Source organism: Mesorhizobium sp. W067, assembly GCF_054719525.1.
The window spans coordinates 3,726,716-3,782,196 of the sequence record NZ_JBTTII010000001.1; the positions used below are offsets into that span (position 1 = coordinate 3,726,716).

At 64.2% G+C, this 55,481-nt stretch carries 54 protein-coding genes (2 of these 54 running past the window's edge); 24 read left to right on the forward strand and 30 right to left on the reverse strand.

All coding sequences use genetic code 11. The features are described 5' to 3' along the window. A protein-coding gene (locus tag ACYG97_RS18125) for an SDR family NAD(P)-dependent oxidoreductase (RefSeq protein ID WP_023733539.1) crosses the window boundary here: on the forward strand, positions 1 to 641 show its 3' portion. It extends 172 nt beyond the left edge of the window; 641 of the gene's 813 nt are visible here — the last part of the coding sequence; its start codon lies off the left edge, out of view; it ends in the stop codon at positions 639 to 641. A 408-nt stretch (positions 642 to 1,049) separates the two neighbouring features. On the opposite strand, the gene ACYG97_RS18130 is transcribed toward ACYG97_RS18125, so the two are convergent. The 4 genes from ACYG97_RS18130 to ACYG97_RS18145 form a co-directional block, all read right to left on the reverse strand. Further along, positions 1,050 to 1,484: a hypothetical protein gene (locus ACYG97_RS18130; protein ID WP_023671095.1), complete on the reverse strand. Its 435-nt coding sequence runs from the start codon at positions 1,482 to 1,484 to the stop codon at positions 1,050 to 1,052. A gap of 643 nt (positions 1,485 to 2,127) precedes the next feature. Continuing rightward, complete coding sequence (locus ACYG97_RS18135; protein WP_023733540.1) at positions 2,128 to 2,676, reverse strand: dihydrofolate reductase family protein; 549 nt, start codon at positions 2,674 to 2,676, stop codon at positions 2,128 to 2,130. 515 nt (positions 2,677 to 3,191) lie between these two features. Next, on the reverse strand, positions 3,192 to 3,401 hold the full coding sequence (locus ACYG97_RS18140) for a hypothetical protein (protein ID WP_023671091.1): 210 nt from the start codon (positions 3,399 to 3,401) through the stop codon (positions 3,192 to 3,194). Between the two features lie 201 nt (positions 3,402 to 3,602). Next, positions 3,603 to 3,977 carry a hypothetical protein gene (locus ACYG97_RS18145; RefSeq protein ID WP_023733542.1) on the reverse strand — a complete coding sequence of 125 codons (375 nt, stop codon included), beginning with the start codon at positions 3,975 to 3,977 and terminating at the stop codon, positions 3,603 to 3,605. Between the two features lie 145 nt (positions 3,978 to 4,122). Between ACYG97_RS18145 and ACYG97_RS18150 the strand changes: the two genes are divergently transcribed. From ACYG97_RS18150 to ACYG97_RS18165, 4 genes are all read left to right on the forward strand, one after another. Then, the gene (locus tag ACYG97_RS18150; protein ID WP_155923304.1) at positions 4,123 to 4,296 is read left to right on the forward strand and encodes a hypothetical protein; all 174 of its coding nucleotides are present in this window, start codon (positions 4,123 to 4,125) and stop codon (positions 4,294 to 4,296) included. Positions 4,297 to 4,555: 259 nt separating this feature from the next. Further along, positions 4,556 to 5,308, forward strand: coding sequence for a DUF4142 domain-containing protein (locus tag ACYG97_RS18155; RefSeq protein ID WP_023733543.1), 753 nt, complete (start codon positions 4,556 to 4,558; stop codon positions 5,306 to 5,308). 31 nt (positions 5,309 to 5,339) lie between these two features. Beyond that, positions 5,340 to 5,945, forward strand: coding sequence for a general stress protein (locus tag ACYG97_RS18160; protein WP_023704148.1), 606 nt, complete (start codon positions 5,340 to 5,342; stop codon positions 5,943 to 5,945). Positions 5,946 to 6,126: 181 nt separating this feature from the next. Next, the gene (locus ACYG97_RS18165) at positions 6,127 to 6,747 is read left to right on the forward strand and encodes a hypothetical protein (protein ID WP_023733544.1); all 621 of its coding nucleotides are present in this window, start codon (positions 6,127 to 6,129) and stop codon (positions 6,745 to 6,747) included. A 53-nt stretch (positions 6,748 to 6,800) separates the two neighbouring features. Here the strand turns inward: ACYG97_RS18165 and ACYG97_RS18170 are convergent, their stop codons facing one another. The 3 genes from ACYG97_RS18170 to ACYG97_RS18180 all read right to left on the reverse strand — a co-directional run bounded on the left by ACYG97_RS18170 (position 6,801) and on the right by ACYG97_RS18180 (position 10,129). Further along, entirely contained in the window at positions 6,801 to 7,949 is a 1,149-nt protein-coding gene (locus tag ACYG97_RS18170; RefSeq protein WP_023733545.1) for an extracellular catalytic domain type 1 short-chain-length polyhydroxyalkanoate depolymerase, read from the reverse strand. 208 nt (positions 7,950 to 8,157) lie between these two features. Continuing rightward, entirely contained in the window at positions 8,158 to 9,144 is a 987-nt protein-coding gene (locus ACYG97_RS18175) for an aldo/keto reductase (RefSeq protein ID WP_023733546.1), read from the reverse strand. A gap of 244 nt (positions 9,145 to 9,388) precedes the next feature. Then, positions 9,389 to 10,129 carry a FadR/GntR family transcriptional regulator gene (locus ACYG97_RS18180; RefSeq protein WP_023733547.1) on the reverse strand — a complete coding sequence of 247 codons (741 nt, stop codon included), beginning with the start codon at positions 10,127 to 10,129 and terminating at the stop codon, positions 9,389 to 9,391. Positions 10,130 to 10,167: 38 nt separating this feature from the next. On the opposite strand from ACYG97_RS18180, the gene ACYG97_RS18185 reads away from it, so the two are divergent. Then, the gene (locus tag ACYG97_RS18185; RefSeq protein ID WP_280940048.1) at positions 10,168 to 11,145 is read left to right on the forward strand and encodes an NAD(P)-dependent oxidoreductase; all 978 of its coding nucleotides are present in this window, start codon (positions 10,168 to 10,170) and stop codon (positions 11,143 to 11,145) included. 160 nt (positions 11,146 to 11,305) lie between these two features. Here ACYG97_RS18185 and ACYG97_RS18190 read toward each other — a convergent pair whose 3' ends face one another. Continuing rightward, positions 11,306 to 12,100, reverse strand: a complete 795-nt coding sequence (locus tag ACYG97_RS18190; protein ID WP_023733549.1) for a DUF3037 domain-containing protein — start codon at positions 12,098 to 12,100, stop codon at positions 11,306 to 11,308. Further along, entirely contained in the window at positions 12,097 to 12,918 is an 822-nt protein-coding gene (locus ACYG97_RS18195; RefSeq protein WP_156931487.1) for a HipA family kinase, read from the reverse strand. Before ACYG97_RS18195 ends, ACYG97_RS18190 begins: the two co-directional genes overlap by 4 nt. Before the next feature lie 746 nt (positions 12,919 to 13,664). Here ACYG97_RS18195 and ACYG97_RS18200 point away from each other — a divergent pair. After that, on the forward strand, positions 13,665 to 14,549 hold the full coding sequence (locus ACYG97_RS18200; protein WP_031262131.1) for an AraC family transcriptional regulator: 885 nt from the start codon (positions 13,665 to 13,667) through the stop codon (positions 14,547 to 14,549). Between the two features lie 320 nt (positions 14,550 to 14,869). Here ACYG97_RS18200 and ACYG97_RS18205 read toward each other — a convergent pair whose 3' ends face one another. Beyond that, the gene (locus ACYG97_RS18205) at positions 14,870 to 15,664 is read right to left on the reverse strand and encodes a FadR/GntR family transcriptional regulator (RefSeq protein WP_023671079.1); all 795 of its coding nucleotides are present in this window, start codon (positions 15,662 to 15,664) and stop codon (positions 14,870 to 14,872) included. 3 nt (positions 15,665 to 15,667) lie between these two features. After that, a complete protein-coding gene (locus ACYG97_RS18210; protein WP_023733552.1) occupies positions 15,668 to 17,110 on the reverse strand; it encodes an FAD-binding oxidoreductase in 1,443 nt (480 codons plus the stop codon). A gap of 158 nt (positions 17,111 to 17,268) precedes the next feature. Here ACYG97_RS18210 and gloA point away from each other — a divergent pair, with 158 nt between their 5' ends. Next, complete coding sequence (gene gloA / locus ACYG97_RS18215; RefSeq protein ID WP_019856614.1) at positions 17,269 to 17,679, forward strand: lactoylglutathione lyase; 411 nt, start codon at positions 17,269 to 17,271, stop codon at positions 17,677 to 17,679. Positions 17,680 to 17,753: 74 nt separating this feature from the next. Here the strand turns inward: gloA and ACYG97_RS18220 are convergent, their stop codons facing one another. From ACYG97_RS18220 to ACYG97_RS18235, 4 genes are all read right to left on the reverse strand, one after another. Then, positions 17,754 to 18,722 (reverse strand): ABC transporter permease, encoded by a 969-nt coding sequence (locus ACYG97_RS18220; RefSeq protein WP_023733553.1) that lies wholly within the window; start codon positions 18,720 to 18,722, stop codon positions 17,754 to 17,756. Positions 18,723 to 18,726: 4 nt separating this feature from the next. After that, positions 18,727 to 20,229 carry a sugar ABC transporter ATP-binding protein gene (locus ACYG97_RS18225; RefSeq protein ID WP_023733554.1) on the reverse strand — a complete coding sequence of 501 codons (1,503 nt, stop codon included), beginning with the start codon at positions 20,227 to 20,229 and terminating at the stop codon, positions 18,727 to 18,729. Positions 20,230 to 20,234: 5 nt separating this feature from the next. Next, positions 20,235 to 21,218: an ABC transporter permease gene (locus ACYG97_RS18230; RefSeq protein WP_023733555.1), complete on the reverse strand. Its 984-nt coding sequence runs from the start codon at positions 21,216 to 21,218 to the stop codon at positions 20,235 to 20,237. A 159-nt stretch (positions 21,219 to 21,377) separates the two neighbouring features. Next, positions 21,378 to 22,448, reverse strand: coding sequence for a sugar ABC transporter substrate-binding protein (locus ACYG97_RS18235; RefSeq protein WP_023733556.1), 1,071 nt, complete (start codon positions 22,446 to 22,448; stop codon positions 21,378 to 21,380). 305 nt (positions 22,449 to 22,753) lie between these two features. Here ACYG97_RS18235 and ACYG97_RS18240 point away from each other — a divergent pair, with 305 nt between their 5' ends. Then, positions 22,754 to 24,349, forward strand: coding sequence for a GMC family oxidoreductase (locus ACYG97_RS18240; protein WP_023733557.1), 1,596 nt, complete (start codon positions 22,754 to 22,756; stop codon positions 24,347 to 24,349). A gap of 852 nt (positions 24,350 to 25,201) precedes the next feature. After that, positions 25,202 to 26,227, forward strand: coding sequence for a ribosome small subunit-dependent GTPase A (rsgA, locus tag ACYG97_RS18245; RefSeq protein WP_023683132.1), 1,026 nt, complete (start codon positions 25,202 to 25,204; stop codon positions 26,225 to 26,227). A gap of 60 nt (positions 26,228 to 26,287) precedes the next feature. Here rsgA and ACYG97_RS18250 read toward each other — a convergent pair whose 3' ends face one another. Genes ACYG97_RS18250 through ACYG97_RS18280 form a run of 7 tightly spaced genes read right to left on the reverse strand, consistent with a single transcriptional unit; the run spans position 26,288 to position 32,602 of the window. Next, positions 26,288 to 27,079, reverse strand: coding sequence for a sugar isomerase domain-containing protein (locus tag ACYG97_RS18250; protein WP_023686509.1), 792 nt, complete (start codon positions 27,077 to 27,079; stop codon positions 26,288 to 26,290). Positions 27,080 to 27,116: 37 nt separating this feature from the next. Next, positions 27,117 to 27,887 carry a GntR family transcriptional regulator gene (locus ACYG97_RS18255; protein WP_023683130.1) on the reverse strand — a complete coding sequence of 257 codons (771 nt, stop codon included), beginning with the start codon at positions 27,885 to 27,887 and terminating at the stop codon, positions 27,117 to 27,119. Next, positions 27,884 to 28,759, reverse strand: a complete 876-nt coding sequence (locus ACYG97_RS18260; RefSeq protein ID WP_023733558.1) for an ROK family protein — start codon at positions 28,757 to 28,759, stop codon at positions 27,884 to 27,886. The genes ACYG97_RS18255 and ACYG97_RS18260 overlap by 4 nt, the downstream gene beginning before the upstream one ends. After that, entirely contained in the window at positions 28,756 to 29,496 is a 741-nt protein-coding gene (locus ACYG97_RS18265; protein WP_023698618.1) for a PIG-L deacetylase family protein, read from the reverse strand. The genes ACYG97_RS18260 and ACYG97_RS18265 overlap by 4 nt, the downstream gene beginning before the upstream one ends. Further along, positions 29,493 to 30,350, reverse strand: coding sequence for a carbohydrate ABC transporter permease (locus ACYG97_RS18270; RefSeq protein WP_023733559.1), 858 nt, complete (start codon positions 30,348 to 30,350; stop codon positions 29,493 to 29,495). The genes ACYG97_RS18265 and ACYG97_RS18270 overlap by 4 nt, the downstream gene beginning before the upstream one ends. Beyond that, on the reverse strand, positions 30,347 to 31,279 hold the full coding sequence (locus ACYG97_RS18275; RefSeq protein ID WP_023733560.1) for a carbohydrate ABC transporter permease: 933 nt from the start codon (positions 31,277 to 31,279) through the stop codon (positions 30,347 to 30,349). The genes ACYG97_RS18270 and ACYG97_RS18275 overlap by 4 nt, the downstream gene beginning before the upstream one ends. Positions 31,280 to 31,327: 48 nt before the next feature. Then, positions 31,328 to 32,602 carry an extracellular solute-binding protein gene (locus ACYG97_RS18280; protein WP_023733561.1) on the reverse strand — a complete coding sequence of 425 codons (1,275 nt, stop codon included), beginning with the start codon at positions 32,600 to 32,602 and terminating at the stop codon, positions 31,328 to 31,330. 316 nt (positions 32,603 to 32,918) lie between these two features. On the opposite strand from ACYG97_RS18280, the gene ACYG97_RS18285 reads away from it, so the two are divergent. Genes ACYG97_RS18285 through ACYG97_RS18295 form a run of 3 tightly spaced genes read left to right on the forward strand, consistent with a single transcriptional unit; the run spans position 32,919 to position 35,961 of the window. Continuing rightward, positions 32,919 to 34,211, forward strand: coding sequence for an ABC transporter substrate-binding protein (locus tag ACYG97_RS18285; protein WP_023698622.1), 1,293 nt, complete (start codon positions 32,919 to 32,921; stop codon positions 34,209 to 34,211). Beyond that, the gene (locus ACYG97_RS18290; RefSeq protein WP_023698623.1) at positions 34,211 to 35,101 is read left to right on the forward strand and encodes a carbohydrate ABC transporter permease; all 891 of its coding nucleotides are present in this window, start codon (positions 34,211 to 34,213) and stop codon (positions 35,099 to 35,101) included. The genes ACYG97_RS18285 and ACYG97_RS18290 overlap by 1 nt, the downstream gene beginning before the upstream one ends. Next, positions 35,098 to 35,961 (forward strand): carbohydrate ABC transporter permease, encoded by an 864-nt coding sequence (locus ACYG97_RS18295; protein ID WP_023698624.1) that lies wholly within the window; start codon positions 35,098 to 35,100, stop codon positions 35,959 to 35,961. Before ACYG97_RS18290 ends, ACYG97_RS18295 begins: the two co-directional genes overlap by 4 nt. 12 nt (positions 35,962 to 35,973) lie before the next feature. On the opposite strand, the gene ACYG97_RS18300 is transcribed toward ACYG97_RS18295, so the two are convergent. Together ACYG97_RS18300 and ACYG97_RS18305 are read right to left on the reverse strand one after the other, a co-directional pair. Next, on the reverse strand, positions 35,974 to 36,225 hold the full coding sequence (locus ACYG97_RS18300; RefSeq protein WP_023683121.1) for a hypothetical protein: 252 nt from the start codon (positions 36,223 to 36,225) through the stop codon (positions 35,974 to 35,976). A gap of 227 nt (positions 36,226 to 36,452) precedes the next feature. Further along, positions 36,453 to 37,637 (reverse strand): Gfo/Idh/MocA family protein, encoded by a 1,185-nt coding sequence (locus ACYG97_RS18305; RefSeq protein ID WP_023698625.1) that lies wholly within the window; start codon positions 37,635 to 37,637, stop codon positions 36,453 to 36,455. 301 nt (positions 37,638 to 37,938) lie between these two features. Here ACYG97_RS18305 and ACYG97_RS18310 point away from each other — a divergent pair, with 301 nt between their 5' ends. The 8 genes from ACYG97_RS18310 to ACYG97_RS18345 all read left to right on the forward strand — a co-directional run bounded on the left by ACYG97_RS18310 (position 37,939) and on the right by ACYG97_RS18345 (position 47,289). Then, positions 37,939 to 38,826, forward strand: a complete 888-nt coding sequence (locus ACYG97_RS18310; RefSeq protein ID WP_023714096.1) for a MurR/RpiR family transcriptional regulator — start codon at positions 37,939 to 37,941, stop codon at positions 38,824 to 38,826. A gap of 79 nt (positions 38,827 to 38,905) precedes the next feature. Further along, the gene (locus ACYG97_RS18315) at positions 38,906 to 39,688 is read left to right on the forward strand and encodes an SDR family oxidoreductase (RefSeq protein WP_023726487.1); all 783 of its coding nucleotides are present in this window, start codon (positions 38,906 to 38,908) and stop codon (positions 39,686 to 39,688) included. Then, positions 39,685 to 41,220, forward strand: coding sequence for a mannitol dehydrogenase family protein (locus ACYG97_RS18320; RefSeq protein ID WP_023733562.1), 1,536 nt, complete (start codon positions 39,685 to 39,687; stop codon positions 41,218 to 41,220). The genes ACYG97_RS18315 and ACYG97_RS18320 overlap by 4 nt, the downstream gene beginning before the upstream one ends. A 22-nt stretch (positions 41,221 to 41,242) precedes the next feature. Continuing rightward, complete coding sequence (locus ACYG97_RS18325; protein ID WP_460221602.1) at positions 41,243 to 42,157, forward strand: sugar phosphate isomerase/epimerase family protein; 915 nt, start codon at positions 41,243 to 41,245, stop codon at positions 42,155 to 42,157. A 78-nt stretch (positions 42,158 to 42,235) separates the two neighbouring features. Beyond that, positions 42,236 to 43,270, forward strand: a complete 1,035-nt coding sequence (locus tag ACYG97_RS18330) for an ABC transporter substrate-binding protein (protein WP_023733564.1) — start codon at positions 42,236 to 42,238, stop codon at positions 43,268 to 43,270. Positions 43,271 to 43,548: 278 nt separating this feature from the next. After that, positions 43,549 to 45,099, forward strand: a complete 1,551-nt coding sequence (locus ACYG97_RS18335) for a sugar ABC transporter ATP-binding protein (RefSeq protein WP_023726484.1) — start codon at positions 43,549 to 43,551, stop codon at positions 45,097 to 45,099. Next, positions 45,096 to 46,067, forward strand: coding sequence for an ABC transporter permease (locus ACYG97_RS18340; protein WP_023733565.1), 972 nt, complete (start codon positions 45,096 to 45,098; stop codon positions 46,065 to 46,067). Before ACYG97_RS18335 ends, ACYG97_RS18340 begins: the two co-directional genes overlap by 4 nt. Before the next feature lie 241 nt (positions 46,068 to 46,308). Continuing rightward, positions 46,309 to 47,289 carry an ABC transporter permease gene (locus ACYG97_RS18345; protein ID WP_023733566.1) on the forward strand — a complete coding sequence of 327 codons (981 nt, stop codon included), beginning with the start codon at positions 46,309 to 46,311 and terminating at the stop codon, positions 47,287 to 47,289. Positions 47,290 to 47,581: 292 nt separating this feature from the next. Here the strand turns inward: ACYG97_RS18345 and ACYG97_RS18350 are convergent, their stop codons facing one another. Both ACYG97_RS18350 and ACYG97_RS18355 read right to left on the reverse strand, forming a co-directional pair. Next, positions 47,582 to 48,022, reverse strand: a complete 441-nt coding sequence (locus tag ACYG97_RS18350; RefSeq protein ID WP_023686526.1) for a lipid-binding SYLF domain-containing protein — start codon at positions 48,020 to 48,022, stop codon at positions 47,582 to 47,584. 160 nt (positions 48,023 to 48,182) lie between these two features. After that, positions 48,183 to 49,175, reverse strand: coding sequence for a hypothetical protein (locus ACYG97_RS18355; protein WP_023710848.1), 993 nt, complete (start codon positions 49,173 to 49,175; stop codon positions 48,183 to 48,185). 198 nt (positions 49,176 to 49,373) lie between these two features. On the opposite strand from ACYG97_RS18355, the gene ACYG97_RS18360 reads away from it, so the two are divergent. Both ACYG97_RS18360 and ACYG97_RS18365 read left to right on the forward strand, forming a co-directional pair. Then, positions 49,374 to 50,042: a hypothetical protein gene (locus ACYG97_RS18360; RefSeq protein ID WP_031199642.1), complete on the forward strand. Its 669-nt coding sequence runs from the start codon at positions 49,374 to 49,376 to the stop codon at positions 50,040 to 50,042. Positions 50,043 to 50,055: 13 nt separating this feature from the next. Then, complete coding sequence (locus tag ACYG97_RS18365; protein WP_023733567.1) at positions 50,056 to 51,267, forward strand: cytochrome P450; 1,212 nt, start codon at positions 50,056 to 50,058, stop codon at positions 51,265 to 51,267. On the opposite strand, the gene ACYG97_RS18370 is transcribed toward ACYG97_RS18365, so the two are convergent. The 4 genes from ACYG97_RS18370 to ACYG97_RS18385 form a co-directional block, all read right to left on the reverse strand. Beyond that, positions 51,251 to 52,165, reverse strand: a complete 915-nt coding sequence (locus tag ACYG97_RS18370) for a glycosyltransferase family protein (RefSeq protein WP_023733568.1) — start codon at positions 52,163 to 52,165, stop codon at positions 51,251 to 51,253. The two genes, ACYG97_RS18365 and ACYG97_RS18370, sit on opposite strands and share 17 nt — an antisense overlap. Further along, positions 52,162 to 53,037 carry an alpha-1,2-fucosyltransferase gene (locus ACYG97_RS18375; protein WP_023686531.1) on the reverse strand — a complete coding sequence of 292 codons (876 nt, stop codon included), beginning with the start codon at positions 53,035 to 53,037 and terminating at the stop codon, positions 52,162 to 52,164. Before ACYG97_RS18375 ends, ACYG97_RS18370 begins: the two co-directional genes overlap by 4 nt. Positions 53,038 to 53,142: 105 nt before the next feature. After that, positions 53,143 to 53,502: a hypothetical protein gene (locus tag ACYG97_RS18380; protein WP_023691921.1), complete on the reverse strand. Its 360-nt coding sequence runs from the start codon at positions 53,500 to 53,502 to the stop codon at positions 53,143 to 53,145. Positions 53,503 to 53,590: 88 nt separating this feature from the next. Further along, on the reverse strand, positions 53,591 to 54,739 hold the full coding sequence (locus ACYG97_RS18385; protein WP_023733569.1) for an amidohydrolase: 1,149 nt from the start codon (positions 54,737 to 54,739) through the stop codon (positions 53,591 to 53,593). A 278-nt stretch (positions 54,740 to 55,017) separates the two neighbouring features. Between ACYG97_RS18385 and ACYG97_RS18390 the strand changes: the two genes are divergently transcribed. After that, on the forward strand, positions 55,018 to 55,481 hold the 5' end (the start) of the coding sequence (locus ACYG97_RS18390) for a GlxA family transcriptional regulator (RefSeq protein WP_023707585.1). 532 nt of this gene lie beyond the right edge of the window; 464 of the gene's 996 nt are visible here — the first part of the coding sequence; it begins with the start codon at positions 55,018 to 55,020; its stop codon lies off the right edge, out of view.

Here is a 55,481-nt window from a genome sequence, read left to right on the forward strand (position 1 = left end):
TCGAGCGCCTGAAGCGGCACGGCACGAAGGTCACGTCGGTGACCGGCAACATTGGCGACCAGAAGGCGGTGGCCGAGATGAAGCGCAAGATCGAGGCCGATCTCGGCGATGTGCATGTGCTGGTCAATTGCGCCGGCGGCGACATTGGCGCCAAGGGCGGCAAGCCGAACCCCAACAACGCCCTCGACATCGAACTGGACGACATCCGCGTGCTCACAGAGAACAATCTCATCGGCACGATGCTGGTCTGCCAGGCCTTCGTGCCGCCGATGAAGCAGCGCGGCGGCGGCTCCGTCATCAACATCGCGTCGGCGGCGGCCCATCTCGGCTGCTCGCCCGAGGTCGTCTATTCCACCTTGAAGGCCGCGGTCGTGCATTACACCCGCTGCCTCGCCAAGGAACTGATCGACGACGGCGTGCGCATCAATGCGGTCAGCCCCGGCGCCACCAAGACGGCGCGCTTCCAGGCGACCCGCGTGGTCGATCCCGAGCGCATGGACTCGAGCAGGAAATCGCTGAACCGCTATGCCGAGCCCGAAGAGATCGCCGAGGCGGTGGCGTTTCTGGCTGGCCCGCGGGCGCGGTTTATCAATGGGCAGGTGCTCCGCGTCGATGGCGGGTTTACGATCTTTCCGGGGTGATGGGGCGGGCCTCGAATTTCAATTTCGGGGCCGAAAGCGGAAGGTCCGTTGTCGGGATTCCTGGGTCAAATTGCCCCCTCACGCCTCGAGCTTTTCGCAGCGTCAAAACGGCTGTGGAGGGATTGGCAGGCTATACCGCTGACGAAGCGCACATGTGACCCACCGAGGATAAGTAACCCCGCTTGGTCACGCGGGCGCTGCCGACCGGTTGGTCGAAACTGGCGCTCGTACTCGCTATTCACGAAATTGCCGATCACCCTGACGAGGTCCACTAAGCAATGGTGAACGTCATTTCTGAAGTCGCAAGCAACTCGGCCGCCCTACTCCATTGAGATCAGCCATGCCTTCGCGGAGCCGATGCAATCTCTGCTGGAGCCTGCATGCTTCTTCAGGCGCAAGCGCTGTGTCTCAGTGCGGCATGAATCCTTTTCTCAGCCAAGCCAATATCTTGCTCCCATTGAGAACCCTGCGGACACGCCCGGCGGCCCAGCCAGCCTGCATGGTGGCGCCGGTGTGGCAACTGCAGACGATCTCATGCAACTGCCAATCGGAGAGTTCGAAGAAGCGTCTGGCTTCCCCGTAGGTATCCGATTGCATGCCCGATGCACGCAGCAGTGGATCGTCAAAAGCGACACTGATCGCCGATCCGACCGCGCGCGCTTCTCCGCGGACAGAGGGATGCAGATGCTCGGTCCCGGTGAGAGCCACAAGGGAGCGCGTCGGATTTCGATAGAGCAGTTCCGCCCACCGCTCTATCCGTTGCGTCCTTGTAGCCAGCAGAGCCGGCGATAGTGGACTGATGTCCGCGACTGACTGGAGTTGATCGAGTGTCTGGTGCTTCATGACTGCCTCCTGTTGGTCGTTCCAATCCCAAGGCCTTTGCTGCAGGATTGGCTCACACGCTAAGCCGCCTCGTAAAGGAGCGGCGGCCGATCAGGTGTTGCCACCAATCGCCCACAGGCACCACGCGGCGGCATCTGCAGCGACCCCAACTGCATTCCTTCGCCAATGTTCCAGCGGGATGAAAAAAACTGTGCGGCCGGCCGACCCGACGGACCCGGCTGGCGCACGCAGGATCCTGAACTGCTGGACGATGATGACGCAGGCCTGGAAAGGCGGCTAGGTTGTACCTTGCTTTTCAGGCTTGACCATGATGTTTCACTACCCGCTCGGTCATCGCGGGAAGGCCAGGAGCAGAGCCGCTGGCGGCAACGATGAGTTGCGGACGAGGTCGGGCGGTGGAGGACGACGCCCTTGGGCCGCCAGGTCACTGAAGGACCAACCGAAGCGGCGCTTCGGGCGAGGAACGGCGGCAAGGCCTCTTTGACCGGAATGGGGCGCATTGCTGACCGGCAGATTTTCGGCCGACAGCAGACCCTCTGCTGCTTGGGTACCCAGCACGCAAGCTGACATGTGAGACCTCGGTGCGAAGGCCGGGACCAGGCCCTCTCCAGGTTCGCATGTTGGCGCTGAAGCGCCTTATCGTTCAGCCTCGCGGCACATAGATCATATGAACCGTATCGTCATCGATCAATGTGCTCGACACCAGTTGCAGCGCAGGCCTTGCCTCGTGGAAGAAAGGCTTGCCCTTGCCGAGCACGAATGGCCTCACGTGCAGGTGATATTCCTCGATCAGGCCCAGCCCGGTCATAAGACCGGCCAGTTCCGGACCGGAAACGCTCAGGGTGCCCTCCGCGCGGGCCGCGATCTCGCGAATCTGATCTTCAATATCGCCGGAGATGAGGGTGGCGTTTGGGCCTACCCGCGAAAGTGTGCGCGAAACGACCCATTTGGGCAGCTTGCGCCAGAGTGTCGCGAACTGGCGAAGCGAAGCATCCCATTCCGCGTGATCATCGTCCCAATAGCGCATGACCTCGTACATCCGGCGGCCATACACAGCGCCGGCATGGTTGCGAATCGTCTCGATCCAGTACTCGAAGTGCTTCTGGCTTGGTGCGCCCATGACCAGATTTCCGGCAAGGTCATCGACATAGCCATCGATGGAAACGTTCATTCCCAAGATAAGTTTGGCCATAAGCAGCGCCTTCGCATAGTCGGTTCACGGATTAACCGCTTGTAATTTGCAAGCAGTCAGACGCTATAGCAACTGATTGCAAATCGCAAGCAGCATGGAAGAAGCGTTCGTGCCGCAAACGAGCCCTGCCTTGTCCCATCAACCCTGCACTTGAACAGCTGGGTGATCCGTCCCGGCTACCGCCATCTAGGCCTGCCTTCCCGAATCAAGCTGCACCCCAAGTCGCTCGTTCCGTCTCCACCGCACCACGGCGCGATAGCTGGTATGATCGACCGGCACGTGAAGCACGAAACGGTCGGGGATTGCGATATCGGCCTTCACCCGTAGCTCCGCGCCATGGGCGTGCTGGTTGCAAACCAGACAATTGATACTGGCGTCGCCAACGCGGATTGTCGCTTCCTTCAGAACAAGATCACGGATAAGCGACCGTCGCTCTATCGGTGGGTCAGCCGGCATTGCCTTATCCCTCTGATTTGACGACCTGAAACTCTTCTGAACCCGGAATGGAAAGCGCACTACCGGCCCAGCGGTTGCCTCGAAAGACTGACGAGCTCGGCTTCGTCGACCACGCCGGCCATATAGTTCGCGATAATCCGGGATGCGATGGCGTCGCGTGCTTCCGGCGATTGACCGTCGCGCTTAAGCTGCTCGAATACACGACCCAACAGCTCGAGTTCGGATGGCTGCAAAACGCCGGCCTCGGTGGCTTTGCGTCGAATGGGCATTTGTGATCCTCCACTGCGGTCAACAACATACGACCGCGGCAGGGAAACTCAACTCACCTGTCGAGGGCGCCACGCAGGCGGCGGCGACCACAAATCCCGTTTACCCGAGCGGGGAGTTTTTCACTCAAAGCCACAGTGATCTGGCGTCCATACAAAGCCCGCCAGCAAAGCCGGCGGGCGCAATATTCGTAAGATACCTCGCTAGAACCAGCCTCGGTCGCGTTCCTGGCTTTGCCCGAGCAGCATGCCGATCAACAGCCCGGCAATGCCGCCAAGCACGAAAGCGCTGCTGATGGTGCCGGGATTTTGCTGGACGGCTTCGGACACCGTCTGCGCCTGCGATCTCAGCTGCTGCGTTGCCCGTGCCGCGCGCTCGGTCGCGCTGCCGTACCAGCCGCCGGCTTCGCCGACGGCATCTTCTGCGCGCTCGGCAAGCGTCCGGTTGATCTTGCTGATCTCGCGCCTCAGCGATGCGACCTGCTTCTCCAGGGCCTCCTGGGCCTCTCGGGCGGAAATCTTCGGGGTGTCCTTGGGGGTGTCCTTCGCGGTGTCCTTCGGGGTGTCGTTCTCGGCCATGGCTGTTCCTTTCGTTGAGGCAGGGGGAACGGCCAACGGACAAGGATGGTTCCGCTGCCTGCGCTCACAGTCATTCACCCGGCCGGCCGCCAACTTTGGGAACACTCTCCCGATCCAACGGTTGTGGCTGATGGAGGGCACGCATTTGTCGAATCGATCGAGCCATGCTGAAACGCTGCGGACGGTCTCCGATCTGCTACACCGCGCCCGCCGTGTCATTCGCGACGGCGGCCATGCGGCGGCGATGTTCGAAATAGACACGCTGCTGCAGGTCGCCCAGACAGAGGTTGCGCGCCGCCTCGAACGCAACGATCGCTGAACCTCGATAGTTCACCGCGGGCGGTGTTCACTTGCCGGCGGCGAAGGGCCTCGTTTCCCTTTTTGATCGACTTGCAAGGCGCCCATCGAGCGGGTCGCCGTCCTCAGCGTCGGCATGGCAAAGGCGCAAAAAGCCGAGGATGAGGGGCCATCATCGCGGCATCGACCCTCCCGGTTATAACGCTTGGGCGGCGGAACAAAGCTTGGCCGCACTGGTTAGGCTCACAGCACGATGTGTGCCCCAACGAGGATTTCTGTCCATGAAAACACGTGTTCTTCTAGCTTCGCTGGCCACCGCCACAGCCATGGTCTTCGCCCTGCCCGCCTTCGCCGCCGACAGTGCTCAGGACTTTGTCGACAAGGCTGCCATCGGCGGCCTGTTCGAAGTGGACTCCAGCAAGATCGCAGAAGGCAAGGCCCAGGATCAAGGCGTCAAGGATTTCGCCAAGAAGATGATCGACGATCACGGCGCCGCCAACGCCAAGCTTGCGACCATCGCCGGCGAACAGAAGCTGAAAGTGCCGACGGAGCTGGACGCCAAGCACAAGGCCGATCTGGAGGCTCTGCAGAATGCCAACGATGCCGTTGACAAGCCCTATGTCCAGATGCAGCGCGATGCGCATTCGGAGGCGGTCACGCTGTTCGAGAGCTACGCCAAGGACGGCGACAACGCGCAGCTGAAGACCTTCGCCTCCGAGACCTTGCCGACGCTCAAAATGCATCAGGAAATGGTCGAGAAGATCGCTTCCGCCGACAATGCATCGTCGACCACCAGCTCCACCACCCCGGCCGTGAGCACGACCGACACCACCAATTCGGCCGCCCCGGTCCCGGGTGCCAACAGCTTCACCGAGGATCAGGCGAAGAGCCGCATTCAGGATGCCGGCTTCTCCGGCGTGTCCAAGCTGACCAAAGACGACCAGGGCATCTGGCGCGGTCAGGCCACCAAGGATGGCAAGACCACGACCGTGGCGCTCGATTATCAGGGCAACGTCGTTGCCGGCGCCAACTGAACCTCTGAACCAGATCGAGGAGATCAAGACCATGAAAACCGTAACCGGACTTTTCGACAACTACGATGATGCCTCCGATGCCGTCGGCGAACTGGAGGCAATCGGCGTGCCGCAGGCCGACATCAGCATCGTCGCCAACAATTCGGACGACTGGTACGACGATGGCGACACCTCCAACGCCGCCGAGGATGCAGCCGGCGGCGCCGGTCTCGGAGCCGTCATTGGCGGCGCCGGCGGGCTTCTGACAGGGCTCGGCATCATGGCCATTCCGGGCGTCGGTCCGGTCGTGGCCGCAGGATGGCTGGCCGCCACCGCGGTCGGCGCCGTTGGCGGCGCGGTCGTCGGGGGCGCTGCCGGCGGCATCGTCGGGGCGCTGACCGAGTCAGGCGTCCCCGAAAGGGATGCGCATGTCTATGCGGAGGGCGTTCGCCGCGGTGGCACGATGGTGACCGCCAGGGTCAGTGACGAACTCGCCGACGAGGCCGAGCGTATTCTTGGCGAGTCCAACTCGGTCGATCTGCAAGACCGCCGACGCGCCTATGAAGCCGGTGGCTGGACCGGCTTCGATGCCAATGCCGACCCCTACACCGACATCGAGGCCGAGCGCGACAGAACGCGCAACGCCAGCCCACTCTGATCATCGAGCCCCGTCGCCGTACGGCGGCGGGGCCGAAGGTGCTGTCGGCGCACTGCAAGCGACGTTCAGATTCGGCCATAAGGGGCGGGTTCTATTCGGACCTGCCCCTTTTCGCTGTTGCCTTGGCTTGACCGGCTCTTGCCGTGTTAGCATCGAACCAACGAAACCAGCCCAGGAAAACATGTGCCCGTCCCCGCAACTGATTGCCGAATGGCCGTTGTCGCCGTCAGCGACACTCGGGTCCGCCGTGCGCTCCAAGGGGATCGAACGTGAAGTCAGAGCCCGACTGCCATGGGCAGTCAGGAAGCACGTCAAGGCCGAGACGGGCCGCATCGCATTGCGAATGTCGAGATCCGAAGCGGAAGCGTTCAAGGCCGCCTCTGCCAATATCTCCAAAACACTGGAGGGAGTGGAAGCGCTGCCTGTGCTTCCACGCGAGGTCGAGGATATCCTTACGATCTCTTCGCGCGAGCGCCACAAATGGCTCAAGGACGGTCGGCTGCAAAGCACCGGCACACGCACCGTCAAGATGCGTGGGCGATCAAAGTCTGTCACCTTCCACGTTTTCGACCCGCGCCACATCGAGGACGTCCTGGACCGCGATCTGGCAACCGTCTGGAGAGAGCAGGATGTCCAGGCGGTCGCCGAGAACAGGCGGCGCGGTGCGGGCAAGGCCGCGCTGACGCGCGCGGGAAAGGGCACCGGCCGGGCTCGCACTGCGAGGAAGGCCCGGAACACGGACGGCCCGGCGCCCGGATTGAAGGGCTGGGATGCGTTCGAGGACGAAGGCCTGCTGCGATAATGATGCTGGCGCTTGCCCTTGTGTTTTGGGCGTGTGCGGGGCGAGCCTCAGCCTCAGCGCATCAATCCCGCTGCCCTGAGCGCGTCCTCGATGACCTTGGTAATCCCGCCCGCCGGACCGCTTGGCGGATTGACAGGCTCCGGGGCCGGATCGACACGGACAGCTCGCGGTTTTTCCTTCGGCGAGAAAGGCTGCAATGCAGTGCCTGAAGCGGCCTCGGCTTTCGCCGCGCGTCGTACGTCTGGCTTCGTCAGCCCCCAGAAACGGGCGATGTGGCGCGTCGAGGAAATCCCGACATCCAGCATGAACGGCCCTGCTTTGCCGAGAGCATTGTCGCCGCTCGCCTGCAATGGCGTGCCATGGCCCATGCCGGCAATGCTGTATGCCTCGACCACGTCGCGGCCTTTGCCATCGCACCAGACTTTTCGGCCCTGACCGTCGACCTTTTCCGTGCGTGTCGGCGCTTGAGCGAGGCCGTGCACGCCCTGCCATTGCGCCAGCACCGCGTCGGCATTGGAAGGCACCACGGTCGTATCGGCCGAGCCCTGCCAGACCGAAATCCTCGGCCACGGCCCCTTGTGCGGCGAAGCTTCCCGCAACAGACGCTGCAGGTCGCTTCTGGACGGTCCGCCATGGCCACGCATGCGGTCGAAGGCTTCGGGGATGGTCGAGGCGCTGCCATAGGCAAGCCCGGCAATGATCGCGCCACCGGCAAACACGTCCGGGTAGGTCGCCAGCATCACCGCCGCCATGGCGCCGCCGGCGGAAAGACCGGTGACGAATATCCGCTTGCGGTCGAGACCGTGGGTGACCACCGCCGCCTCGATCATCTGGCGGATGGACAGTGCCTCGCCGCTGTCGCGGCTTACATCGCCCGGCACGAACCAGTTGAAGCAAAGATTGGCGTTGTTGGCGCGCTGCTGCTCGGGGAGAAGCACGGCAAAACCCTGCTCGGCAGCAAGTTCGGTCCAGCCGGAACCATGATCGTAAGCGGCTGCATTCTGGGTACAGCCATGCAGCACCACGACCAGCGCTGCCTGCTTCGGCAGGTTTTCAGGGAGATAAAACCGCGCGCGCAAGGCGCCGGGATTGGACCCGAACCCTGTCATCTCGGACAGGTGATCGTCCTTGCTCTGTCCTGCACCGGCTGGCCGGCCGCGCATCGCGCTCAGCCGGGCGATCGTATCGGATATGTCTCGCAAATCGGTATCCTTGCGCGCCGGAATGGGCAGACTCGTGCACACAACGCACACGCAGCAATATCGTTGCTGCACTGCACAATAACAAGCGGCGCGGCCGATTAAATGACCGATGGATCATAGAATCCGCTGCACGGCTTGTGACGGACGAACGCAATTTGGCCCGGCTGACCTCTGGTCAGTCAGCCGATCGAGGCCGGCAGGCGCCGGGTTACCAGCGCTGATGCACGTAGGGCTTGATGTTCTCGTCGTAGACCGCCTTCACCTTGGCCATCGACTCGGAGGACAACGGCGCAAGCTCCGCCGCTTCCGCATTGGAAACCGCCTGCGCCGGATTGCGGGCGCCGGGAATGACAACCGTCACAGCGTCGAACATCAGGATCCAGCGCAGAGCGAATTTCGCCATCGTGGTGTCGCCTGACACCAGCGGCCGCACCTTCTCGACCGCCGCTAGGCCGACCTCATAGGGCACGCCCGAAAACGTCTCGCCGACATCGAAGGCTTCGCCTTTCCTGTTGAACAGGCGATGGTCGGTGGTCTCGAACTTGGTGTCCGCCCTGAACTTGCCGGACAACAGGCCGCTGGCCAGCGGCACGCGGGCGATGACGGCGACATCGTTCTTTTTCGCCTGGTCGAAGAACAGCTCGGCCGGGCGCTGGCGGAAGGCGTTGAAGATGATCTGCACGCTGACGACGCCGGGATATTGCATCGCCTTCAGCGCCTCTTCGACACGCTCGACGCTGACGCCGTAATTGCGGATCTTGCCCTGCTCGGTGAGCTTGTCGAGACGCTCGAACACCTCCGGATGATAGTAGAGATCGGTCGGCGGGCAATGCAGCTGCACCAGGTCGAGCGTGTCGGTCTCGAGGTATTTCAGGCTGCGGTCGATCCAGCCGGTGAGGTTCTCGACGCTGTAGCCCTCGACCGTCTGCTTCGGCAGCCGCCGTCCGGCCTTGGTGGCGATGAACGGGCGCGCGCCACCGCGTTCCTTCATCACCCGTGCGATCAGCTTTTCCGAACGGCCGTCGCCATAGACGTCGGCGGTGTCGAGGAAGCTGACGCCGGCATCGAGCGCGGCATGCAGGGCGGCGACCGCATCGTCGTCATTGACCTCGCCCCAGGCGGCGCCGATCGCCCAAGCGCCGAAGCCGATCTCGCTGACTGATCTGCCGGTACGGCCAAATTTCCGTGACTGCATCTCGCTGTTCCTGACTGCGGCTTCGCCGGCAATGCCGGCTCCATGATTGCGATTCTTCGGGGAGCCTCATATCGCATGGCAACGCGATTGACATTCCTCTTCCTGGGATTTACCAGATTACAGGGTTGTATGACAACCAGGCAAGATTGCAACAATTTGGAGCCGGGAGGAACATGTCGCTGATGCGCGAACTTTATCTCGGCGGGCTCGCCGGATGAGCAGTCCGTCAACCGTGGTTGGCTCCCTAATCGTGAACAGCCTTGTCGCGCAGATCCTCGAAGCGGGCATAACTTTTGGTCAGATGGCTGCGCATGGCGCGCCGCGCGGCATTGACGTCCCTGGCTCCGATGGCCCCGAGAATGGCGCGGTGCTCGCGCTGCATGCGGTCGAGATATTTTTCCCGCTCGGCCTCCGTCATCCGGTCGAGCCGCCTCCAATGGCGCGGGATCATGGCGCTGCCGAACGTGTCGAACAGCCGGGTGAAATTCGGGTTCTGCGTCGCGGCGAGAATGGCGCGGTGGAAGCCGAAATCCTCTTCCGAGCCGGAGCCGCCGGCACGCACCGCCGCCTCCAGCGCGTCGAGCCGCGCGCTCATCTGCTGGAGCGCCGCCTCGCTGCGCCGTTCGGCGGCGAGGCCTGTCGCTTCGACCTCGATGCCCATGCGCAGTTCGAGCACGCGCAGCACCTCGTCGATCGATTCGAGATCGTCGGGCAGCACGGAAAACGTCTTCGGCGGCGGATCCTTGGCGACGAAGGCGCCGAGCCCCTGGCGCGTGGTAATCAGCCCGCGCGCACGCAGCGCCGCCAGCGCCTCGCGCACCACGGTGCGGCTTACACCCGTGGCGGCGACGATTTCCTGCTCGGTCGGCAGCCGCTGGCCCGGCGCGAGGTCGCCGGATTCGATCTGCGCGATCAAAGTGTTGACCAGACCCGTCCGCAGGTTGGGCGCCTGCGGTATGGCGTCGAAAGTCATGGGCTCCGCCATCAGCGCGACTCCGGTTCGATTCTTGTTCAAAGAATTGCATCGACGGGTGCCCGCCGCAAGGTGACGAAAGTTCGGCCCGCTGGCACGAGCCATGGGAGGATTGCATGAAAGAACGCATCGGCTTCATCGGCCTGGGCAGCATGGGCGCCGGCATGGCCGACAATCTGCTGCGCAAAGGCTGGCCGCTGACGGTGCATGTCCACCGCAGCCGCACCGCAGCCGACCGGCTGATTGCGGCCGGTGCCACTGAAGCGGCCAGCCCGCGCGACCTCGCCGCTGCCTGCGACATCGTCATCCTGTGCGTCACCGCCTCGCGCGAGGTCGAAGCGCTGGTCAAGCGTCCGGATGGCCTTGCCGCAGCCGCGAAGCCGCTGCTGATCATCGACTGCTCGACCTCCAACCCGTCATCGACGACGGCGCTTGCCGCTGACCTCACCCAGCAAGACATAACGCTGATCGACGCGCCGCTGGCGCGCACGCCCAAGGAAGCCACCGAGGGCAAGCTCGACGTCATAGTCGGCGGCCCGGCCGAAATCGTCGCCCGAGCGCGGCCGGTGCTGGAAGCCTTCGCTGCGCGAATCGTCCACACCGGCCCGACCGGCAGCGGCCACACCATGAAGCTGCTCAACAATTTCGTCTCGATGGGCTATTCCGCGATCTACTCGGAAGCGCTGAGCCTCGGCGCCAAGGCCGGCCTGACGCCGCAGGTCTTCAACAGCGTCATCTCCGGCAGCCGCATGGATTGCGGCTTCTACCAGGCCTTCTTCGATTTCGTCCTCAACCGCAACGAAAACGCCCAGCGCTTCGCCATCGCCAACGCGCTCAAGGACATGACCTATCTCGCCTCCTTCGCCCAGGCCGCCGGCATCGCCAACCCGATCGGCGCTGCGGTGCGCAATGGCTTTGCCACGGCGGTCACCACCGGCCACGGCGAGAAATTCGTGCCGGCGCTGTCGGATATTGTTGCGGGGTTGAACGGGGTGTCGCTGGTGGAGGCGACATCACCGGGCCAATAGAAAACGGGTGGATTCGGGCGCAAGCCAACGGTCCCTACATCCTGTAGCCCTTGGCGTGAAATCCGAGCGGCTCAACGGAGCCGCCCGGAAGCTTAAAGCATATGAAGGCGAAAGGGGTTTGAAACCGCGATTGACAAATTGCAAGGCGTCGAACGCGGAACTAGCGATGGAGGACGTAATTCTGGCGAATGTCCCTAACCAACGGCTCGATCTCATTTAGGGTATAGAATCGGACATGGTGGCGGTCCATTTGCTCCGCAATCATGTTTACGAATTCCGCATCCTGTGCCTGCGCATCGTCCCCGACCACCACTAAGCGAGCAGGTCGATCAAGGGCGGTTTCTTGGTAAAGAAGTTCGCCTTCTATCATATGCGGGCTGACGCGGTTGAGCGCCTTATCCGGGTCACCCGCAAGCGACACGGCGTCAATCAGATTGAAGGCTCCATTCTGATAGGCAAAGGGAACCTCGATCTTTACGCCTCCGGAAAGATGGACGGGGTCAGGCTTCACGAGGAAGTCTTCGACGCCATTAGAACGAAAAGCTTGCGCCAGTTTTGTCGACAGCCTTTGGCCGCGCGGCCAGCTGGGTACCTCACCAACCAGCTTTTCGAACAGTTCGCTGACAAGCTTCTCGGGGTCTTTAACCAACACAGATCGAACCGGGGACAGGCGAACCTTCCCAGACCTAAGCCCTATAAATTTCTCGATCTTTTCCCTGTCCCAGCCGTTACCAAATTCATACCGCAATCGACCTTCCATCGATTCTTTCAGGTGCTGAAAATGGTTACCGAGATGGATTTTGAACGCCTGCTCGGCGCGGCGCGGGCTATGGCTAAACTTCACAAAAACCGAAGCATGAGCGAACACAATGACGCCAATGTTCACAAACTCAGCCCGCTCCGGGAACTCTGAGTATTGAACGAGCGAAAAATAGCCTTGTGACTCTCGGATCATTTTACCAACCCCGGGATTTCCGGTTCATCCACCAATCGCCCTGAGATCGTGTTCACCACATATTGGCCGCGCTCACAAATCAAATCGACCAGCGAGAGCGCGGCGTTGGGGCCAAAGCCCCATTGTGCAGGAATAGAATTAACGACTTCAACCACGAAATCGCGCTTTAATTGAGACAGCTTCTCGACGGCGCGCTTGACTGACTTCGCGTCGATATATGGATCGAAGGCCGGAAACTTACCATATACATTTGGGTCTAGGACCCATGCCTCAGGGGCCGGCCCCATAGGAAAATCAACGTCATTCCCAATAAAACAGCTTGAATGATCGATGGGGACAAGATCGTATTTACGACGCCCCTCAGCCTTCACATAAAGTAGGTTGTCGGCGTTGTCTTGTCCATCAAAAAACCGGTCCCAATTGCGGACCCACGTATCGAAAACAACCAGCAACGCCACGTCACCAGGCTCTCGGAGACGAGACAAAAAAGTGTCTCCTCCGTCGTGTGGGGTTCCATCAACGGCGCGTGAAAAGAACATGGGCGGCACCATGCGCGCCCCATTCCTTTCCATAGTCAGGTCTATTTGACAGTCGTGGACTATGGCAAACGGCGGCACCTTGAGGCCAAGCCAAGAAGCCAATTCTCCAGACACCAATTCCGACACAAGTATCGCAGAACCCATCGGATTTCCCATCGATTTGAGAAATCCCTCGCCTGAATCTGTGTCCACCCGGATCGGGCTGGTGCTTGAACCAAACGACTCTATTTCCCGACGCACCTCCGCCGGCTGACATACCGCCCCACATGCAAGAGCCATGATGCTCCACCCATCCCAATTCGGATTGCATACATCGCATCCCGAACGGAATCGAGTCTTGGGTACACGAAGTATAACCTACTGCTTTGTTTTGGTTAGTTTGTTGATAGGTCAGGCATTGGCCAGTCGCGTCTATGATAGCTGCTTCGGCGCGTTGCGTATGGCGAGTAGCTTCTTATCCTCAGTCTCACCTGTCGCCAGTGCGGGTGCTTATCGGTCATGATAATGCGTGAGGATGCATGGACCGTTTGCCTGAGAAGGTTCGCGGTTTCAGTGAGCATCCATCATGGCCGTCGATGTGTTCGAAATGAGCGCGCATCCCATTGTTGCTTTCGCGGTGTGCACGGACAGCGCCATGGCACTCTGGGCAACGCTTCGGAATTTTGGGATTTAGACCAAGCGCTTGGTCGATCGTGAGGTACGACCAACCATCGACTACCTTCATTTCGCAGGCATCCATTTCCATCCGACGAATATGGCATTCAACGCCGGACATTCAAAGGCGGAAATTCGACCGTCAGCCCGCCCGCGCACAGCCTTCCGCAATCTCGAATGCCGCAGCGGAGACGCTGCCCCTCGCGCCCGTGATGCCGACTCCGCAGCCGCATCGCTCTCGAGCAGACCTGGCGCACCTCCAAGCACCCGCCTAGCGAACAGCCATCCATCCGTGTCAAACCGCAAGATCGGTCGAGCGCGACATGTCCGGAACCGCCTATCTGGTGTCGCCACGCAGGACGAGACGTTTGATGACGCCACTTGAAAACTACCATGCCCGGATGCAGCGGGTGCTGGACCACATCGACCAGCATCTGGACGGCGATCTGGGCCTGGAGGCGCTAAGCGGCGTCGCGGCGTTTTCGAAATTCCATTTCCACCGGCAGTTCACGTCTACCTTCGGCTTGTCCGTGCATCGCTATGTCCAGCTCGCCCGCCTGAAGCGCGCTTCGTACCGGCTTGCCGAGAGCGACGCCCAAAGCGTCACCGACATAGCGATGGATGCCGGCTACGACGCACCGGATGCGTTCGCCCGCGCCTTTCGGCAACGGTTCGGACAATCGCCTTCGTCGTTCCGGAAGTCTCCCGACTGGGGGGCGTGGCTCATGGCCTTCGGGCCGCTCGACAAAGCAAGGACCACGCTCATGCAGATAATCTTCGAACCCGCCGACGTGATGATCCGCGATGTGCCCCCGACGCCGGTGGCGATCATGGAGCATCGCGGCGACCGGGCGACGCTCCAGGACACCATCCAGCGCTTCATCGCCTGGCGCAAGGCGGCCGGCCTCTCGCCCCACACAAGCCCGACCTTCAACATCTTCCGTTCCGAAAGGGAGCCGGCGAACCCGGCCGATTACAGCATGGATATTTGTGCCGGAACCGACCTGCCGGTAGAAGGCGGGCCGATCGAGGACGCGCAGATGAAGGCCGGCGTGATCCCCGGCGGACGCTGCGCGGTGCTGCGCTATCCCGGCAACACCAACAATCTCGAGCCGGCAGCGCTTTACCTGTACCGCGAATGGCTTCCGGCCAGCGGCGAGGAGGCGCGCGACTTTCCGATCTATTGCCAACGGCACTTTTCGTCGAACGGACCGGTGCGCGAGGTGGTGCTTGAGCTGTTTTTGCCGCTGAAATAGCGCGGTGGGTGGCGGCCTATCTCCGGCCCTGAGCTGGTTGAGCCGACGACCGAGTGAAATCTGATATGGCGCTCCCCCACTCCGTCTCGGCTTCGCCGAGCCACCTCTACCCCCACATTCGTGGGGGAGAGGAAACCCAAGCTTTGAAGGGCTGCGATGTCGGAGATTGGCATTTCCTCATCCCCCATGAAATGGGGGTCCGAAGGACGGGCGAGACCCGTGGCTCGCCCCGGCAAGGTGGCTCGGCGAAGCCGAGACGGAGTGGGGGTCAGCGCCGCCATAGGCGATTGGCCCAGCGCGCGGATAAGGCAAGGCTATCCCTAAGCCTGCCCGCGCACAGCCTTCCGCAACCGCGAATGCCGTACCGGAGACGCCGCCTCGGGCCCCGGCGCTATCTCCGCAGCTTCCCCCTCATGCAACCCCACCCGCAGCGCCGCGCCCGCCAGATGGTCGCGCATCGCCGCTTGCGCTCCTTCGGCGTCGCCGGCACGGATCGCTCTCAGGATGCGCTCATGTTCGCCGAGCGTGATGCGGGCCATGTCGTCCGACTTTTGCTGGTTGCCGGCGGCGAGAATGCTTTCGCGCACCCGCTCGGACACGAAGACCAGGAATTGGCCCATGTAGGAATTGCGCGTCGCCTCGGCGACGGTGCGGTGGAATTCGAGGTCGCTGCGCAGCCAGGCGACGCTGCCATAGGGGGCGGCGCGCATGCCGGACAGCGCATCGCCCATGGCTTTGAGATCGGCGTCGCTGCGCCGTTTTGCGGCAAGGGCCGCCGCCTGCACTTCGAGGATGCCACGCAGTTCGAACAGATTGCGAAACGAGTCGGCGCGCTGCAGCGTCTCATGGTCGATGGTCAGCACCGTCGGGTTGTTGCTCTCGACCACGAAGGCGCCGCGCCCCTGCTGCGACCAGATTCGGCCTTCCGAGCGCAGCCGCGCGATCGCCTCGCGCACCACGTTGCGGCTGACCCCGAAAGTGGTTGCCAGCGCCGCCTCGGTCGGCAGCTGGTCACCCGGCTTCAGCCGGCCTTGCGCGATCTCGCGCGAGATGGAACTGGCCACCAGAGTGGAGAGGTGTGGGCCGCGATTGACCTTGTCGAGTTTCAGCGTCATCGCTCACCTATAGTCGACGGCGGGTGCGGACGCCAGAATGCGGCCGTTGCTGAGAATGTGGCGCGGGTCGAATGCGTCCTTGATGCCGGCGGCGAGGTCGAGCGTCACCGGATCGATGCGTTCGAGGAACGCCTTCTGCTTGACCCGGCCGATGCCGTGCTCGGCGCTGATAGAGCCGCCATAGCGATCGACGACGGTGAAGATCTCGGCTTCCGCCTGCTCGAACAGATGTTCCATCGCCTCGGTGCCCATGCCTTCCGGCGGCACGACGTTGAGGTGGATGTTGCCGTCGCCGACATGGCCGTAGGTGACGGCCAGCGCGTCGGGCCGGGCTTTCTGCAAGGCGGCCAGCGCATCGGTGACGAAATCGGCAAGCCTGGAGATCGGCACCGACACATCGGTGCGCAGGTAGCGCCCGCCCCTGCCCTGCCGCTCGACCATGATCTCGCGGTAGAGCCACAACCGCTCACCTTGAGCCCTGGTCGAAGCGATGACGCCGTCCTCGACGATGTCCTCGACGCTGCCGAGAAACCCCAGCAGCATATTGGAGAGGTCGATCAGCCCGCCCGACGACACCTCGATCAGCACATAGACGGGATAGGGCTGGCTGAGCGGATCGGGAAAATCCTGGCCTTCGCGCATGGTGATCTCGATGCCGCCGCGCAGGATCAGTTCGAAGGCGGTGAGCAAATCGCTGCAATCGCGCCGGGCGCGGGCATAGAGTGCCATCGCATCCTCGACCGAGCGCAAGCCGACAAGTGCTGTTTCGATCTGCGTCGGCTTGGGAAACAGCTTCAGCGCCGCCGCGGTGACGATGCCCAGCGTGCCCTCCGAGCCGATGAAGATCTGCTTCAGATCATAGCCGCGATTGTCCTTGCGCAGCACTTTCAGCCCGTTCCAGATGCGGCCGTCGGCCAGCACCACTTCGAGGCCAAGCACCAGGTCCCGCGTCATCCCGTAGCGCAGCACGTTGAAGCCGCCGGCATTGGTGGCGACATTGCCGCCGATACGGCAGCTGCCCTGCGCGCCGAAGGTGATCGGCAGCAGGCAGTCGCTCGCTTCGGCGGCGCGCTTGGCGTCCTCGAGAATGCAGCCGGCCTCGACCACCATGGCAAAGTCGATCGGGCTGATCGAACGGATACGGTTCATGCGCTCCAGCGAGATGACGATCTCGCCGCCATCCGCCGCCACTGCGGCGCCGACGAGCCCGGTCAGGCCGCCTTGCGGCACGACCGGAATGCGCTCGGCATGGCAGAACCGCATCAGCGCCGACATTTCCTCCACCGAAGAGGGCCGCGCCACCGCCAGCGGCCGGCCGAAATGATCGCCCGACCAATCTCGGCTGTAGCGCGCCAGATCCACTTCCTCGGTCAGCAGCCCGCCATTCGGCAGCAAGCCGGCCAGGGCTGCGATCTGCGATGCGGAGGGTGGCGGCACGGCATTCATGGATTGGCTCTGGGCCCCTCGGCAAAACGGCTGGACAAATACCGGCGGTGTCGTGTTATCATACAACCCTGATTGAGAACATCAAGCGAGGCTTGCCGCCAAGCGTGCGATGTGGATGATCAGACCCGCAAATCACAGAATTCGGAGGACTTCCCCCAATGAGCGACGCCCCGGGCTTTCGCTATATGCACACCATGATCAGGGTGCTCGACCTCGACAAGTCGATCGCCTTCTACACCGAAGTGCTCGGCATGACCTTGCTGCGCCGCGACGACTATCCCGGCGGCAAGTTCACCAACGCCTTTGTCGGCTACGGCCCCGAGGACAAGGAAGCCGTCGTCGAGCTGACGCTGAACTGGGGCCGCGAGGAACCCTATGAGATCGGCACCGGCTTCGGCCACCTGGCGCTCGGCGTCAATGACATCTACGCGGTCTGCGCCGAACTGGAAAAGCGCGGCGCCAAGATCCCGCGCAAGCCCGGCCCGATGCAGCACGGCACCACCCACATCGCTTTCGTCGAAGACCCCGATGGCTACAAGATCGAGCTGATCGGCCTCGACACGATGTAATCCGATCGGGCCGGACCGCATCGGCCTCGCGCCGATGCGGTCCCGTCCTGTCCGCGCTTGCCTGGGAGGCGGGATCACTTGATGACCGCGATCTTGCTGCGGTCGATGGTAATGGCGACGGCAGCGATCAGTACCGCGCCGAACACCATGTTTTCCAGGAAAATGTTGACGCCGACAAAGGTCATGCCGATGCGCACGATCGAGATGATCAGCGCGCCGACCGCCGTGCGCGCAACGCCGCCGAGCCCGCCGGTGATCGCCGTGCCGCCGACGATGACGGCGGCGATGGCCGGCAGCAGCAGCTGGTTGGCCAGCACCGGCGAACCGCTCGACAGCCTGGCCGCCAGCACGACGCCGGCGATGGCCGCGAGCATACCCGACGCGGCAAAGGCGATGATCTTGGTGCGGTCGACATTGATGCCCGCCGCCCACGCCGCCGGTTCGCCGGCGCCGACCGCAATCGCCTGGCGGCCGAAGCGCGTGTAGCGCAGCGCCAGAAAGGCGGCGATGCCGATCACCGTCGAAATCAGCACCACCACGGGAATGCCGGCGACAGTGGCGTTGATCCAGGCGGTGTTTTCGCGACCAGCCTCCTCGATGGTGATGGCGCGGCCATTGGAGACCCAGAGCGCCAGGCCGGTGACCACGCCGCCGGTGGCGAGCGTCGCCACGAAGGACGGCACGCGTAGCTTGACGTGAACGACGCCGCTCAACACGCCGAAGGCGAGCCCCGACAGGATCGCCACCGGAAAGGCGGCAAGGCCGAGCGAAGGCAGCAATTGCGCCAGGATGACGCTGGCCAGCGATGCCACCGCCTGGATCGACAAGTCGATGCCGCCAAGCAGGATGGCGAAGGTGACGCCGGTCGCCAGGATGAACAGCACGGCGGTGTTGGCAAACAAAAGCGCCACGGTCTCGCCGGTGAGGAAGCCGGGCGCGGCGATCTCGATCATCAACAGCAGGCCGACCAGCAGCACCAGTGGAATGGCGCCCTGCGTCCACTTGCCTTCGAAAACCCGCCTGATGGAGAACGCTTCATTCATCGGCTCACACCATTGCCCTGAGAAGATCGACCTGGTTCGGCTTGTTGCCCGGACTGGCATCGAAGCGCGCGGTGATTGCACCATCGCGCATCACCAGCACCTGGTGCGACAGGCCGATCGTTTCCTCCAGCGTGTCGGAAATCAAAAGAATCGCCACGCCTTGCGCGGAGAGATCGCGCACCAGCTCGTAGACCTCTTCCTTGGCGCCGACATCGAGGCCGCGTGTGGGATGGTCGAGCACCAGGATGCGCGAGCCCGCCGTCATCCAGCGCGCCAGCACCACCTTCTGCTGGTTGCCGCCGCTGAGCTTGCGGCAGGCGGCATCGGGACCGGGCGCCTTGATGCGCAGCCGCTTGATCCAGTCGGCGGCAAGCCGGCGCTCCTTGCCATAATCGATGGCGCCATGGCGCATGACGCTGGAGAGATCGGCCAGCGAAATGTTCTCCGCGATCGACAGGAACATCACCAGCCCTTCGAGCCGGCGCTCGCGCGGGACATAGCCGATGCCCTTGCGCACCGCCGGTTCCGGCGAGGAGAAGCGCACGGCATCGCCGGCGATTTTCATCTCGCCCGCATCATGCTGGACGAAGCCGCCAACGGTGCGCGTCACCTCCTCGCGGCCGGAGCCGACGACGCCGGCAATGCCGACAATCTCGCCGGCCCGGATCGAGAGATCGACGCCGTGATAGTAACCGTTGGCGCCAAGCCCCTTGGCCTCGACCATCACGATATCGCGCGGCGCCAGCTGGCGGGCCTCGCGGTAATATTCGGCCTGCAGGCCGCGCCCGACCATGATCTCGTGCAGCTCCGGCGCGGTGACTTCAGCTGCGCGGTGCTCGGCGACGACCGCGCCGTCCTTCATCGTGTAGACACGGTCGGAGATGTTGAGCACCTCGTCGAGGCGGTGCGAGACGAACACAAAACTGGCGCGGGATTTAAGCGAGCGCACCCGCGCGAACAGCACCTCTATATCAGCGGCATTGAGCACCGAGGTCGGCTCGTCGAGCAGGATGAGCAACTGCCGCTCGACCACTTCCTCCAAGGTCAGCGCCTTGGCGAGCTCGACCATCTGGCGTGCGGCGAAGGTGAGTTCGGAGGTGCGCGCGGTGACGTCGATGTCGATGCCGATCTTGGCCAGTTGGCGCCGCGCCGCCGCGTTCATGGCGCGCCAATTGACCAGGCCGAAACGGGTGAAACGGTCTTCCTCGCCGAGATAGATATTTTCGGCGACCGTCAGGTTGAGCACCAGCGACTGCTCCTGGAACACCATGCCGATGCCATGCCTGGCCGCATCACAGGCGTTGCGCATGCGCAGCTGTTCGCCGTCCAGCGTGAGCGAGCCGCCATCCGGCCGGTAGCCGCCGGCCAGCACCCGCATCAGCGTCGACTTGCCGGCGCCGTTCTCGCCGATCAACCCGACCACCTCGTTGGGCCGCACTTCGATAGAGACGTCGCGTAGCGCCTGGACGCCGGGGAAATTCTTGATGATGTTGGACGCCTGCAGCATGGCGTTCACTTGACGATTTTCAGGCGGACACGGTCGAGCGACAGCGCCACCGCGGCGATGATCATCAGACCCTGCACCGTCTGCTGGATGTAGGGCGAGATGCCGAGCAGGATCATGCCATTGGCAAGCACGGTGACGATCAGCACACCGATCAGCGTGTTGACCACACCGCCCTCGCCGCCGGTCAAAGCGGTGCCGCCGACGACCACTGCCGTGACCGCTGCAAACAGCCTGCCGTCGCCGATGACGGCATGCGACTGGCCGAGCTGTGCGGCGGCAAGCACACCGGCAATGCCGAAGAAGAACCCTGCCAGCGCAAAAGCGGTGATGCGCACGCGCACGACATTGACGCCGGAGAGCTTGGCGACATCCTCATCACCGCCGATCGCCAATATGTGGCGGCCGAGCTTGGTGTGATACTGGATGACAGTGGCGAGCAGGAAGGCGCCGAACGCAACCCAGACCGCCACCGGCAGGCCGAGGAAACGGTGCAAGGCCAGGTCGCGGATCGAGGCGTCGTTCAGCTTGATCGCCGTGCCGCCCAGCATATAGACCGACAGGCCGAGGCCGATGAACCACATGCCGAGCGTGCCCATGAAGGACGGGATGCGCAGCATGGCCTGGACGAGACCGCTGACGAAGCCCATGGCGGTGCCGGCGGCGATGGCAGCGAGCACCGCCCACCAGCCATAGTCGTTGCCGTTGCCGTCATTGGCGGCGAGCAGCACAAGCACCATCGCCGCCACCGAAAGCGTGCCTTCGACTGCGAGGTCGATGCTGCCCATCAGGATGATGAAGGTCAGCCCCATCGCCAGCGTCAGCGGCACGGCGGCGGAATTCGCAAGCCGCACCAGATTGCGCAGCTCGATGAAATTGGGGTTGGCAATGGCGATGAGTACGCAGAGTACAATCAGCACCGCCAGCGGCGCCAGGCTGCGCCAGCGCCTGCCGCCCAGGAATGTCGCGATGCGGCCGGGGAACGGTGTCATGGGCGTCGTCCGCTCGATGTCCGAAACGGACTTCAGGGGTTCTGTATGGATTGTCAAGAAACCGCTTCCCGTCTGCTGGTGACAGCCGTCGCGACAAGGGGATCGCGACGGCTGCGGGAGGAAGCGGGCCGCCAGGGAGGTGCAGCCCACTCCGATGGATCAGGTACGGATTGCTCCGGTGACCCGGCCCCACAGATCGTTCCAGTCGATCTCGGGCTTCGCATCGACATTGGTCTTGTAATATTCCTCGACATTGTCGTGCGAGATCAGCACCGCCTTGCCGTAGAACTCGCGGTGCTCCGGGGGCTCCTTGGTCGGGTCGAACTTGCCGATCTTGGCGTTGTAGCCGATGGCGAGACCCATGCCGCCCTGCCAGAACGGATCCGAAGTGACGGTGCAGGCGAATTCGCCGGTGCGCACCGCATCGACCGCCGTCTTGATGCCGTCGACGCCGACGATCGGCACCTTGCCGGCGAGGTTTTCGGCGCGCAGCGCTTCCAGAGCGCCCGAGCCCATATCGTCATTGGCCGCCCAGATGCCCTTGATGTCGTCGCCGAAGCGGGTGAGCAGATTGCCCATCAGGTCGAAGGCTTCGGTCGACTTCCAGTTGGCGACCTGGAAGTCGAGCAGCTTGATGTCCGGGTTGGCGGCAAGCGCTGCGTCGAGGCCCTTCTTGCGTTCGATCGCCGCCGTGGTCGAGATCAGGCCGCCGAGCGCTACGATGCCGCCCTTGCCGCCAATGGTCTTGAACAGGATCTCGGCGATGGTCTTGCCGCTGTCGATGCCGTCGAACTCGATATGCGAGACATAGTTCGGGTTGAAATCCTTCGGGTGCAGATCCCCAGGCTTGTTCCACTGGGTCACCACATAGGCGCCGGCCTTGGCGCAGGCCTCGACGATCGGGCGCGCATCGGGCGTGTCGTTGGGATCGGAATTCAGCACCATGTTGCCGCCGGTCTTGGCCAGCATCGCGTTGATGTCGGCAATGCCCTTCTCGCTGTTGCCTTCCGAAACCAGCGTGACGTGCTCCAGCCCGGCCCATTTGGCATACGCTTCGGCGCCGGTCTTCCACACCGCGTGATAGGGGTTCGACAGCGAGCGGATCGACGTCACCAGTGTCGGCTTGTCCTGCGCGCGCAACACGCTCGGCATGGCGAGTGCCGCCACGCCGGCGGTGGCGCCCATCATCAGCGTGCGCCGGTTGACCGCAAAATTCTTCGTGTCGTTCATACCTCGAAACCTCCCGATTGAATTCTGTTCCGCCCGGCATCTTGCGCAGGGAGCGCGGCCGGGACCTCCTGGTGAGGATCGTCAAGCTCCTCCACTTGTACGACAACCCTTCAACACGATAACCATACCCTTTCTCTTGACGTGGCACAAGCGACTTGAGATCGTCGCGCGCAAGAGGAAGGGGCGGTGATTTTCATCGCCCGCCGGAGCATGATCCCTAGAAGTGGGAACCGGTTTTCTCGGACAAATCGAGAAACCGTTTTGTCCGGAGATCATGCTCCAACAAAGAGAACCCGGGAGTGGAAATGACGGATTACATCATTGTCGGCGGCGGTTCGGCTGGCTGCATTCTGGCCGCCCGGCTGAGCGAGGACCCGGACGTGTCCGTCATGCTGCTCGAGGCCGGTCCGCCCGACACCGATCGCTACATCCATCTGCCGGTCGGCTTCTTCAAGATGACGTCGGGGCCGCTGATCTGGGGCTATGACACCGCGCCCGGCAAGGAAATCGACGGCCGCACCATGGTCTATCCGCAGGCCCGCGTGCTGGGCGGGGGCTCCTCGATCAACGCCCAGGTGTTCACCCGCGGTTGCCCGCAGGATTATGACGGCTGGGCGGCTGACGCCGGCTGTGCCGGCTGGAGCTATGCCGACGTGCTGCCCTACTTCGTCCGCTCCGAGGGCAACGACACTTTTGCCGATGCGCAGCATGGCATTGACGGCCCGCTCGGCGTCTCCAGCGGCGCGCCGCATCCGCTGACCCGCATCTTCGTCAAGGCGGCGCAGCAGGCGGGCCTTCCTTTCCGCGCCGACTTCAACGCCGGTGAGCAGGCGGGCGCCGGCTTCTACCAGACGACGACGCGTCGGGGGAAACGCTCGAGCACGGCGGTCGCCTATCTGAAGCCGGCGCTCGGCCGCAAGAATCTGACGCTACGCACCGACGCCTCCGTCAGCCGCATCGTGGTCGAGAACGGCCGCGCCATCGGTGTCGAGATCATCGTCAATGGCCGCACCGAACTGCTCCGCGCCGAGCGCGAAGTCATCGTCGCCGCCGGCGCCATCGGCTCGCCGAAATTGCTGATGCTGTCCGGCATCGGCCCGGCCGTGCATCTCGGCCATCACGGCATCGAGGTGGTCCACGATTCCAAAAACGTCGGCCAGAATCTGCACGATCACATGGACGTCGATGTCGTCGCCGAGCTCAACGGACCGCATGGCATCGACCGTTACAAGAAGAAGCGCTGGCAAGCGGTCGCCGGTCTTGAATATGCGCTGTTCGGCAAGGGGCCGGTGGCCTCCAACATCGTCGAGGCCGGCGGCTTCTGGTGGGGCGACCGCGCGGAGAAGACGCCGGACATCCAGTTCCATTTCCTGCCCGGCGCCGGCGTCGAGGAAGGCATCGGCTCGGTTCCCGGCGGCAATGGCTGCACGCTGAACTCCTACCATGTGCGCCCGCGTTCGCGCGGCAGCGTCACGCTCAAGTCCGCGGACCTGCGCGATGCGCCCATCATCGACCCCAACCCGTTCGCCGAGCGCTATGATCTCGAACGCGCCATCGACGGCATCGAGATCAGCCGCGAAATCCTGTCGCAGCCAGCCTTCGCCAGATACATCAGCCGCGAGCATCTGCCCGGCAAGGCGATGCAGGGGCGCTCAGCACTCGAAGCCTTCGCCCGAGAACATGGCCGCAGCGCCTATCACCCAGTCGGCACCTGCCGGATGGGCGGCGATGCCGACAGCGTCGTCGATCCCGAGCTGCGCGTGCGCGGTCTGCAAGGCCTGCGTGTCTGCGACAGCTCGGTCATGCCAAGCATCGTGTCGTCGAACACCAACGCCGCCGTGGTCATGATTGCGGAGAAGGCTGCGGATCTGATTGCGGGGCGAACGCTGCCGGTGGCGTAAGCAGGACAATCGCATGTGGTGGCGCCACGCGATTGCCCTGCCTTGAGCACCTGTCGCTGAGCGCATAGCACTCGAACCGCACTAAAAACGACAGCCTCACGCAGCGCCTTCAACCGACGCTTGCGCAATCCACCAACCGACCGGAAACCCCCGGTTGCGGGCTCGTTGCCGACGCCTGCGCGGGGATGTGAAAGCGCTTTTGCGCCAGTTCCGCGATCACACCATATGAACCGATCCAACCTCTGCTAGCTTGTGGGCGTGGGACTTGTCCCGCTTTGGCCGGTGCTTCAGGCAACCCCATCCCAACCCCCCGCCCCCTGCGGTACCGGCCATCCCCTCCCCCTTTTGCCAGGTTTCTCGACCTGCCATCCTCAGCCGTCCCTGCCAACTTCGAGGTCGACGACGAGGCCTGATGCGTCGCATGCAAATCCAGACCATCGGGCAGCGTATCGAGGGATTTCACATCGGCTGTCTGGACGACGTCCTGGAGAGCGACAGATCGGGGTCGAGTCGCCTCAGCTACCGGTTGATGGCCGCCAGGCGCGCCGGCTCCCCTTCCGTGTTGCAGACATTGAGAGTAACGAGGCGTAAGCGCATAGGATTTTCCTCAATGTTGAACGACCCTCGACGCACGCGACGCGGATAGGTGCCACGATAGGGTTCCGTGTCTGGTGACGTTCAGCGACCCGCCACCTCGATGCGTTCCACGCGGTGCGCGAAACGGCCTGGCCATCGGCGCGGTTCGGCTTGCCAAATTCCGCCATGCCGCCCATACACGGCTTGAACAACCGCCCCGAGGGTCCGCGCCCATTTTGCCAAAGGATACTCTCCGATGTCTGTGACGCCGTCCCCCTGGTCAAAGCCGTGACGGCCTCCCTCGCAAGCCTGGGCTGGACGGATTTCTTCGGCGACCAGCTTGAAGCCGATGAGGCAGACCTCGTGCCGACGCGCATCGCCTCGGTGCACCGCGACCGCCTGGCCGGCCTGTCCCGGGCAGGGCCAGTGGATCTGACGCTGCCGGCCAATGCCAACACCGGCGACTACGCCGTCGGCGACTGGGTGCTGGTCGAGCAGCATACACATCTGCTGCTCCGCCGGCTGACCCGCAAGACGGTGCTGGAGCGCCGTACCCAGGGCGGCAGGATCCCGCAGCTGGCCGCGGCCAATGTCGACACGCTGTTCATCGTGACGTCCTGCAATGCCGATTTCAACATCGCCCGGCTGGAGCGCTATCTGGCGCTGGCCAACGAGGCCGGAACGACGCCGGTGATCCTGCTGACCAAGGCCGACACCGCTGACGATGCCGAGAGATACCAAAGCCAGGCTGCCGCCCTTCAGCGTGGTTTGCCCGTAGTGACGCTGAACCCGCGCGTCGCCGATGCCGCAGCGGCGCTTGCTCCCTGGTGTGGCGCAGGGCAGACGGTGGCGCTGGTCGGCTCCTCCGGCGTCGGCAAATCGACGCTGGTCAACACGCTGGCCGGAGCGGCGCAGCAATCGCCGCAACAGACTGCGGGCATTCGCGAGCACGATGCCAAGGGTCGCCACACCACCACGGCGCGGTCGCTGCACCCCATCGCCGGTGGCGGCTGGGTAATCGACACGCCGGGCATGCGCACGCTGCATGTCAGCGACGTCGCATCCGGCATCGACACGCTGTTTGCCGAAATCACCGAGCTCGCACCGCTGTGCAAGTTCCGCGACTGCACCCATGTCCACGAACCGGGCTGCGCGGTGCAGGCTGCGTTGAAGGCGGGTACGCTCGACCCTGAGCGCCTTGCCCGCTGGCGCAAGCTGTCGGAGGAAAACCAGGGCAACACGCCGGTTCAGAGCGGCCCGCGCGGCAACAAATCGCCTGCCGGGCGCCCGAAGCGGCGTTGAGAGGATAGGAATTGCGGAACGAGACGTCGGAGGCCCGGCATGTGCCGGGCCTCCCTTTTTTCACTCTCCGCGCATCGTTGCCTGGAAGGTCGGCAGGTGCTTCTGCTGCGCCTCCAGCATGCGCTCGCGGTAGACGCCGTAGATGACGTCGGTGTCGTGCAGCGTCACGCCGGCAATGGTCGGCGAGGCGAAGACCGGCAGTTCGATGCCGCGCTTGGCGAGCTGCTCGGCCGTGCGCGCGATCAGCTCATGCGCCAGGATCATGGCAAGCACCGTCGATGAGCCCGACACCGGCCGGCTCCAGCCCTCGACCGGCACGATGGCGTCCTCGATCGGCGAACAGGTGTCGATGACGAGGTCGGCGGCATCCGCCAGCCGCTTGCCGGACGAGTGCGTCGCCGGCTTGTCCAGATTGTTCTTGCTGGTGACAGCGACGACGAAGATGCCGCGCTTCCTGGCGTAGAGCGCGGTGTCGATGCCCGACGAGTTGCGGCCGCTATGGCCGAAGATGATGATCGAATCGCCCTTGTTGAGCGGCTGGTGGTCGAGGAATTTTTCGGCGTATCTTTCCGTACGCTCCAGCCACAAAAGCTCGCGCACGCCGCCGGCGCCGAGCACATTGTGCCACATCACGCGCGGGTCGGTCAGGGGGTTGAAGCCGACATAGCTGCCATAGCGCGGAAACACTTCCTGCACCGGCAGCACCGAATGGCCGGAGCCATAGAGATGCACCAGCCCGCCGCCCTCGAGCGAGTCGGCAAAGCGGCTGGCGGCCTGGCCAAAGGCCTCTTCATTGGCTTTCGCAGCCTGGTCGATGAGGGCGGCGAGACGGTGGATGTAGAGATCGGACACGTGGGTACTCCTGTTTGCTGTGTCGGTCTGGAATGGATCAGCTTCTCGGGTTCAGCGGCACGCGTCCGGCGCGCAGCGTCGAGCGGATTTCGTAGCGGTCGCCGCGCATGATCGAGACGGTGAATTCGAACGGGCCGCGCTCGTCGGTGGTGATGCGTTCGACGACGAAGGCCGGGCTGCCGACAGCGAGGTCGAGCAGTTCGGCGTCCGCCGCGCCGACCGCGCCGACCCGGTAGTTTTCCCGCGCCGCCACCGGCACGATGCCGTAATGGCGCTCCAGCGCCTCGTAGAGCGAGCCCTGCAGCAGGCCGGCATCGAGGAAGCCCGGCACGCGCACGGCCGACAGCTGCGCCGTCTGAATGCCGATCGGCTCGTTGTTGCCGAGCCGCAGCCTGCGAATGCGCACCACCGGATCGCCTTCCTCGATCTCCAGCGCGCCGGCAGCCGCCGCGTTGGCGGTGGTCAGGCTGCAGTCGAGCAGGCGCGAGCCCGCGACCACGCCCATATTGCCCATCTCCTGGGTGAAGCTGGTCAGCTCGCGCGTGCCGGCGACCAGCGTGGTCGAGCGCACGAACGTGCCGCGGCCATGTTCGCGCCTGAGCAGTCCTGCCTCCTCGAGGTTGCGCAAGGCGTGGCGCAGCGTGATGCGGCTGACGCCGAACAGGGCGCACAGCCTGTCCTCCGCCGGGATCTGGTCGCCCGTTGCCCATTCGCCGCTCTTGACGATGGCGCGGATCGCCTCTTCGACCTGATACCAGAGCGGCTCCGGCCGTCTGCGGTCCGGCTGCTGAAAGCTTGCTTCGCTCATCGCACATGCCTCCACCCTTGCCCAACGGCGCCGGCCAGCGCCGCGCCGACGAGGCCGGCGCGGGGACCGAATTTTCCGGGCTTGATGTCGATGCCGCGCAGATGCGGCGGCAGTTGGCGTCGCAGCGCTGCAAGCAGCGGCGGCCGGATCACATCCAGCGCCTCCGCCAAACCACCCGAAATCAGAACCGCTTGCGGATCGAGCAGCGCGACAGCGCCTGCAAGCGCGGTGCCGAGCTGTCGCGCCGGCAGTTCAAGCAAGGTGAGTGCGGCCAGTTCGCCGGCCTGGGCAGCGGCGATCAGCTGGCGGCCGTCGGCAAGGCCGATCTGTCCGGCAAGGGCATCAAGCGCCCGGCCCGACGCGACGCGCTCCAGCCAGCCGCTGCGCTCTTCACCATGATCCCTCACGTCGGCGCAGGCCCAGCCGAACGAGCAGGCGCCGCCATGCGCGCCGGCAACGATGCGGCCATTGGCCAGCACCGCCGAACCGATGCCGGTGCCGATGGCGAGCAGGATCGCTTCCGACATGTTTTTCGCACTGCCTTCGACAGCCTCCGCCAGGAGCGCAATCTGCGCGTCATTGCCGAGCGCTACGCGCAGTTTGGGAAACAGCGGCTGGATATCGACGCCGTCGAGGAACGGCAAGTTGGGGATCCAGCGGCAGATTGAGCCCTCGACCAGACCCGGCACCGCGATGCCAAGCGCTGAGACCGACCCGGCCTCAGCGCACAGCGCGTCGATGCGCGCAATGAAGGCACCAAGGGTTGCCGGCGCCGGCTCGCTGCCCAGCGCCTCCAACGCACCGACATCGCCCGTAGATACGGCGGCGCGCAGATTGGTGCCGCCGAGATCGATGGCGAGTACCCGCCTCATCGACCGGACCCTTTGCCGAAGGGGAGCGAGAACAGGCCGCTGCCGGCATTCCACGAATGCGACGCCGCCGCGAAGGCCTGCGCATGGCGCGTGCCACGCAGGCAGCCGCGCAGCCGGTAGAGCGAACTGTAATAGTCGACATAGGGGAAGCTGCTCAGGCCGCGCGCCAGCTCATACTCCATGACCGCGTCGCGCCAGGCCTCGAACCCGTCGCTGACATCGACGAGATGCTCGGGCCGGAAGCCGTCATCGTCCTCCCAGTTCTCGCCGAACAGCAGCAGTTGCGGCGTGTGCGCCGGATGGTCGCTGGCAACGGTCGGCAGTCCGGCGAAGAAGATACCGGTCTTCGTCAAATGCGCTGCGGCGCGATGGTCCTTGTGCCAACTGCCGTGCCAATGGGTGATGACGATCTCGGGTTTCAGCTCGCGAATGATGTCGCCCACTTCGAGCGCCGTCTGATCGTCTGTGGGCAGGAAGCCGTCGCGCAGGCCAAAGCTACGCATGGCGACGCCTAGCCGCTCCGCCGCGCTGCCCGCTTCCTCTTCCTTCTGCACGCAATAATGCGCGGGAACCAGGTACGGATGGCCCTGCTCACCCATGGTCAGATGCAGGAAGGTCACCGTGGCGCCGCGCTTGACGGCAGCGGCCGCCAGCGGCCCGGCCATCACCTCGGCATCGAAGGCGTGCGCGCCGACCACCAGGATCGATTTCGCCGCATAAATCCTGTCTTCGATCATTTCGTGCCCCCTCCGGTACCGACGCCTTCGCGAATCTGGCGCGCCAGCAGACAATACATGATCAGGATGGGCGCCATGGATATCGCCAGCGAGGCGAACACCAGACCCCAGTCGGTGCGGAACTGGCCGACGAAGACGCTGATCGCCAGCGGCACCGTCTTGTAGCGGTCGTCGAAGATGAAGATCAGCGGGAAGAAGAAATCGTTCCACACCGCGATCGCGGTGAAGATTGCCACGATCGACACCGCCGGCTTGACCATCGGCAGGATGATCTGGAACAGGATGCGCACCTCGCCGGCGCCGTCCATGCGCGCCGCCTCGTCCAACTCGGAGGGCAAGACGCGCATGAAATTGGCGAAGATGAAGACGGCGAAGGGAATGCGGATCGCCGAATAGACCAGGATCAGCCCGGTCAGCGAATCCAGCAGGCCGAGATTGCGCATCAGCGTGAACAGTTCGACCGAGGCCAACCGGATGGGCAGCATGATGCCGGACAGGAACAGGCCGAGCATGATGGCATTCCAGCCAAGCTTGTAGCGGCTGAGCGGATAGGCGGCCATCGCCGAGACGACGATGGTGAGTATGACGGCGCCGCCCGTGACGATCAGGCTGTTGATGAAATTCTGGCCGAGATCGGCGCGCGTCCAGGCGTTGATGAAATTGTCGAAGGCAAAGCTTTGCGGCAGGCCGAGCCTGTTGTCGTAGATCTCGGCCGTGGTCTTGAAACAGGAGACGATGAGGATGTAGAGGGGCAACAGCACGGCCGCCGTCCAAACGACCAGCACCGTCCAGCCGGGCAGCCGCGCCAGCTGCCGAGAGATGGCCGGTCTTTGCGAAATCGCCAGCGCGCTCATAGCTGCACCGTGCGGCGGTCGAAGAAGCGCAGCATCATGAGCGTGCCGATGCTGAGGATCAAAAACAGCACGGTGCCGAGCGCCGAAGCCAGACCGATATCGGTGATGCCGACAGCACCTTCCGCGCCGAAGGCCAGCCGGTAGAAGTACGTCACCAGCGTGTCGGTCGAATAGCTCGGATTGCCCTGCACGCCCTGCATGACATAGACGATGTCGAACTGGTTGAAGGTGTTGATGAACGACAGCGTCGTCAGCGTGCCCAGCGCCGGCATCAGCAGCGGCAGCGCGATCGAGAACAGCATGCGCGCATTGCCGGCGCCGTCAAGTTTTGCCGCCTCGAAAATCTGGCCGGAAATCTGCCGCAGACCTGCCGTGTAGATCAGCACCGGCAGGCCCATCCAGTTCCAGGCATCGACGGCGATCAGCATGGCGAGCGCGGTGTGGCTGTTGCCGAGCACAGTCAGGCTGCCCTGGTGCAGGCCGAGCCCGTTCAGCGCCCATTCGACGACGCCACCCGGTGCCAAAAGCAACCGCCACAGCGCGCCAATGATGACCGGGCTCAGCACCGCCGGAAAGAAGAACACCGACTGGAAGAAGGCCGCACCCTTGTCGCGCAGGAACAGCAGCCAGGCGAACAACAGGCCGAGGCCATTTTGGAAGACCATGATGCCGAAGAACCAGGCGGTGTTGTGCCACAGCGCGCCGTAGATCCGCGCGCCGCTGGGGAAAACGAACAGCCTTGAGAAATTCGACAGGCCGGCGAACTCGACCATGCGCAGCCCCTTCCAGACGAAGAAGCTGCCCCAGAGCGACATCCCCAGGGGATAGAGGACGAACAGCGCATAGACCGCCAGCGCCGGCAGGATGAACAGCACGGCCATGCGCTGCTGCGTGCGGCGAAGGCTGCTGGTGCGGCGAAGGGTGCTCATGCGCTTTTCTGGTCCGTGAGAGGCCGGCCGCTTTGCGACGGGCCGCGCCTACTGCTTCGGCTTGAACCAGGTGGCGACTGCGGCCTGCATGTCGGCCGCCAGCTTCTCCGGCGCGATGTTGCCTTCGACCATGTCGATGATCTCCGACTGCAGCACCGAAGACGCCGTCGGCGACTGCCAGCGGAAGCCGACCAGCGTCAGATAGGGCGTCGAATTCTTCGCCATCTCCATCATCGAGGCCAGCACTGGATCCTTCACCGTCACATCCGTGCGGGCCGGCGGCCAGCCGAGCTCGTCGGCGAACATCTGCGCGAACTCTGCCGAAGCCATGAAGCCCAGCACCTTGGTCGCGGCTTCCTTGTTCTGGCTCTCGGAGACCAGGCCATAGGAGCCGTCGGAGAAGGCCGAGGTGTAGAGTTTTGCCCCGGCATCGTCGGCGGGGAACGGGAAGATCGAGAATTTCAGCTTCGGGTTCTGCGCCTTGAAGCTGCCGTTCTCGAACGAACCGCCGAGGAACATCGCCGCCTTGCCGCCGATGAACTGCTGCGTGGCGGTGGTGTAGTCGATGCCGGCGAAGCCGTCGGGGAAATACGGCTTCAGCTCGGCGAAGCGCTTCAGCGCCGCGACATAGCGCGGATCCTCGAAGGTCGCCTTGCCGCTCATCATCTCGTCGTAGAATTCAGGACCATAGACGGTCGGGCCGACGACGCCGACGGCGATCTCCAGTTCCCAGGCCGAGCCGTTGGCGCCGCCGGTGGCGATCGGCGTGATGCCGGCCGCCTTCAGCTTCTCGCAGACAGCGGTGAAATCCTTGTAGGTCTTCGGTATCTCGATGCCCTGGGCGGCGAAGATATCCTGGTTGTAGAAGACGCCCATCATCGGCACCGAATAGGGCACGCCATAGAGCTTGCCGTCGCTGCGGCCGCGCGCGCCGCCAAGCGCCGCGTCCTCCATGTTCTTCAGCTCCGGCACGCTGTCGTCCAGCGCGTCGAGATAGCCGGCCTCGACGAAGGGCTGCAATTCGCCATAGGCCTTGAGCTGGGCGATGTCGGGCCCGCGCCCGCCGCGCAGCGCCGTGCTCAGCCGGTTCTGGTAGTCGGCATCGGGCGTGAACTGGATGGCGACCTTGATGCCGGGGTTCTTCGCCTCGAAGGCATCGAAGATGCGGCGCATCGCTGCCTCGTCCTCGGTGCGCCAGCTCCACAGCGTCACCGTGCTGTCGGCGGCTCGCGCCGGCAATGAGGCGAAGACGCCGGCGCAGGCGGCGGCAAGGCCGCCGATCAGGCCAAGTGCTGCGCGCCGGTCAAGTGAAAGCATGCTCATTGCCAGTCTCCCATTGTTCTCTGTCCTTGGCGTCCCGCGGCATTTCCTGCCGTGAGAGAGTCATTGGCTCGGGAAAAGTCATTATAATGACATAGCGGCATTCGCAAGAGGTCTGCTGCGCCTCAGGAATGGCGGCGTTGGCCCCCTCACGACATTGCAGTACCCGCATCCGTTTGTTATCTAACGATAAATATCCACATTCCAGCGCCGCAAAGAAATCTGTGACCGTGCCATGTGAGACTTTTTCGCCAGCAAGCCCTTGCGTCGCCGCGCTAACTTGTCATAACGTCATTGTGAACCGATAGGAGGATGAGGAATGTCGTTTGCCTGGACGTCGAAACTGGCACTGGCCGCAGGCCTCGCCATCCTGCCCACCACCGGCTGGGCGCAATCGGTCAACATCTCCTATCTCACCCACTGGTCGCCGGAGACGGTCGCGCTGCTGGAAGCGGCGGCCAAGGATTATGCCAAGACCAATCCGGATGTCAGCGTCACCGTGCGCGCCGTCCCCTTCGGCGACCTCCTGACCACGCTGCGCTCGCAAGGCGGCGGCGCGGACGGCCCGACGATCGGCGGCATCTACGATCTCTGGTTGCCGGAACTGGCGCGCGACAAGCTGGTCGCGCCCGCCCCCGATGCGGTGGCCAGCGAGGTCAAGGCCGCATGGCCGGCGGGCATCACCAGCGCCGCCTCGGTCGGCGGCACGCTCTACGGCATCCCCAACGAAATCGACGTCTATGCGCTGAACTACAACAAGGCGCTGCTCAAGCAGGCCGGCATCGCGGCGCCACCCAAGACCTGGGACGAGTTCAAGGATGCGGCCAAGAAGCTGACCAACCAGGATGCGGGACAGCAAGGCTTCGGCATGATCAACTCCTGGGCGGCCGGCGTCGTCCACCCCTTCGCCTCGCTGCTGGTCTCCAATGGCGGCGACCTGGTCAAGGACGGCAAGCCGGTGCTCGACAGCCCGCAGGCCGCGGAGACTTTCCAGCTCTATGAAGACCTGATCAAGTCGGGCGCCAGCGTGCCGTCGATGGCGACAGCCGACGCCAACACCACCGGCCCCTTCCTCGACAATTTCGTCTCCGGCAAGACCGGCATGATCATCATGGCCAATTGGTGGGAGAGCGCGCTGAAGGCCGGCATGGGCGACAGATTCGCCGACATTGCAACGGCGCCGATTCCCGTCGGCCCGAGCGGCGACAAGCCGCATTCGATCTCCTACTCCTGGATGACCGTGGTCAACGCCAATGCAGGTGCCGCCGAGCAGAAGGCGGCGTGGGACTTCCTCGCCTGGCTGAACAATCCAAAGTCCGGCAAGAACGGCGCTTCCGCGATGTCGGATATCCTCATGTCGATGGGCATCCTGCCCTCACGCCTCTCCGACATCGAGGCGCACAAGGACAAGCTCGGCTCGGAATTCCTCTCCGGCTATGTCAGCGTGCTCACCGACGCCAAGCCGTTCCCGGTGGTGCCGGGCGGCCAGGAATTCTCGGAATCGCTGCAGCAGACGCTCGAGGCGTTGCAGTATGGCCAGGTCTCGGCCAAGGATGCGCAGGCGACGGCGCAGGCCGACGCCATTTCGATCCTGGAGCGCGCCGCCAAATAATGATTCAGAGGTACCGTGCCTCGGCGGGCATCATGCTGGCGCCCGCCGTGACGCTGATCGGCATCTTCGTCCTGTTGCCAATGCTGCTCACCGTCTGGCTGTCGTTCCAGGACTGGTCGACGCAGACACCGTTTTCCAGCGCCGGCTTCGTCGGCGTCGACAATTTCCGCGAGATTTTTGGGGTCTCCTCGGTCGGCCGCGATTTCAAGGCCGCGCTCGCCAACACAGCCGTCTACACCGCGCTCTCCGTCGTCCTCATCCTGCCTCTGTCGGTGGCCTTCGGCCTGATGGTTTACCAGCGCGACGTCGCCGGCGGCACGGCGCTGCGCACGGTGCTGTTTGCCACCTACATGGTGCCGATGATCGCTGTCGCGCTGGTGTGGTCGAAACTCTATTCGCCGAGCGAAGGCCCTCTCAACCAGATGCTCGGCCTTATCGGCATCGGCCCGCAGCCTTTCCTGTCGTCGCCGCGCTCGGCGCTGATCTCGATCGTCTTCCTCAATGTCTGGCAGCAGGTCGGCTATTTCACCGTGCTGGCGATCGCCGGACTGACGCAAATCCCCGGCAGCCTGTATGAAGCAGCAAAGCTCGACGGCGCCAACCGTTTCGAGCAGTTCCGCTTCATCACCCTGCCGCTGATACGGCGCACGCTTCTGTTCAGCGCCGTCATCGCCATCATTAACGCCGTGCAGGTGTTCGAGCCGGTTGCCCTGATCACGCAGGGCGGGCCGGTCGGCTCGACCAATGTGCTGACCTACCACATCCGCCGCGTCGGCATCGAGCGTGCGCAGGGTGGACTGGGTTCGGCCATGGCGGTGATGCTGATGCTTTCGCTGATTGTCGTCGTCTGCGCGCTGTTTGCCTTCGCCAACCGGAAGAACGACGAATGAGCGCGGGATCGTCGAGCCGGCTGTCGCGCCGGCGCCCGTCGGGCCGCAAGGCGCTGCTGGCGACGCTGATGCTGCTGGTCGCCGTCGCCTCGGCCTTCCCGCTGGTATGGATGGTGCTGTCGAGCCTCAAGACGCCGGCCGAGAGCATGCAGGTGCCGCCGGTGTGGATCCCCCTTACGCCGAGCTTCGACGCCTATGAGAAGGTGTCGGGCGTGGTCAATGTCGGCCGCTCGATGTGGAATTCCCTGGTCATCGCCTCGATCACCACCGCCGGCATTCTGCTGACCAGCATGATGGCCGGCTACGCCTTCGCCAAATACCAATTCCCCGCCAAGTCGCTGCTGTTTTCTGTGCTGATCGCCACCATGTTCCTGCCGCCGATCGTGACGCTGATCCCGCTCTATCGCCTGGTCGGCTCGATCGGCCTCAACGCCAGCCTCGCCGGCATCATCGTGCCCAATCTCGCCAACGCTTTCGGCATCTTCCTGATGCGCCAGTTCATCTCCGGCGTTCCCGACGAGCTCATCGACGCCGCGCGCATGGACGGCGCCTCGGAGTTCTTGATCCTCTACAAGATCGTCGCGCCGAGCGTCGCCCCCGCAATCGCGGCTCTGGCCCTCTTCGCCTTCGTCTATCACTGGAACAGCTATCTGTGGCCGCTGACCGTGCTGCAGGGCAATGCCGACGCCTATCCGATCGTCATCAGCCTGAGCCGTCTGCTCAGCTACAACAGGGGCGCCGTCAACACCGGCCTGGTGATGGCCGGTGCGACCCTGGCCGTGCTGCCGCCGCTCATCCTGTTCGTCTTCCTGCAGCGCTTCTTCGTCGATTCCATCGTCGGTTCGGCGATCAAGGGATAGCTGCACCAGCCTTCAAGCGCTCGGCCTGGTTCCGCCACAGATCAGATAGTAGCACTCGTCATAGCGCATGTAGTCAGCCGCGCCCTTGTCCGGCCATTCGCCCGTGTCGAAACGGATTTTGAGTAGGCTTCTGCACTGCGCCACCTTCGCTGCATTGCTGTCCGGGAACAGGGTAACGAGCAGGCCTTGCGGAGCGCCGAAGGAAACCGCCGAAAGAACGAGGCAGCCGAGGCTGGCAGCAAGGAAGAGAGACAAGTTGCGCATTGTTACCGAATACGGCTGGGCCGATGCTCTGACAATGAACAACCCATATCATGATTAACACATGCATAGCAGCGTTTTGCCCAGTAAAGCGACTGAAGAGTACTTGGCGCCCCGCCGCTGCCAGGTCTGCTGCGGCGGCGGTAGCGCCTTCGGCAGGTCAATCCCTTAGGGCAGCGCCAGTCCCCCAGGTGATTGCTTCTACCGCTGAACCGCGGCAGCTCCCGTCCTCACCCAAACCTTGCCGCCGTCCAAGCCCCACCCGCTGCATTCGACTCCACCGCCGCCGCGGCAAACTTCACCCCGCGCGCACCATCCACAACATCCGGCACCTGCGCGGCCCTTGCTGCATCGACCGCCCCACCTGACCTATGCGCACGAATAATATCAGCGGCGTCGCGGTAGAAATTGGCGAAGGCCTCGATATAGCCTTCCGGATGTGCCGCCGGCATGCGCGACACGCGCTGGGCCTCCGCCGTCGAGCCATGGCCCCCGCGCACCAGCGTGCGGGTTTCCTCGCCATAGACGGAAAAGCGCAGTTCCTCCGGCCGGCTGCCCGACCATTCTAGGCCGGCTTTGTCGCCATAGATGCGCACGGAGAGATCGTTGTAGTGGCCGGGCGACGTCTGGCTGGCCAGGATCGTGCCGCGCGCCGCGCCGGTCCAGCGCACCAGCACATGCGCATTGTCGTCGAGCCGCCGTCCCGGCACGGCGGTGAACAGATCCGCCGACACGGCTTCAGCCTCGCAGCCGGAGATATAGGTTGCCAGGTTGAAGGCATGCACGCCGATATCGGCCAGCACCGCCGACTGCCCAGCGCGCGCCGGATCTGTGCGCCACTCCGCCTGCTTCTGGCCCTCGGCGTCGATCGGCTTCGTCAGCCAGTCCTGGATGTAGGCGCCATGCACGGACACTATGCGGCCAAGCGCGCCCGCCGCCACCATCTCACGCGCCTGGCGGACCATGGCGTAGCCGGTGTTGTTGAGCGTGACGACGAAGCGACGCTTTTTCTCCCGCGCCAGCGCCACCAGCGCCTCGGCCTCATCCAGCGTCGTCGACAGCGGCTTGTCGCAGATGACGTCGATGCCGGCCTCGAGAAAGGCCGTGGCGATCGGCGCGTGCAGATGGTTGGGCGTGACGATGACCACCGCCTCGATGCCGTCCGGCCGCGCTGCTTCGGTTCGCGCCATCTCGCGATAGTCGGCATAGCTGCGATCCGGCGCGATGCCGATCTCGGCGGCCGATGCGGCGGCGTTTTCCGGGTCCGACGACAGCGCGCCGGCGACCAGCACGATCTGGTCGTCGAGGCGCATGGCGAGCCGATGCACCGCGCCGATGAAAGCGTTGCGGCCGCCGCCGACCATGCCGACCCGCAGCCGCTTGCCCGCCGATCCGTCCGATGTTGCGTAGACCATGTTTCCTCCTGGGAAGACAGTTTTGCCGTCGTCGAGTTCTGTCGCGCCCCCCTCTGTCCTACCGGACATCTCCCCCACGAGGGGGGAGATCAGGCACCACAGCGGCCTTCGCCAATCTCAGACGTCGCAAGAGGGCGCCGAAGGCGAAACTGCCAATCTCCCCACCCGTGGGGGAGATGTCCGGCAGGACAGAGGGGGGCGCCGTAGAGCGCTGCTTTTGACCGCTCGCATCAGTCACACTTTCGAACATGATTTCCAATTTTCATATTGTAAAACGATCGTATCGCGCTAGCCTGAAATCATGAGTGGGGCAAGCAAGGCATCCGGACGGTCCAGCACCGACGAGGCGGCGACGCGCAAGCGCGGGCGCTCGCTGGCCGCGCTTGGCTACATCCAGCCGCAGACCTATGAGGAGCTGCGCGCGGTGCTGTCGTCGGGCACGGTGCATTTCCCCAAGCGGCTGCGCCAGGTGGCAATCTTCCTGTGGCAGCATCCGAGCGACGTCGCGCTCGGCACCATCGCGCAGGTTGCGGCACAGGCCGGCGTGCAGCCCTCGACGCTGGTGCGCTTTGCCCAGATCTTCGGCTATTCCGGCTTTTCCGATTTCCAGGGCCTGTTCAAGGAGCACATCAAGGGCTCATGGCCGGAAGGGCGCGGCGAACCGCGCACCGAGACCGAGCCCAATCTGCATTTCCTGCACGGCATGGTCGGCGCGTCGCAGGCCTCGCTTGGCCGCATCGAGGCGGGCTTCGATGTCGCGAGTTTCGACAAGATGGTGGCGCTGCTGGCGGCCGCCGAGCTGATCTATGTCATCGGCTCCAAGCGCGCCTTTCCCGTCACCGCCTATCTCTCCCTGACACTGTCGCAGCAGGGCGTGCGCAATGTGCTGGTCGACAATGTCGGCTCCTCCGCACTCGACCAGATCGGCTGCATCAGCGGCCGGGATGCCGTGCTCGCTGTCTCGTTTAGCCCCTACAATTCGATCACGCCCGATCTCGTCGCGGTGGCGCATGAGCGCAAGGCGCGTATCGTCACCGTCACCGACAGCACCTTCAGCCCGCTGATCCCGCTCTCGGACAGCTGGCTGGAAGTGGTGGAATCTGACTTTGCCGGCTTCCGCTCACTGGCGGCCTCGCTCGCCGTTGGGATGGCGCTGGTCCATGGCGTGGCGGCGCGGCGCGACGAATGAGGCGTCACTGGTCCAATTGACAATCGGGAATTGCCGTTCCATATTTCTCAAAATAGAAACTTTATTCCCGGGAGGAGGAATGGAGATCCGGCTTGGCGGCAAGGTGGCTCTGGTCACCGGGTCGACGCAAGGCATTGGCCGCGCCATTGCCGAGACGCTGGCGCGTTCCGGTGCCGCCGGGCTGTTGGTCACCGGGCGCGAGAGGGCGCGTGGCGAGGCCGTGGCGGCCGAGCTTTCGCAATTGGGCACGCCGACCATCTTCGTCGCCGCCGACCTTGCCGATCCTGACGCCCCCACCCTTCTGGCGCAGGCCTGCATCGAGCGCTTCGGCCGCATCGATGCGCTGGTCAACGCCGCCGGCCTGACCGATCGCGCCTCTTTCCTCGACGCCAGCCTCGACGACTGGGCGTCACTGTTTGCCGTCAATGCGCGCGCGCCGTTCTTCCTGATGCAGGCGGCGATTGCCGACATGAAGCAGCGCGGCCAAGGTGGCGCCATTCTCAACATTCTGTCGATCAACGCCCATTGCGGCTCGCCGGAGCTTGCCGTCTATTCCGCCACCAAGGGCGCGCTAGCGACGCTGACCAAGAACGCCGCCAACGCCCACCGTTTCGACCGCATCCGCGTCAACGGCATCAATGTCGGTTGGACGGACACGCCGGCCGAACGCATCATGCAGGCGGAGACTTTGGGCAACGGCCCTGGCTGGCTCGAGAAGGCCAACGCCGCGCAGCCTTTCGGCCGGTTGCTGACGCCGGACGACATCGCCAGCCTCGCCGTCTTCCTGCTGTCCGACGCCGCCGGCCCGATGACCGGCGCGGTTGTCGACCAGGAGCAGGCGGTGATCGGAGCGAACCGGTGAGCGCTTCCATCGAAACGCTTGGGCCGGCGCTGCTCGATCGCTTGCCGGCATCGGTGCAGACACCGTCCTATGACCGTACGCTCCTCTCGCCCGGCATGGCGCATCTCGGCGTCGGCGCTTTCCATCGCTGCCATCAGGCCGAATACACCGACGATCTCATCTCGCTGCGCTTCGACCGTTGGGGCATCGTCGGCATCAACATCCGTCCGCCCCGCCTTGCCGACACGCTGGGACGGCAGGGCGGGCTCTACACAAGGCTGATCCGCGAGAACAGCCACATCGAGGCGCGCGTCATCGGCAGCATCGTCCGGGTGGTCGACAGCCAGGAGAGTGCGGCACCGGCGCTGGGTGTGCTGATCTCACCCGATATCGAGTTGGTGACGATGACGGTGACCGAAAAAGGCTATTGCCACGTCCCGTCCAGCGGCGAACTCGACCTTGGCCATCCCGACATCGTCCATGACCTCGCCAACCCCGAGACGCCACGCAGCGTTCCCGGCCTGTTGGTGCGGGCGCTGGAGCAGCGCAGGGCCACAAATGGGCGGCCGCTGACACTGCTGTCCTGCGACAACATTCCGGCCAATGGCGTTATCCTAGCCAATGTCGTGCAGACCTTCGCCAGGCAGCGCGGCAATGGCTTGGCCGCATGGATCGCAGCCAATTCCGCCTTCCCTTCGTCAATGGTCGACCGCATCGCGCCGGCGGTAACGCAAGATGACCTCGACAGTGTCGAGCAATGGTTCGGCTACCACGATGCCGCCGTCGCTGTCGGTGAGCCGTTCCGGCAGTGGGTGATCGAGGAAAAATTCGCCGGCCGCATGCCGCGCTGGGATCTGGTCGGCGCCACCTTCGTCGACGACGTCACGCCGTTTGAGCATCTCAAGATGCGGGTGCTGAATGGCGCCCAGACGGCACTCGCCACGCTCGGCGTTCTGGCTGGTCTCGAGCACACATCGGATGCCATGGCCGACCCGCTGCTGTCGGACTTCATCAGGCGCATGCTGGTCGAGGAGATTGTGCCGACGCTGATGCCGGTATCCGGCGTCCTGCCGCTTGCCTATGTCGAGCAGAGCCTTGCCCGGCTGAAGAACACCGCGATCCGCCACCGCAACCACCAGGTCGCCACCGACGGTTCGCAGAAGATCGTCCAGCGCCTGCTCAACCCGATCCGCGACCGGCTCGCGATGGGCCAGAGCATCGGCCTGCTGTCGGTGCCGGTCGCCGGCTGGATGGCCTATCTGATCCAGGCCTCGGAACGTTTCGGCAGACGCTGGCCGGTGTCGGATCCCTATGCCGGCAAGGTCGCCGCAATCGCCGACGCGACGGGTCCCGATGCCAGCGCGCTGGTGTCCGCCATCCTTGCCATCCACGGGATATTCGACCCCGGCCTTGCCGCCGACGATACGTTCCGCGCGGCCGTCACATCGGCGCTGGGCGACCTGCTGTCGGACGATCCGATGGCGGCTGTCCGGCACAGTCTTGAACAAGATGAGGTCGCGACGTTGAAGCGATCCAAACAATCGGCATTATAGTCGTCGGGTCTAGGGAGGCAGAATGAAACTTGGAGTTCTTACAGCACCGTTTGCGGAGACGCCGCTTGGCGAGGTCGCCGACTGGGCGCACTCGGCCGGCTTCGAGGCGCTGGAAATCGCCTGCTGGCCGAAGACCTCTGGCGCGACGCGACGCTATGCCGGCACCAGCCATATCGATGCAGCTTCCACCTCGCCCGCGCAGGCCAAGGAGATCGTCGCTTCGCTGACGGAGAAGAAGCTGACGGTCTCCGGCCTCGGCTACTATCCCAACCTGTTGCATCCGGACCCCGCCCATCGCGAGGCCGTCATCGGCCATCTGAAGAAGGTCATCGTGCTGGCCGCCAATATGGGCGTGCCGGTGGTCAACACCTTCTGCGGTGGCGATGCCTCGAAGACCGTCGACGTCAACTGGCAGGACGCGCTGAAAGTCTGGCCCGAGACCGTCGCCTATGCGCGGGATCACGGGGTAAAACTCGCCTTCGAGAACTGCCCGATGATCTTCAGTTATGACGAGTGGCCGGGCGGGCACAACATCGCCTATTCGCCCTACATCTGGCGGCGCATCCTCGAGGCCTGGGGCGGCGAGGTCGGCATGAATTTCGACCCCTCGCACCTGGTCTGGCAGATGATCGACCAGGGCCGCTTCATCAAGGAGTTCGGCCCCTACATGCTGCATGTCCACGCCAAGGATTTGATGATCGATCATGATGGTTTGTATGAGCGCGGAATCCTTTCCGCCGGGATAGGCTGGCAGGTGCCGCGCATGCCGGGATTGGGCGATGTCGACTGGAGCGGCTTCTTCTCCGGCCTCTACCGCGCCGGCTATGACGGCTCGGTCATCATCGAACATGAGGACAGGCGGTTTGAAGGCAACGACGATGCGGTGACGCGGGGCTTCCTGCTCGCCCGCGACGTGCTGCGCCCCTTCGTCAAATGACGAGGTGAATGACTTGGTCCGATCCTGCCGAAGGGTCTGGCCCTGAGACGAAAAACAACAATGTGGAGGAGTACTGACATGAAGAAAATACTGACCATGGTCCCGTTGCTTGCGGGCGCTGCCTTGCTGGCATCGATGGGCGTGTCGTCGGCCGAAGCCAAATATACGATCGGCATTTCCAACACCGTGCAGGGCAATGGCTGGCGCGAGGAAATGGTCTGCGCCATGAAGGCGCAGGCGCTGGCTTCGGGCGAAGTGACGAAGCTCAACATCGCCCACCGCAACACCGATGCCGCCGGCCAGCTCGAAGACATCCGCAATCTGATCAGCGCCAAGGTCGACGCCATCGTCGTCAACCCCGCTGATCCCGCCGGCATCAAGGCGGGCCTGGAAGAAGCCACCAAGGCCGGCATCGTCGTCGTTGCCGTCGACCAGGCGGTGACCGAACCGTCGGCCTACATCATCTCCAACAACCAGGAACAGTATGCCTATCTCGGCGCCAAATGGCTGTTCCAGCAGATGGGCGGCAAGGGCGAAGTGTTCTACATGCGCGGCGCCGCCGGCGCCTCGGCCGATAGCGATCGCGACAAAGGCTTCAAGAAGGCGCTGGCCGAAAACCCCGGCGTGAAGGTGGCGCAGGAAGTCTTCACCGGCTGGCAGCAGGATCAGGCCAAGCAGCAGATGCTGTCGTTCCTGGCCACCGGCACGCCGTTCAACGGCGTGTGGACGTCGGGCATCGACAACGTCATCGTCGACGCGCTGGTCGAATCGCAGGCGGCGCTGGTGCCGGTGGTCGGCGCCGACAATGCCGGCTTCGTCGGCCAGCTGAGCTCGGTGAAAGGTCTCGTCGGTGCAGCCGTCACCAACCCCGGCTCGATCGGCGGCGCGGGCGTGACGCTGGCGCTGCAGATCCTCGACGGCAAGAAGCCGGCGCAGCAGACCGTGCTGGTCGACCCGCAGCTGTGGGACAACGCCACCGACGAAGGCAAGGCCAAGCTGAAGGCAGCCGCCGACCCGTCGCTCAGCCCGGAATGGCCGGTCTCGATCTCGATCCCGGAGTGGACGACCTACACGAAGGACCAGATCGTGGCCTGCAAGGGGCCGGGGGAGTAAGCCTGGTTTGAATGAACTGGCGAGGACGGCGAACGGCCGTCCTCGTCACACAGACTAGCGCTCTACGGCGCCCCCTCTGTCCTGCCGGACATCTCCCCCACAGGTGGGGAGATTGGCTGTCATCTCGGCTTTCGCTAATTTTCTAGGTCGCAAGACGAGGGGCGGCGCCGGAACTGCCAATCTCCCCCCAAGTGGGGGAGATGTCCGGCAGGACAGAGGGGGGCGCCGTAGAGCGCCGACATTAGTTTCTGGAACCATCAATTTTGACAACAAACCATTTGACCACCAGCCCCCTCCTCGACGCCACCGGCGTCGCCAAGAACTACGGCGCGGTTGCAGCGCTTCGCAACGCGTCGCTCTCCGTGCTGCCGGGCGAGGTCCACGCGCTGATGGGCGCCAACGGCGCCGGCAAGTCGACGCTGGTGAAGATCCTGACAGGCGCCATTCCGGCGAACGCCGGCCGCATCCTGATCCGCGGCGAGGCGCGCGACATTCGCTCGCCCGCCGCCGCGCGCCGCGCCGGGCTGCTGCCGGTCTACCAGGAGCCGTCGCTGATCCCCGATCTCGACGTTCTGTCCAATCTCAGGCTCACCGGCACGCCGGTGGAGCCGTTCCGCGCCTGGGTGCGCGAGCTCGGCATCACCGACCTCGATCTGCGCGACACCGCGCGCGACATCCCGCTGGCCGTGCTGCGCGTGCTCGACCTGGCGCGGGCGCTCGCCGTCGAGCCCGACGTGCTGCTGCTTGACGAGATGACGGCGGCACTGCCCGCCAACCTTGCCGAAAAGGTGCTGGAAGTGGTGCGCCGCCAGGGCGATGCCGGCCGCGCCGTGATCTTCATCTCGCACCGCTTCGTCGAAATCTCGGCGCTGTGCGACCGCGCCACCGTGCTGCGGGACGGCGAGACCGTCGGCGTCGTCGACATCGTGCCGGGCGTGGAAGAAAAGATCGTCGAGCTGATGCTCGGCACCCGCGTCGTGAAAACCCATGTCGCTGCCCGCAGTGCCGCCGAGAAGGCCGCGCCCGCAGCTGCCCGGCCGCGCATCTCCGTGCGCAATCTCCGCGTCGGTGCCAAGCTCAGTGACGTCTCCTTCGATCTTGCCGACGGCGAAGTCGCCGGCGTCGTCGCGCTCGAAGGCCAGGGCCAGGACGAGTTGTTCGCCGCCCTTGCCGGCTCGATCCGGCCTTCCGGCGGCACGATCGAAGTCGATGGCCAGCCGGTGAAATTCGCCCACCCGATCGACGCCATCCGCGCCGGCCTAGCCTATGTGCCGGGCGACCGCTCCGAGGCGCTCGCCATGCAGCGCTCGGTGCGTGAAAACATCGCCCTGCCCTTCAGTGCCGCGCTGCGCAACTGGGGGCCGATCAACATGCGCCGCGAGCGCGCGACCGTGCTCAGCGCCATCGAGCGGCTGCAGATCGACACCCGTGCACAAGGCGAAGTGCAGCGCCTGTCCGGCGGCAACCAGCAGAAGGTGACCATCGCCCGCTGGATCGCGGCGGATGCCCGCACCATCCTGTGCTTCGACCCGACGCGCGGCATCGATGTCGGCACCAAGCAGGAGATCTACAAGCTGCTGCGCGAACTCGCCGGCAACGGTAAGTCGGTGCTGTTCTACACCTCGGAACTCGAAGAGGTGCAGCGCGTCTGCGACCGCGTCATCGTCATCTTCGGCGGCCGCCTCGTCGACATTTTTCCGGTCGAGGAGGCCGACGAGCCGGCGCTGATGCGCGCCGCCTACGGCCTGCCGCGCGGCGCCAAGGCCGATATCGGCATATTGGCTGATCCGACCGCGAACACTTCGGCTTCGCCGGAGGCCGCGCCATGAGCCATTTCCTGCGCCGCCAAGGCTGGGTCGTCGGCCTGTTCGCCCTGCTCATCGTCCTGTTCATCGCCACCAGGATCATCCAGCCGGCCTATGGCAGCAATGATTTCGGCTCGCTCGCCCGAGCCGTTCTGCCCTATGCCTTCGCAGTCGCCGCGCAGACGGTGGTCGTCATCGCCGGCGGCATCGATCTGTCGGTCGCCGCCATGATGGCGCTGACCAGCGTCACCGCGGCGTCGATGATGAATGGCGCGAGCGAGGAATACGCGCTATTCGTGGTGCCCTTCGTGCTCGCCATGGGTTTCGTGCTCGGCGCGCTCAACGGCCTGCTCATCGTCGTCACCCGCGTGCCCGACATTGTCGTCACCCTCGCCATGCTGTTCGTGCTGCAGGGCGCCGCCCTGCTGGTGCTCGACGCGCCGGGTGGCGGCATCGCCGAATGGCTGAAGGCGCTGATCTCCGGCACGGTACCGATCCCCGGCCTGCCCGACGCCGTCGATGCCTGGGTCCCGAAGGCGCTGCTGGTGCTGATCGTGTGCCTCTGCGTCATCTGGATACCGCTGAGGCGCTCGCGCCTCGGCCTCTCCATCTACGCCATCGGCTCCAGCGAACTGGCGGCGTTCCGCTCCGGCGTGCCGGTCAAGCGCACTCGCATCATCGCCTATGCGCTGTCCGGCCTGTTCGCCGCCTTTGGCGGCCTGGCGCTGACCATGAGCACCGGCATCGGCGCCCCCATCCCCGGCCCCTATCTGCTCGCCAGCGTCGCCGCCGTGGTGCTTGGCGGCGTCGCGCTCGGCGGCGGCAAGGGCGGCCTGCTCGGCCCGATCGTCGCCGTCTTCGTGTTGCGCCTGGTGCGCACGGATTTGACGCTGCTTGCCATCGACCCGAATGTCACCGCCATCATCGAGGGGCTGATCATGGTGGCGGTGGTGATGTTCGGCGCGTTTATCACGATGCGGGGGCGGCAATGATGGGAGGGCTGTCGCAGAGAGACGTCGGCGTTCCTTCGCGCCCCCCTCTGTCCTGCCGGACATCTCCCCCACGAGGGGGGAGATCAGGTGTCATCGCCGCTTTCGCCAGCCTTCAACGGTGCAAAAAGGAGCGAGGCGCTGAAGCTGCCAATCTCCCCACAAGTGGGGGAGATGTCCGGCAGGACAGAGGGGGGCGCCGTAGAGCGCTAGCCTCGCAAAACGCCACCCCAAGAGCCGCCCCATGAGCACCACCGCCATCACCCCGGTCCCCTTCGGCCGCCGCATAAAGCGCTTCATGGCCGATCGCCCGCTCATCCCGCTGATCGTCCTGCTCGCCATCCTGGTTATAATCCTGCAGGTCCTGCGCCCCGGCATCGTCAACGAGCGCTGGATCGCCAACACCATCAAATTCGCCATCCCGCTGGCGATCCTCGCGGGATGCCAGACCATGACCATGCTGACCGGCGGCATCGACCTGTCGGTCGGCACGGTGGCGACGATGAGCGCCTTCATCATGGCCACGCAAGTGGTCAACCAGGACCCGGCGGTGGCGTTCCTCCTGGCGATGATGCCGGCGGTGCTGATCGGCCTCGTCAATGGCATCGGCGTCGGCGTCTTCCGCGTCCACCCGCTGATCATGACGCTGGGCACCAGCCTGATCGGCACCGGCTGCCTGCAGGTCTACCAGCGCACGGTGATCGCGTCGGGCGCAAAAATCCCCGACTTCCTGGCTTGGCTCGGCACCGGCGTGACATGGGGCTTCCCCAACGCGCTGCTTTTGTTCGTGCCGCTCGCCGCCCTCATCGTCTTCACGCTCGCCCGCACCGGCTTCGGCCGCCTGCTCTACGCCGTCGGCGACAATGAGCGCGCGACCCGCCTGTCGGGCGTGCAATACTGGCAGGTCATCACCGCGCTCTACGTCACCTCCAGCGTGCTCGCCGGCATCACCGGCCTGCTCTATATCGGCTTGATCAAGGCGCCGTCGCTGTCGCTCGCCGAACCGCTGGTGCTGCCCTCGGTCGCCGCCGCCGTCATCGGCGGCACCTCCATCTTCGGCGGCCGCGGCGGCTACACCGGCACCATCATCGGCGCCCTGATCCTGACCGTGCTGACAACACTGCTGACCATCCTGCAGATGCCGGAGGGGGCACGGCGGATCTTGTTCGGGCTGATCGTGCTGTTCGTGACGGCGGCGTATTTGCGGATTGTGGAGGAGCGGTAGGGGCTGGCGCCCGACGCTGCATTGGGCGAAGCTTCCCCATCCAAGGTTCAGGCCAAGCGCACGGGAGCAAGTTCCCCCTCACCCGGATTGCCAACCGAATTGCGAAGGGCAATTCGGGGCAATCCGACCTCTCCCCGAGGGGAGAGGAGGGCGCCAGCGTCAACGCCAGCCTCTTCTCCCAAGCGGGGAGAAGGTGGCCGCGAAGCGGCCGGATGAGGGGGCTGGCGCAGCCATAGGCGATTATCATCGCCCCAGACGAGCTTACCCCACCGAGAACGCGAGGGAGCGCCCCCTACTTCAACGAAATCGCCATCCCGCTCAAATCCGCATTCACCTGCAGCCCCACCTGCCGGCCCGTAAGCTCGAGCTGGGCGCCCTTGTCGTTGGTCATGACGATCACCTGCGCGCCCTTGCCGAGCGCGCCGCCACCACCCGCCGCGCCGTAAACCCCGGTCGCATCGCGAACCCTTCTGATATGCCGCACGGTGCCCCGGAAATAGGTCTTGGAAACCCCGAAGGCGAAGCCGCCCGAAACGCCGCCGATCGTGATCGGATAGGAGCGGCCATGGAAGGTCAGCGTGCCCTCGCCGCCCGAGCCGCCGACGAAGAAGGCCGCCTTGTAAACGGCAAAGCGGATCGTGCCGCTATCGGCATGCGCGGCGCTGGCAGCGCTGACGGACACAGTTGTGATGGCCGCAACCGCGAGCGAACGAAAGCTGGACGAGATGGTCATGGTGGGAGCTCCTCAAGTGCGCCGCTTGCCCAGCCGGCAGGCGGGGTCGAATTCGTAACCAACTTGAACAATCTAGCCCGTGATTTGGTTCCAGGCAGGCTGTGACAAGATCCGACGAAACGTGACGTGGTGTACTTTCGGGTTGCGGAGGAGGCGGCGCCTATTTTCTCTTCCTGAGCACTTTTCGCAGCATTAACTTCAGCCGCCTCATCTGGTAATGGCGCCGCAACTTGGCCAGCGCCGACTGGTGGGCGGTGTCGATTGCAGCCAGCGAGTCCGCCTCGGTAGCCTGCGGCAGCGCGAGCAGCGCGTCGGCCTGAAGATCGGCAAAGGGCTTGGGGTCATAGCTGGCGAACGGCGTCGGCGGGTCGCTGAGCACGGTGGGGTTGCTGTTGATCTCGAACACCACCAGCCTGCCGTCGACGAATGTGTAGTCGATGCGTCCATACTGCATATGGGCTTTTTCGAAGACCCGCATGACCGCATTGGCGTCAGGATTCGTATCGATATAGGTCCTGATTTCTTCGATATGCGCCGGCAGCAATTGCTCGGGCGAATTCTTGACGAACCACGATTTCGACATGGCGCAATGCTGGCCGTAGATCGTATCGCCGACCCGAAACGCCGCGTACTTCCTGAAATAACCGTCCATTCCGGGGGTGCCGATCATCTCCACCACCATCGGCCGCACTAGATCGCTACCGTCCAGCCGGGCGATCGCGGCGTCCAGCGCCGGCCGGTCGTGCAGCAGCGGCGGCTCCCTGTAGAGTGCGCCCGTCTCGTCGCGGATGAAAACGGGATAGCGTATCGGCTCTTCCAACTCGTCCGGCCTGAACACACGAAAAGCGTTGCTGCCGTCGGCGTGAAGCAGGCGCAGCAGGTCGAAGCGCTGCAGGCTGGCGGTCGGGTGATTGAGCTGCGTCAGGCCGGTGTTGTCAGCCAGTTCGGCGCTGATGCCGGCCGCGCGGCTCAATTCGTCCGATGTCAGCCGGTCCATGTCGGACCAGATGACCACCCCGGCGCGAACGCCGCGCAGCAGCCCGGCATCCTCGTAGCGCACCAGCCGGAACCACGCCTCCAGGTCAGTCCGGTGATACAGAAGCACCACCGCCTGCGTGTAGGCGTGCTCCCGATGCGCGACGTAAAATATCATGCGCTTCCGTTGTCCGTATGTAATTGCAAAGGGGAACCATGATGATTAGACAGGCTTGTGAAAGCCGTGAAATGGTTCTCGATCCGGCATGCGTCAAACAGGAGATAGAACAGGTTGACGTTTCCGTGAAGCTGCAAACCGCATTGGCAAGAAACTGCCATGCGCCATCAACGCGTTAGAAGTCGAGGCAGCCGACACATGAATTTAGACGATGTTGCGATACCCATCCGCCGGTTAGAGCTGGAAGACATGCCGTTGCTGATGGAGCTTGAGGCTGCCGCCTGGGCAGCCCCGCTGCAGGCGAGCGAAACGACCATCCGCCACCGGCTGGCACTCGGACACACCATGTTCGGCGCGATCGATGGCGATCTGCTTGCCGGCACCATCTGCTTTGCCGAGACCAGCCAGGATCCGCTGGTGCGCGCCGATTTCCCCAGGAATTTCGATGCCTATGCATCGCTGCCGCGCAGCGAGCCGGTTTACGCGCTTTACGCCTACAATCTCTGCGTCCGGCCGAGCCATCGCGGCACCAACACGGCGGTGCGGCTCTTGAAGGAGATGGAGAGCCACGGCCGCCGCCTGGGCGCCAGCTGGCTGATCGGCGATGGCCGCTGCTCGTCCTATGCCGGCTCCTCGGGCGACGAGTATGATCATGTCAAGGCCGATGCGCGGTTCCGCGCCACCATCGACCGCTGGAACCAGACCGGCACAAGACCGCCGCTGGAAGAGATCATCCGCGATCCGCTGCTGCGCATGCACTACCGCGTCTACGGATGCGAGTTCCTCTACGTCATGCCGGACTTCTTCCCGCAGGACGCCACGTCAGGCGGCTTCAGGGTCATTTCAGCCAAGAATCTCAAGGCATGAGATTCGAGCCGTCATGACAGCTCCGCATTTCGATCCGTTCGCGCTCGGCGACGACCCGTTTCCGCATTTCGCCCGCATGCGTGCCGCCGGCGGCATTGCGCGCGGCGTCGCGCCCTATCCCGAACTGGCCGACGCGCATTATGTGTTCAGCCATGAGCTGGTGTCGGGCGCGCTGAAGCATCCCGCTCTTCTTCAGGCGCCGCCGGGTACATATGAAGAGGTCCGCCGCAAGCTCGTCGACCATGCGCCCATGGCTCTGCTCAGCCGCTCGGTGCTGCTCGCCGATCCGCCTCAGCATGGCGCCTTGCGCCGGCCGGTCGCTGGCTTTTTCTCACGGCCGGCCATCGAAGCGCTGACGCAAGGTCTTCGCGCGCTGAGCCACGAGCTGGTCGAGCGTGCGCTGGCGGGTGGCCGCGTCGACGCCGTCGCCGGGCTCGCCGTGCCGGTGTCCTTCTGGCTGCTGCAGGAAATCCTCGGCATCGAGATCGAGGACCCTTGGGCGTTGAAATCGGTGACCCGCCGCATGGCCAGCGCATTCGACCTGCGAAGAGCGCAGCCGCCGGCAGCAAGCGCCGAGGCCTATCGCGAATGCCAGGCTTTTGTCGAGGAGCGGCTGGCTCGACAGGCCTACCGGCCGGACGGAATGGTTGCCGGCATGGTGCGGGAGGTTGCGCAAGGCCGCTGGTCGCGCGAGGACATGGTGGCCAACATCGTCTTCATGCTGTTTGCCGGACAGGAGACTGTCGTCGACGCTCTCGGCAACGCAATTGTTGCGCTGGATCGCTTTCCCGAACAGCGCGCGCTGCTCGAGCGCGGCGCTGTCGACTGGAGCAGCGCGGCGGCCGAACTGCTGCGCTATGGCGCCTCGGTGCAATACGCCGTCGCCCGCATCGCGGCGCAGGACATCGACCTCGGCGACGTCAGGATTGCGGCTGGCGAAGCGGTCGTGCCGGTGCTCGGCAGCGGCAATCGCGACGATGCCGTCTTCGCCGATGGCGACCGGCTGGACCTCACGCGCCCGCCAACCATGTCGATGACCTTCGGCACCGGCCTGCATGTCTGCCTCGGGCAGCATGTCGCCCGTATCGAGATCGCGGCGATGATAGAAGCCCTGTTCACCCGTGCGCCCGGATGGCGGCTCGATGCCGCAAATGCCGAGCGCCGCGCCTCGATGTCGTTTCACGGCATGGCTACCGCGCCGCTGATCCTCAACCCCGCTGCGTGAAAAGCGGCCGCGTCTGGGGGATGACCGCCGGGTCGAGCGACCTGACGATTTCCGAAACCTTTGCCCGCAAGGCGCCCACCGTCGCATCGTCGAGCGGATCGAGAATATCGTTCTGATCTCTCGATACCCGGTACTCGTCCAGCGACGGCGCCTCGCTCGACGGCGTGAAGCCGCCGCCGCGGGCATGCTTGTCGGCCAGTTCCTGCCTCGATTTCACGGCATAGTGGCGGATCCAGCCGATCTTCCATTCCATCGGCATGGCCGCCGGGTGCTTGTCGAGCGTCATGCCGTCGACCAGCGTCCTGCGCAGCGAGATGCGGAAACCGTGCGGGTGCGGCATGAACTGCCCGGGATCCCGCAGCGCCTTGCGCAGCACCGAGGACACGCGGGCAAACGACTTCTTCCAGCGCGCGGTCGGGGCGTCATGCGTGCCGCGCCTTTGAAACCGCACCGTCACCAGTTCGTCGTCATAGGCCTCTTTGCCGTCGCTGCCGAAATTCACCCAGCGAAAGGCGACGCTGCGCACGCCCGGGCGGCTAAAAAGCGAGCGGACCAGTTCGGCTCCGCTCCAGGGCGGCGCGTCGAGCGGCTCGAGGAACTCGTCGGCGTCCATGAAGCCCAGATAGCGATAGCCGTGGAGCAATGCCTGCCAGTAAAGATAGGAATAGGCCCGCCGCTGCGGCAGCACCGTGTCGTGTCGCCAGTCGACCAGCCGAATCCAGCCGGCATCGCGCAACGCCTGGAGCACCGCCGTCTGCGGTCCGGCGCTGCAGTTGTCGGCGATCATCAGGTCGAAGCCATGCAGCTTGTGCCAGGCGACCCACTCGATCACATAGGGCTGCTCCAGCTTCATGATCGCGCAGATCACCGGCCTGTTGACGGAAAACGGAATTCTCATCGCAACGCTTTCCCCGCGCCACCCGCTGCTGCTTGAGGCTCGACCTGCCGGAACGGGATCGCATCGCCATAAAATGCCGCAAGCTGCTCCGAAGAGCCCGTCCAGTCGCCCATGTCGAACTGGTGGAACCGATAGCGTGGGTCGTCAAGGGGCAGCAGGTCGATATCCGGCCTGATGCACCGGTCGAATATGCCGGCCACCGGCAGATGGATCGTCCGCGCCGAAGACAACCAACCGGCCAGCCAGGAGAAGCTGCTCACCCCCGTGACGAGATGGCTCGCCCGGCGCAGCGTCTCGAAATCGGTCAATGGCGACGCCTTCGGCGCGAAGACAGCATCGGGAAAACGCTGACGCAGGCGCCGGCAATAATCGTTGTCGTCATGGGTCTGGCCGACGAAGACCGGCTTGCGGCCGCTATCCTTGATGAGCGTCTCGAAGAAGCCGAATGGCATCGGGCAATAGTTGCGGTGGAAGCCGTCGAGGATGTCGCCGGCCCGCACATGGATGACGAGAAAATCGTCGCCATGGGTCGGCGCTGCGACGGCACGCCCGTCGAACAGCCCGGAGACCTCGTCCCGGTCATAATAACCCAGCCGCTGCGCGAAGCCCTTGAAGCGGATGCTCCGCGCCCGCCTGTCGCGGAACGCGGCTATGATCCCGTCGAGGTCGTAGCGGTGATAGCCGTCGACCCGAAGCAGCCGGTATTTCCACAACAAAGGCGGCCGCACCCTGGCAATGGACCATTCCGGCAGGTCGGCGTCGCAGACATAGCCACCGGGGATACGCTTCGCCAGCACATGGCAAAACATGTACTGGAACATCTTGTTCGCCATGCCGCCAAACGGCTGCATCACGATGGGCACTTGCCGCATTGGACCCCTTTCGCCAAAGACGGTCATTGTTACCCGAGCTGCGCGGGCCGGTCGACTGGCCTCTGACGCCAAGGGCGCATCATGATCGCCGCCGGCAAGCCACCCTCAGGGGTAATGCGTCGGCTTTGGCGCGTAGATCTTTGGATCGAAGTCCAGATCCCTCGGCAAGGGCAGGCTTGAGCACTGCAAATGCACCTCGCGTGCGAGCAGCCTTCGCTGCTTCTGCTCGTTCTCCTTGATGGCCGCCACGAGGCCCATGCTGTAGGGCCCCAGCACGACGCCGGCGGCCCATCCCGGATGCTCCTTCTCGCGCGCGTCGTAATTCATGGCATCGGTGCGGGCCTGCTGGCATTCCGGCGTCGCCCATTTCGGGTCTTGGGTCGAGAGCGAGGCTCCATACTGGACCGGAGACGATACGCACCCTGCCACTGTCGCAGTCAACGCGACGACCATTGCAATTCTCATCCGCAAGCCCCTCCTAATGTAGGAGGCGACTACAAGACGATTCCAGCGGGAAAAAGGCAGCTTCAGGATGCGGATTTTGCAGGGCCGCTCACCCCAGCAGGTTGCGCGCCGTGCGCATGAAGATCTTCGAACCGATCGGGATCAGATCGTCGGGAAAATCATAATCGGGATTGTGCAATGACGGGGTGCGCTCGCCCGCGCCGAGGAAGAACATCGCCGACTTCGCCTTGTGGCCGAAGATGCCAAAATCTTCCGAAGCGCGCATCGGCAGGGCTTCCTCGCTGCGCGCGACGCCCTCTTCGTCCAGCGCGCGGTTGAGATGTTCCACCGCGTCTGGAGCGTTGACGCTGGCGACGAAGATCTCGTGATAGTCGCAGCGCACGGAAAGGTGGTGCTCGGCCGCGATCCTGGTGGCCAACGCTTCCGCCGCCGCGACCAGTTCCGCCATGCGCTCGTCGCGCCTTGTACGCAGCGTCGCCCACACCTCGGCGTAGCCGGGCGCGATGCCGAACACGGCCTCGCCCATCGTCGCATGGGTGACGGTGACCATGCTGAAATCATCGTCGGCAAAGGTACCGCGCCCCAGTGCCGGAAGCGTCGGCATCAGCTGGCTGATCGCCGGCATCGGCGACACGCCGGTTTCGGGCATGGAGGAATGCGCGGTCTTGCCCTCCAGCACGATGCGGATGCCGCGCGAGGCGCAGTTGACCACGCCGGGCTTGAGCCGCACCTCGCCGAACGGCACGCCCGGCAGATTGTGCAGCGAGAAGGCGAAGTCCGGCGCGATCTCGCCAAAGCGTGGATCGGCGACGACGCCGGCGGCACCATTGCCGGTCTCCTCCGCCGGCTGGAACATCAAGACGACGCGGCCGCGCGCCGGCCGTTCTCGTCCGAGCTGACGGCCAAGTGCGGCCAGGATCGCGGTGTGGCCGTCATGGCCGCACATATGCGATTTTCCCGGCACCTGCGAGGCATGCTCGACGCCCGAAAGCTCCTCGATCGGCAGCGCATCGATCTCCGAGCGGAACAGCACCGTCGGTCCCGCCTGGCCGCTGTCATAGACCGCCGCCACGCCATGACCGCCGAGGCCGGTCAGTACCTTGTCCGGCCCTGTATCGGCGAGGAAGCTGACGACTTCCTTGGCGGTCTGTTCTTCCTCGTTGGAGATTTCCGGGTTTTGGTGCAGCTTGCGGCGCCATGCCGTCAGCTCGATGATATCGCGATTGGTGAGGGTCATGGCTTGGGCTCCGCTTTGGTGCTGCAGGTTACACAAACACGATAGGGTTTTTCTCACGCCGTGCCATGCTGATCAATTCCACTGGTCCATCTGCCTGTCTTGTGTGAGCGTAGATGACGACATCCCATGACCACCACACAACCCAGAGAATTTCCAGCTCCGCACTGAGGCCGTCGATCTCATCTCCGACATCCGGTGGCTTCTCCTGAAAAGCGCCGCGTGCTCGCCTGTGCGACATCTTTGCTTCCATCCACCCGAAGGAACGTTTCGGAGCAACAATGGCCAGGCGGTTTGCGTTTCTCTTGGTTCGCGACTTCACGCTGTCGCCGCTGTCGCTGTTCATCGACACGCTGCGGCTGGCCGGCGATGAAGGCGACCGCAGCCGCCGGATCGAGTTCGACTGGGAGATCGTCGGCGAGCGTGGCCTGCCGATCCGCGCGAGTTGCGGTGTCGAGTTGCTGCCGACCAAGGCGATCGGCAATCCGCAGGAGTTCGACAATGTCGTCGTGGTCGGCGGTCTGCTCGACACCAACCGCAGCCTCAGCTCCGAAAAGGAGGCCTTCCTGTTGCGGGCGGCCGAAAAGTGCGTGCCGCTGACGGCACTCTGCACCGGCAGCTTCGTGCTCGCGCGCTACGGCCTGCTCGATGGCTACAGTGCCGCCGTCAGCTGGTTCCATATCAAGGATTTCCGCAGCCAATTCCCTGACGTGAACGCCCATGCCGACAGCCTGTTTTCCGTCGA

What these genes read in the sequence shown, in the direction of transcription:
- ACYG97_RS18345 (WP_023733566.1), top strand. Translation starts at nt 46,309, where the DNA reads ATGAGCACCACCGCCATCACCCCGGTCCCCTTCGGCCGCCGCATAAAG.
- ACYG97_RS18145 (WP_023733542.1), bottom strand. Translation starts at nt 3,977, where the DNA reads ATGGCCGAGAACGACACCCCGAAGGACACCGCGAAGGACACCCCCAAG.
- ACYG97_RS18310 (WP_023714096.1), top strand. Translation starts at nt 37,939, where the DNA reads ATGAGTGGGGCAAGCAAGGCATCCGGACGGTCCAGCACCGACGAGGCG.
- ACYG97_RS18330 (WP_023733564.1), top strand. Translation starts at nt 42,236, where the DNA reads ATGAAGAAAATACTGACCATGGTCCCGTTGCTTGCGGGCGCTGCCTTG.
- ACYG97_RS18230 (WP_023733555.1), bottom strand. Translation starts at nt 21,218, where the DNA reads ATGACACCGTTCCCCGGCCGCATCGCGACATTCCTGGGCGGCAGGCGC.
- ACYG97_RS18205 (WP_023671079.1), bottom strand. Translation starts at nt 15,664, where the DNA reads ATGACGCTGAAACTCGACAAGGTCAATCGCGGCCCACACCTCTCCACT.
- ACYG97_RS18140 (WP_023671091.1), bottom strand. Translation starts at nt 3,401, where the DNA reads ATGCCCATTCGACGCAAAGCCACCGAGGCCGGCGTTTTGCAGCCATCC.
- ACYG97_RS18180 (WP_023733547.1), bottom strand. Translation starts at nt 10,129, where the DNA reads ATGGCGGAGCCCATGACTTTCGACGCCATACCGCAGGCGCCCAACCTG.
- ACYG97_RS18255 (WP_023683130.1), bottom strand. Translation starts at nt 27,887, where the DNA reads ATGAGCGAAGCAAGCTTTCAGCAGCCGGACCGCAGACGGCCGGAGCCG.
- ACYG97_RS18350 (WP_023686526.1), bottom strand. Translation starts at nt 48,022, where the DNA reads ATGACCATCTCGTCCAGCTTTCGTTCGCTCGCGGTTGCGGCCATCACA.
- ACYG97_RS18340 (WP_023733565.1), top strand. Translation starts at nt 45,096, where the DNA reads ATGAGCCATTTCCTGCGCCGCCAAGGCTGGGTCGTCGGCCTGTTCGCC.
- ACYG97_RS18210 (WP_023733552.1), bottom strand. Translation starts at nt 17,110, where the DNA reads ATGAATGCCGTGCCGCCACCCTCCGCATCGCAGATCGCAGCCCTGGCC.
- ACYG97_RS18360 (WP_031199642.1), top strand. Translation starts at nt 49,374, where the DNA reads ATGAATTTAGACGATGTTGCGATACCCATCCGCCGGTTAGAGCTGGAA.
- ACYG97_RS18280 (WP_023733561.1), bottom strand. Translation starts at nt 32,602, where the DNA reads ATGAGCATGCTTTCACTTGACCGGCGCGCAGCACTTGGCCTGATCGGC.
- gloA (WP_019856614.1), top strand. Translation starts at nt 17,269, where the DNA reads ATGAGCGACGCCCCGGGCTTTCGCTATATGCACACCATGATCAGGGTG.
- ACYG97_RS18325 (WP_460221602.1), top strand. Translation starts at nt 41,243, where the DNA reads ATGAAACTTGGAGTTCTTACAGCACCGTTTGCGGAGACGCCGCTTGGC.
- ACYG97_RS18290 (WP_023698623.1), top strand. Translation starts at nt 34,211, where the DNA reads ATGATTCAGAGGTACCGTGCCTCGGCGGGCATCATGCTGGCGCCCGCC.
- ACYG97_RS18375 (WP_023686531.1), bottom strand. Translation starts at nt 53,037, where the DNA reads ATGCGGCAAGTGCCCATCGTGATGCAGCCGTTTGGCGGCATGGCGAAC.
- ACYG97_RS18300 (WP_023683121.1), bottom strand. Translation starts at nt 36,225, where the DNA reads ATGCGCAACTTGTCTCTCTTCCTTGCTGCCAGCCTCGGCTGCCTCGTT.
- ACYG97_RS18190 (WP_023733549.1), bottom strand. Translation starts at nt 12,100, where the DNA reads ATGATCCGAGAGTCACAAGGCTATTTTTCGCTCGTTCAATACTCAGAG.
- ACYG97_RS18305 (WP_023698625.1), bottom strand. Translation starts at nt 37,637, where the DNA reads ATGGTCTACGCAACATCGGACGGATCGGCGGGCAAGCGGCTGCGGGTC.
- ACYG97_RS18295 (WP_023698624.1), top strand. Translation starts at nt 35,098, where the DNA reads ATGAGCGCGGGATCGTCGAGCCGGCTGTCGCGCCGGCGCCCGTCGGGC.
- ACYG97_RS18135 (WP_023733540.1), bottom strand. Translation starts at nt 2,676, where the DNA reads ATGGCCAAACTTATCTTGGGAATGAACGTTTCCATCGATGGCTATGTC.
- ACYG97_RS18200 (WP_031262131.1), top strand. Translation starts at nt 13,665, where the DNA reads ATGACGCCACTTGAAAACTACCATGCCCGGATGCAGCGGGTGCTGGAC.
- ACYG97_RS18260 (WP_023733558.1), bottom strand. Translation starts at nt 28,759, where the DNA reads ATGAGGCGGGTACTCGCCATCGATCTCGGCGGCACCAATCTGCGCGCC.
- ACYG97_RS18275 (WP_023733560.1), bottom strand. Translation starts at nt 31,279, where the DNA reads ATGAGCACCCTTCGCCGCACCAGCAGCCTTCGCCGCACGCAGCAGCGC.
- ACYG97_RS18220 (WP_023733553.1), bottom strand. Translation starts at nt 18,722, where the DNA reads ATGAATGAAGCGTTCTCCATCAGGCGGGTTTTCGAAGGCAAGTGGACG.
- ACYG97_RS18270 (WP_023733559.1), bottom strand. Translation starts at nt 30,350, where the DNA reads ATGAGCGCGCTGGCGATTTCGCAAAGACCGGCCATCTCTCGGCAGCTG.
- ACYG97_RS18130 (WP_023671095.1), bottom strand. Translation starts at nt 1,484, where the DNA reads ATGAAGCACCAGACACTCGATCAACTCCAGTCAGTCGCGGACATCAGT.
- ACYG97_RS18385 (WP_023733569.1), bottom strand. Translation starts at nt 54,739, where the DNA reads ATGACCCTCACCAATCGCGATATCATCGAGCTGACGGCATGGCGCCGC.
- ACYG97_RS18365 (WP_023733567.1), top strand. Translation starts at nt 50,056, where the DNA reads ATGACAGCTCCGCATTTCGATCCGTTCGCGCTCGGCGACGACCCGTTT.
- ACYG97_RS18380 (WP_023691921.1), bottom strand. Translation starts at nt 53,502, where the DNA reads ATGAGAATTGCAATGGTCGTCGCGTTGACTGCGACAGTGGCAGGGTGC.
- ACYG97_RS18175 (WP_023733546.1), bottom strand. Translation starts at nt 9,144, where the DNA reads ATGCAGTCACGGAAATTTGGCCGTACCGGCAGATCAGTCAGCGAGATC.
- ACYG97_RS18355 (WP_023710848.1), bottom strand. Translation starts at nt 49,175, where the DNA reads ATGATATTTTACGTCGCGCATCGGGAGCACGCCTACACGCAGGCGGTG.
- ACYG97_RS18285 (WP_023698622.1), top strand. Translation starts at nt 32,919, where the DNA reads ATGTCGTTTGCCTGGACGTCGAAACTGGCACTGGCCGCAGGCCTCGCC.
- ACYG97_RS18195 (WP_156931487.1), bottom strand. Translation starts at nt 12,918, where the DNA reads ATGGCTCTTGCATGTGGGGCGGTATGTCAGCCGGCGGAGGTGCGTCGG.
- ACYG97_RS18240 (WP_023733557.1), top strand. Translation starts at nt 22,754, where the DNA reads ATGACGGATTACATCATTGTCGGCGGCGGTTCGGCTGGCTGCATTCTG.
- ACYG97_RS18160 (WP_023704148.1), top strand. Translation starts at nt 5,340, where the DNA reads ATGAAAACCGTAACCGGACTTTTCGACAACTACGATGATGCCTCCGAT.
- ACYG97_RS18235 (WP_023733556.1), bottom strand. Translation starts at nt 22,448, where the DNA reads ATGAACGACACGAAGAATTTTGCGGTCAACCGGCGCACGCTGATGATG.
- ACYG97_RS18265 (WP_023698618.1), bottom strand. Translation starts at nt 29,496, where the DNA reads ATGATCGAAGACAGGATTTATGCGGCGAAATCGATCCTGGTGGTCGGC.
- ACYG97_RS18155 (WP_023733543.1), top strand. Translation starts at nt 4,556, where the DNA reads ATGAAAACACGTGTTCTTCTAGCTTCGCTGGCCACCGCCACAGCCATG.
- ACYG97_RS18370 (WP_023733568.1), bottom strand. Translation starts at nt 52,165, where the DNA reads ATGAGAATTCCGTTTTCCGTCAACAGGCCGGTGATCTGCGCGATCATG.
- ACYG97_RS18315 (WP_023726487.1), top strand. Translation starts at nt 38,906, where the DNA reads ATGGAGATCCGGCTTGGCGGCAAGGTGGCTCTGGTCACCGGGTCGACG.
- ACYG97_RS18225 (WP_023733554.1), bottom strand. Translation starts at nt 20,229, where the DNA reads ATGCTGCAGGCGTCCAACATCATCAAGAATTTCCCCGGCGTCCAGGCG.
- ACYG97_RS18165 (WP_023733544.1), top strand. Translation starts at nt 6,127, where the DNA reads ATGTGCCCGTCCCCGCAACTGATTGCCGAATGGCCGTTGTCGCCGTCA.